Origin of the sequence: Nitrincola alkalisediminis, assembly GCF_009821115.1 — a bacterium.
In the GTDB taxonomy this organism is placed as follows: Bacteria; Pseudomonadota; Gammaproteobacteria; order Pseudomonadales; family Balneatricaceae; genus Nitrincola; species Nitrincola alkalisediminis.
This window is the reverse complement of record NZ_VYTY01000002.1, coordinates 173,015-230,685: the sequence shown is the minus strand read 5'-3', so window position 1 is coordinate 230,685 and position 57,671 is coordinate 173,015. Positions and strand designations below refer to the sequence as shown.

Annotated in this window: 44 protein-coding genes and 2 tRNA genes (2 of these 46 running past the window's edge); 25 read left to right on the top strand and 21 right to left on the bottom strand. The window is 46.4% G+C overall.

Annotated features, from left to right (window positions below):
- The 4 genes in view from pheT to F5971_RS04210 are tightly spaced (at most 34 nt apart) and all read left to right on the top strand, a layout consistent with a single transcriptional unit that may run on beyond the window.
- Positions 1-1,332, top strand: the 3' portion of a protein-coding gene (pheT, locus tag F5971_RS04225; protein ID WP_193494237.1) for a phenylalanine--tRNA ligase subunit beta. The gene continues 1,047 nt to the left of window position 1, outside the view; the window shows 1,332 of its 2,379 coding nt (coding positions 1,048-2,379); the start codon falls outside the window, past its left edge; it ends in the stop codon at positions 1,330-1,332.
- A 16-nt stretch (positions 1,333-1,348) separates the two neighbouring features.
- A complete protein-coding gene (gene ihfA / locus F5971_RS04220) occupies positions 1,349-1,660 on the top strand; it encodes an integration host factor subunit alpha (protein WP_036511417.1) in 312 nt (103 codons plus the stop codon).
- Positions 1,632-1,994 carry a MerR family transcriptional regulator gene (locus F5971_RS04215; protein ID WP_036511419.1) on the top strand — a complete coding sequence of 121 codons (363 nt, stop codon included), beginning with the start codon at positions 1,632-1,634 and terminating at the stop codon, positions 1,992-1,994. The genes ihfA and F5971_RS04215 overlap by 29 nt, the downstream gene beginning before the upstream one ends.
- Positions 1,995-2,028: 34 nt before the next feature.
- Positions 2,029-2,844, top strand: coding sequence for an alpha/beta fold hydrolase (locus F5971_RS04210; RefSeq protein ID WP_193494235.1), 816 nt, complete (start codon positions 2,029-2,031; stop codon positions 2,842-2,844).
- A 21-nt stretch (positions 2,845-2,865) separates the two neighbouring features.
- Here F5971_RS04210 and F5971_RS04205 read toward each other — a convergent pair whose 3' ends face one another.
- Positions 2,866-3,927 (bottom strand): sulfate ABC transporter substrate-binding protein, encoded by a 1,062-nt coding sequence (locus F5971_RS04205; protein ID WP_246187757.1) that lies wholly within the window; start codon positions 3,925-3,927, stop codon positions 2,866-2,868.
- Positions 3,928-4,288: 361 nt separating this feature from the next.
- On the opposite strand from F5971_RS04205, the gene F5971_RS18650 reads away from it, so the two are divergent.
- Positions 4,289-4,414 carry a hypothetical protein gene (locus F5971_RS18650; RefSeq protein WP_272944835.1) on the top strand — a complete coding sequence of 42 codons (126 nt, stop codon included), beginning with the start codon at positions 4,289-4,291 and terminating at the stop codon, positions 4,412-4,414.
- A gap of 126 nt (positions 4,415-4,540) precedes the next feature.
- On the opposite strand, the gene F5971_RS04200 is transcribed toward F5971_RS18650, so the two are convergent.
- From F5971_RS04200 to F5971_RS04180, 5 genes are all read right to left on the bottom strand, one after another.
- Positions 4,541-6,247: a SulP family inorganic anion transporter gene (locus F5971_RS04200; RefSeq protein ID WP_193494233.1), complete on the bottom strand. Its 1,707-nt coding sequence runs from the start codon at positions 6,245-6,247 to the stop codon at positions 4,541-4,543.
- 48 nt (positions 6,248-6,295) lie between these two features.
- Positions 6,296-7,180 (bottom strand): MBL fold metallo-hydrolase, encoded by an 885-nt coding sequence (locus tag F5971_RS04195; RefSeq protein ID WP_193494231.1) that lies wholly within the window; start codon positions 7,178-7,180, stop codon positions 6,296-6,298.
- A gap of 194 nt (positions 7,181-7,374) precedes the next feature.
- A complete protein-coding gene (cydX, locus tag F5971_RS04190) occupies positions 7,375-7,473 on the bottom strand; it encodes a cytochrome bd-I oxidase subunit CydX (protein WP_081763831.1) in 99 nt (32 codons plus the stop codon).
- Positions 7,474-7,495: 22 nt separating this feature from the next.
- The gene (gene cydB / locus F5971_RS04185; protein WP_343042554.1) at positions 7,496-8,638 is read right to left on the bottom strand and encodes a cytochrome d ubiquinol oxidase subunit II; all 1,143 of its coding nucleotides are present in this window, start codon (positions 8,636-8,638) and stop codon (positions 7,496-7,498) included.
- Between the two features lie 20 nt (positions 8,639-8,658).
- A complete protein-coding gene (locus tag F5971_RS04180) occupies positions 8,659-10,242 on the bottom strand; it encodes a cytochrome ubiquinol oxidase subunit I (protein ID WP_193494228.1) in 1,584 nt (527 codons plus the stop codon).
- A 224-nt stretch (positions 10,243-10,466) separates the two neighbouring features.
- Between F5971_RS04180 and F5971_RS04175 the strand changes: the two genes are divergently transcribed.
- On the top strand, positions 10,467-11,807 hold the full coding sequence (locus F5971_RS04175) for a sigma-54 interaction domain-containing protein (RefSeq protein WP_193494226.1): 1,341 nt from the start codon (positions 10,467-10,469) through the stop codon (positions 11,805-11,807).
- 103 nt (positions 11,808-11,910) lie between these two features.
- Here F5971_RS04175 and F5971_RS04170 read toward each other — a convergent pair whose 3' ends face one another.
- The 4 genes from F5971_RS04170 to F5971_RS04155 all read right to left on the bottom strand — a co-directional run bounded on the left by F5971_RS04170 (position 11,911) and on the right by F5971_RS04155 (position 15,931).
- Positions 11,911-12,336 carry a DUF6691 family protein gene (locus F5971_RS04170; protein ID WP_036511430.1) on the bottom strand — a complete coding sequence of 142 codons (426 nt, stop codon included), beginning with the start codon at positions 12,334-12,336 and terminating at the stop codon, positions 11,911-11,913.
- A 2-nt stretch (positions 12,337-12,338) separates the two neighbouring features.
- Positions 12,339-12,779, bottom strand: coding sequence for a YeeE/YedE family protein (locus F5971_RS04165; RefSeq protein WP_193494224.1), 441 nt, complete (start codon positions 12,777-12,779; stop codon positions 12,339-12,341).
- Between the two features lie 17 nt (positions 12,780-12,796).
- Positions 12,797-13,234: an OsmC family protein gene (locus tag F5971_RS04160; RefSeq protein WP_036511436.1), complete on the bottom strand. Its 438-nt coding sequence runs from the start codon at positions 13,232-13,234 to the stop codon at positions 12,797-12,799.
- A 102-nt stretch (positions 13,235-13,336) separates the two neighbouring features.
- Positions 13,337-15,931 carry a bifunctional diguanylate cyclase/phosphodiesterase gene (locus F5971_RS04155; protein WP_193494221.1) on the bottom strand — a complete coding sequence of 865 codons (2,595 nt, stop codon included), beginning with the start codon at positions 15,929-15,931 and terminating at the stop codon, positions 13,337-13,339.
- Positions 15,932-16,044: 113 nt separating this feature from the next.
- Here F5971_RS04155 and F5971_RS04150 point away from each other — a divergent pair, with 113 nt between their 5' ends.
- The 5 genes from F5971_RS04150 to F5971_RS18775 all read left to right on the top strand — a co-directional run bounded on the left by F5971_RS04150 (position 16,045) and on the right by F5971_RS18775 (position 30,832).
- On the top strand, positions 16,045-16,821 hold the full coding sequence (locus tag F5971_RS04150) for a DUF3750 domain-containing protein (protein WP_193494219.1): 777 nt from the start codon (positions 16,045-16,047) through the stop codon (positions 16,819-16,821).
- A gap of 911 nt (positions 16,822-17,732) precedes the next feature.
- On the top strand, positions 17,733-27,512 hold the full coding sequence (locus F5971_RS04140; protein WP_193494217.1) for a two-partner secretion domain-containing protein: 9,780 nt from the start codon (positions 17,733-17,735) through the stop codon (positions 27,510-27,512).
- Positions 27,513-27,523: 11 nt separating this feature from the next.
- Positions 27,524-29,188: a ShlB/FhaC/HecB family hemolysin secretion/activation protein gene (locus tag F5971_RS04135; protein WP_193494215.1), complete on the top strand. Its 1,665-nt coding sequence runs from the start codon at positions 27,524-27,526 to the stop codon at positions 29,186-29,188.
- A 15-nt stretch (positions 29,189-29,203) separates the two neighbouring features.
- Positions 29,204-30,205: a helix-turn-helix domain-containing protein gene (locus tag F5971_RS04130; RefSeq protein WP_193494213.1), complete on the top strand. Its 1,002-nt coding sequence runs from the start codon at positions 29,204-29,206 to the stop codon at positions 30,203-30,205.
- A 495-nt stretch (positions 30,206-30,700) separates the two neighbouring features.
- Positions 30,701-30,832, top strand: coding sequence for a SapC family protein (locus F5971_RS18775; protein WP_193494357.1), 132 nt, complete (start codon positions 30,701-30,703; stop codon positions 30,830-30,832).
- Positions 30,833-30,944: 112 nt separating this feature from the next.
- On the opposite strand, the gene F5971_RS18770 is transcribed toward F5971_RS18775, so the two are convergent.
- The 6 genes from F5971_RS18770 to F5971_RS04095 form a co-directional block, all read right to left on the bottom strand.
- Positions 30,945-31,154, bottom strand: a complete 210-nt coding sequence (locus F5971_RS18770; RefSeq protein WP_193494356.1) for a helix-turn-helix domain-containing protein — start codon at positions 31,152-31,154, stop codon at positions 30,945-30,947.
- Positions 31,151-32,185: an IS630 family transposase gene (locus F5971_RS04115; RefSeq protein WP_193494210.1), complete on the bottom strand. Its 1,035-nt coding sequence runs from the start codon at positions 32,183-32,185 to the stop codon at positions 31,151-31,153. The genes F5971_RS18770 and F5971_RS04115 overlap by 4 nt, the downstream gene beginning before the upstream one ends.
- A gap of 12 nt (positions 32,186-32,197) precedes the next feature.
- On the bottom strand, positions 32,198-33,049 hold the full coding sequence (locus F5971_RS04110; RefSeq protein ID WP_193494208.1) for a helix-turn-helix transcriptional regulator: 852 nt from the start codon (positions 33,047-33,049) through the stop codon (positions 32,198-32,200).
- Positions 33,050-33,385: 336 nt separating this feature from the next.
- Positions 33,386-34,228, bottom strand: coding sequence for an energy transducer TonB (locus tag F5971_RS04105; RefSeq protein WP_193494206.1), 843 nt, complete (start codon positions 34,226-34,228; stop codon positions 33,386-33,388).
- Positions 34,229-34,645: 417 nt separating this feature from the next.
- A tRNA-Pro gene (locus F5971_RS04100) sits at positions 34,646-34,722 on the bottom strand.
- Positions 34,723-34,735: 13 nt separating this feature from the next.
- Positions 34,736-34,811: transfer RNA gene (locus F5971_RS04095), tRNA-Asn, on the bottom strand.
- A gap of 317 nt (positions 34,812-35,128) precedes the next feature.
- On the opposite strand from F5971_RS04095, the gene ycaO reads away from it, so the two are divergent.
- The 4 genes from ycaO (at position 35,129) to F5971_RS04075 (ending at position 42,467) form a co-directional block, all read left to right on the top strand.
- The gene (gene ycaO / locus F5971_RS04090) at positions 35,129-36,868 is read left to right on the top strand and encodes a 30S ribosomal protein S12 methylthiotransferase accessory factor YcaO (protein ID WP_036511441.1); all 1,740 of its coding nucleotides are present in this window, start codon (positions 35,129-35,131) and stop codon (positions 36,866-36,868) included.
- A 103-nt stretch (positions 36,869-36,971) separates the two neighbouring features.
- Entirely contained in the window at positions 36,972-38,366 is a 1,395-nt protein-coding gene (locus F5971_RS04085) for a Wadjet anti-phage system protein JetA family protein (RefSeq protein ID WP_036511444.1), read from the top strand.
- Positions 38,366-39,055: a DUF4194 domain-containing protein gene (locus tag F5971_RS04080; protein ID WP_193494204.1), complete on the top strand. Its 690-nt coding sequence runs from the start codon at positions 38,366-38,368 to the stop codon at positions 39,053-39,055. The genes F5971_RS04085 and F5971_RS04080 overlap by 1 nt, the downstream gene beginning before the upstream one ends.
- On the top strand, positions 39,042-42,467 hold the full coding sequence (locus F5971_RS04075) for an SbcC/MukB-like Walker B domain-containing protein (RefSeq protein ID WP_036511450.1): 3,426 nt from the start codon (positions 39,042-39,044) through the stop codon (positions 42,465-42,467). The genes F5971_RS04080 and F5971_RS04075 overlap by 14 nt, the downstream gene beginning before the upstream one ends.
- A 5-nt stretch (positions 42,468-42,472) precedes the next feature.
- Here F5971_RS04075 and F5971_RS04070 read toward each other — a convergent pair whose 3' ends face one another.
- Positions 42,473-43,132 (bottom strand): hypothetical protein, encoded by a 660-nt coding sequence (locus F5971_RS04070; RefSeq protein ID WP_193494202.1) that lies wholly within the window; start codon positions 43,130-43,132, stop codon positions 42,473-42,475.
- A gap of 232 nt (positions 43,133-43,364) precedes the next feature.
- Here F5971_RS04070 and F5971_RS04065 point away from each other — a divergent pair, with 232 nt between their 5' ends.
- The 3 genes from F5971_RS04065 to F5971_RS04055 are packed head-to-tail and all read left to right on the top strand — an operon-like array spanning position 43,365 to position 45,517.
- Entirely contained in the window at positions 43,365-43,868 is a 504-nt protein-coding gene (locus tag F5971_RS04065) for a hypothetical protein (protein WP_246187756.1), read from the top strand.
- 18 nt (positions 43,869-43,886) lie between these two features.
- Positions 43,887-45,209, top strand: a complete 1,323-nt coding sequence (locus F5971_RS04060; protein WP_036511456.1) for a DUF3422 family protein — start codon at positions 43,887-43,889, stop codon at positions 45,207-45,209.
- Entirely contained in the window at positions 45,206-45,517 is a 312-nt protein-coding gene (locus tag F5971_RS04055) for a BolA family protein (protein ID WP_036511459.1), read from the top strand. The genes F5971_RS04060 and F5971_RS04055 overlap by 4 nt, the downstream gene beginning before the upstream one ends.
- A 45-nt stretch (positions 45,518-45,562) precedes the next feature.
- Here F5971_RS04055 and aroA read toward each other — a convergent pair whose 3' ends face one another.
- Positions 45,563-46,852, bottom strand: a complete 1,290-nt coding sequence (gene aroA / locus F5971_RS04050) for a 3-phosphoshikimate 1-carboxyvinyltransferase (RefSeq protein WP_193494200.1) — start codon at positions 46,850-46,852, stop codon at positions 45,563-45,565.
- A gap of 91 nt (positions 46,853-46,943) precedes the next feature.
- Between aroA and F5971_RS04045 the strand changes: the two genes are divergently transcribed.
- A complete protein-coding gene (locus F5971_RS04045) occupies positions 46,944-48,764 on the top strand; it encodes an ABC transporter ATP-binding protein (protein WP_193494198.1) in 1,821 nt (606 codons plus the stop codon).
- A 102-nt stretch (positions 48,765-48,866) separates the two neighbouring features.
- A complete protein-coding gene (locus F5971_RS04040; protein ID WP_036511465.1) occupies positions 48,867-49,334 on the top strand; it encodes an outer membrane lipoprotein in 468 nt (155 codons plus the stop codon).
- 62 nt (positions 49,335-49,396) lie between these two features.
- On the opposite strand, the gene F5971_RS04035 is transcribed toward F5971_RS04040, so the two are convergent.
- Complete coding sequence (locus F5971_RS04035) at positions 49,397-49,987, bottom strand: YecA/YgfB family protein (protein ID WP_193494196.1); 591 nt, start codon at positions 49,985-49,987, stop codon at positions 49,397-49,399.
- Between the two features lie 246 nt (positions 49,988-50,233).
- Positions 50,234-50,866: a bactofilin family protein gene (locus F5971_RS04030; RefSeq protein ID WP_193494194.1), complete on the bottom strand. Its 633-nt coding sequence runs from the start codon at positions 50,864-50,866 to the stop codon at positions 50,234-50,236.
- A 220-nt stretch (positions 50,867-51,086) separates the two neighbouring features.
- Between F5971_RS04030 and recQ the strand changes: the two genes are divergently transcribed.
- The gene (gene recQ, locus F5971_RS04025; protein ID WP_193494192.1) at positions 51,087-52,970 is read left to right on the top strand and encodes a DNA helicase RecQ; all 1,884 of its coding nucleotides are present in this window, start codon (positions 51,087-51,089) and stop codon (positions 52,968-52,970) included.
- Positions 52,971-52,983: 13 nt separating this feature from the next.
- On the top strand, positions 52,984-53,400 hold the full coding sequence (locus F5971_RS04020) for a YqaA family protein (protein WP_193494190.1): 417 nt from the start codon (positions 52,984-52,986) through the stop codon (positions 53,398-53,400).
- A gap of 22 nt (positions 53,401-53,422) precedes the next feature.
- Here the strand turns inward: F5971_RS04020 and F5971_RS04015 are convergent, their stop codons facing one another.
- Positions 53,423-54,643, bottom strand: a complete 1,221-nt coding sequence (locus tag F5971_RS04015; protein ID WP_193494188.1) for a methyltransferase — start codon at positions 54,641-54,643, stop codon at positions 53,423-53,425.
- Between the two features lie 89 nt (positions 54,644-54,732).
- On the opposite strand from F5971_RS04015, the gene F5971_RS04010 reads away from it, so the two are divergent.
- From F5971_RS04010 to ttcA, 3 genes are all read left to right on the top strand, one after another.
- Positions 54,733-55,545, top strand: coding sequence for a hypothetical protein (locus tag F5971_RS04010; protein ID WP_051514430.1), 813 nt, complete (start codon positions 54,733-54,735; stop codon positions 55,543-55,545).
- Between the two features lie 51 nt (positions 55,546-55,596).
- Positions 55,597-56,895 (top strand): diguanylate cyclase domain-containing protein, encoded by a 1,299-nt coding sequence (locus F5971_RS04005; protein WP_193494186.1) that lies wholly within the window; start codon positions 55,597-55,599, stop codon positions 56,893-56,895.
- A gap of 100 nt (positions 56,896-56,995) precedes the next feature.
- Positions 56,996-57,671: the 5' portion of a tRNA 2-thiocytidine(32) synthetase TtcA gene (gene ttcA, locus F5971_RS04000; RefSeq protein WP_036511479.1), read on the top strand. The gene runs 245 nt beyond the window's last position; 676 of the gene's 921 nt are visible here — the first part of the coding sequence; the start codon lies at positions 56,996-56,998; its stop codon lies beyond the right edge, outside the window.

Here is a 57,671-nt window from a genome sequence, read left to right as displayed (position 1 = left end):
GGGCTGCATACCGACTCCTCTCACCGCTTTGAGCGTGGGGTAGACTGGCAGCAGCAGGTGAGAGCAATTGAGCGTGCAACGCAATTGCTGCTCGATATCGTTGGCGGCCAGCCAGGTCCTGTGATCGAAGCTGTGTCTGTTGAGCACTTGCCGCTACAGCCAGTGGTTCGCCTGCGACATGACCGGGTGGACGCAATGTTAGCGATGGCAATGCCTGCTGATGTGATTGAAGATATTCTAGCGCGCTTGGGCATGACGTTAACATCCGATGTCGAGCGTGAGTGGAGTGTCAGCGTTCCTTCGTACCGCTTTGATATTACGCTCGAAGTGGACTTGATCGAAGAAATCGCGCGCGTGTATGGCTACGATAACCTACCTGTCAGAACGCCGATGGCGCAGTTGCCTTTGCCACCGATTCCTGAAGCGAAAGTAGCCGTGAGTCGCTTGCGTCAACACTTAATCAGCCGCGGATACCAAGAAGCCATTACCTATAGCTTTATTGAAATAGGGCTTGCCAAGCAGTTCGATCCTGAGCATGAGCCTTTGGCGTTGGCAAATCCTATTTCGGCTGAAATGGCGGTGATGCGCACAACCCTATGGCCCGGCTTGATGAAAGCTGTACTCTATAATCAAAACCGTCAGCAAACGCGGATCCGTTTGTTTGAGACAGGTCAAAGGTTTATTTCATCAGACGCCGGCTTAACGCAGCAGAATGTGGTGGCTGGGGTGATTGTTGGTAATCGTGACGCGGAAGGATGGACAGCAGGTAAAGACAAGGTCGACTTTTTTGATTTAAAAGGCGATGTTGAATCTTTGCTGGGATTAGGCGGGCAGGGTGCACAGTTCTCATTTGTAGCATCTCAGCATCCGGCATTGCATCCAGGCCAAACAGCGGCGATTGAGCTTCAGGGGCAAGTGGTTGGGTATATCGGCGCACTTCATCCACAGTTGGTGCATGAGCTTGATGTATCCTCTGCTGCATTTTTATTCGAAATAGACTTAGATGCCGCTTTGAGCGGGCGTTTGTCGCGTTATGTGGCTTTATCGAAGTTCCCTGAAATGCGACGTGATTTATCTCTTGTTGTTGATCAAGCAGTCAGCTTTTCAACGGTTAAAGCGATTGTTGCGAAAACAGCTGGTGAATTTCTTAAAAATATGCGACTTTTTGACATGTATCAGGGCCAAGGTATTGAAGCAGGAAGAAAAAGTCTTGCTTTGGGCTTGACCTGGCAGCATCCTTCGCGCACTCTTACTGATGAAGAAATAAACAACAGTGTTAATGCCGTTGTCTCTGCACTCAGTCAAGAATGCGGAGCCTCGTTAAGAGATTAAAGACAGGGTGAACGTCATGGGCTCTTTGACAAAAGCTGAAATGGCCGAAAGGTTATTTGAAGAACTGGGTCTCAATAAGCGCGAAGCAAAAGAGATGGTCGAATCTTTTTTTAATGAAATCCGTGAATGTCTGGCGTCAAATGAGCAAGTTAAGCTCTCTGGCTTCGGAAATTTTGACTTACGGGATAAGCGTCAGCGACCCGGTCGTAATCCAAAAACAGGAGAGGAGGTCCCGATCTCTGCACGGCGGGTAGTGACGTTCCGTCCAGGTCAGAAATTAAAGGAGCGTGTGGATACCTATGCAGGAGCACGGAGAGAAGAGTCCTGATCTGGACCCTATCCCGAGTAAACGCTATTTTACCATTGGCGAGGCCGCAGAACTCTGCGACCTCAAGCCACATGTATTGCGTTATTGGGAGCAGGAGTTTAAGCAGATACAGCCCATAAAGCGCAATAACCGTCGTTATTACCAACGTCAGGATTTATTGCTTATCCGCCAAATACGCAGTTTGTTGTATGAACAGGGTTTTACCATCACGGGCGCTCGTCAGTGGTTAACGGGTGAAGTCGCTGGTGATGACTCAGCACGCTATCAGCAGCTCATTCGTCAAACCATTAATGAGTTGGATGATATTCTCAAAATTCTTAAATCGCATAAATAGGTGATCTTTTCATCGACTCAAGGTTGAGACTGCTATGAATTCGATTTTGAAGCGTCCCCCTCTTCATTTTGCTCATGCAAATGGTTTTCCCGGAGGCTCGTATCGCGTACTCCTCGATCCGATGCGTTCGGATTGGGATATTCACGTACTTGATAAATTAGGCCATCATCCAGATTTTCCAGTGAATCATAATTGGCAAAACCTCGTGGATGAGTTGTTGTTGCACCTACATGAAACCTTTGGTGATCAACCGGTCATTGGTGTTGGCCATTCATTGGGTTCAGTTGTGACGTATATGGCCGCACTAAAAGCACCTCATCGCTTTAGGCGGGTGGTGTTACTCGATCCTCCTTTAATGATGGGCTGGGATAGTCTGGGCTTAAAACTCGCTAAACGCTTAGGGTTTATTGATAAGGTGACACCCGCAGGCATTACACGAGGGCGTCGCAGTCATTGGCCGGATGTGACGTCTGCTGAGGCCTATTTTGGTCAAAAGCGTCTTTTTAAGAATTTTCATCCTCAAGCGTTAAAAGATTATGTTGTGTCGGGTACTGAGCCAGATCCAAAGGGAGGTATACGCCTTAGGTTCGAACCGAAGGTTGAAATCGAGATATTTCGCCATCTTGCAGACCACTTGAGCCGCAGTCATAGGAAGATCCAGGTGCCTGTTGCGATTATACGGGGTGAAGACAGCGATCTAATGACGGATGCCCGTATCGCTAAACTTAAGAAGAGGGGATTTGACTGCTATCATGTGCCAGGAGGGCATATGTTCCCACTCGAACATCCCGATGTCACACGCCATTGCCTTACTCAGATTTTACAAGATGAATTGAAAGGCGAGTCCTAGCCGACTCGCCTTAGATGTGTATTAGCGTCGAGTGATTTGGTCAAAAATACCGCCATTGCTAAAATGCGTGTCCTGCACTTCTTTCCAATTGCCGAAAATATCATCGAGTCTAAAGAGCTCTATTGCTTGGAAGGCTGCTAAATCTTTTTCATCGGCATGTTCTTGATACTGAGGTCGAAAATAGTACTTGGCAGCAATTGCTTGTCCAACAGGTGAGTAAAGGTAGTTTAAGTATTCGTTAACGACTTGATGATTGCCCTTACGTTCATTATTGGCCGTAACTGCGGCAACGGGCGGTTCTGCTTGAATAGAAACTGAAGGGACGATTAGCTCAAAGCCATGGCTTTCAAAAGCGTTGAGTGCCATGAGTGCTTCGTTTTCCCATGCAATTAACACATCTCCCATGCCGCGCTCAATAAAACTATTGCTGGATGCTCTAGCACCTGTATCCATGACCGTAACATTTCGGAATAGCTGTTGCACAAAGCTTTGTGCTTTTGCGTGCGCTTCGGCCTGTTCGGATGCGTCAGCACTGGATAGTTTGTCTAAGCCTTGCAGCGCATCAATATAGGCGAATCCCCAAGCTGCTAAATAATTCCAGCGTGCGCCACCCGATGTTTTCGGATTGGGTGAAATCACCGCCACATCTTCGCGCACGAGATCAGACCAATCTTGAATGTTCTTAGGGTTACCCTGTCTGACCAGAAAAACAATCGTTGAGGTATAAGGTGATGAAGCAAGGGGGAGCTTGTCCTGCCAATCTGTTTCTATGCGAGACGTTCGTTCAGCAATCATATCAATGTCGTAGGCGAGAGCTAAGGTCACGATATCTGCAGCCAAGCCTTGCATGACGGATAGTGCCTGACGTCCCGACCCTCCGTGAGACATACGGATATTGACGGTTTGTCCGTGCTCGGCTTCCCAGTGCTCCTTAAATGCATGATTAAAGTCTTGATAGAACTCTCGTGTTGGATCGTAGGACACGTTCAGAATTTCAAGATCTTTTGCCAGGAGTGTTGTCGAGAAAAAAATTGTCAGGCTGATGAGCAGCCGAATCAACCCGTGTTTTTGAATAGAGCTCATTGCCGTAATTTCCTTGATTGCAGACAGTGGCAAGCATACGGCATTGTTTTTATATTTAAAAAGAATTAAAAGTTAAATGTTAATTTCTTTTTTGAATATAAAGGATGGTTTTTATACAAATTATCGCGCAGGTTAGAGGAGTGTGGATTGCACTGTATGACATTCAATGACAAATTTTGTAAATGCTATGTCATTTGTGTCATGGAAAGCTTAAGGCCCTTCCTCCATTTTTTAAAAATAAAAGCTATTTTTAGAAATGTATATATAAATCAATTAATTATAAGTTTTATTGTTCGAGTAAAAACTTGGCATCTATTATGCAATATATAAGTAAGTACTCATTATTTAAAGGAGAGAGGCGATGGCTAACATCACTCAAGAAGCCTATGAAACACTTGGGCTCTACCCCTCAATTACGTTAATTGTAGGTGGGTTCTTGGTCGCTATTTTACCTCTGATTGTTCAAATCAGTGTGTTACTGACATGATCTAACCTGTTTGCTTCAGCTCTTGTTATCTCACCCATTTTGCAGCGCCCACATCTCATCTTGTGGGCTTTTTTTTGTAGAGTTGAGCATGGCTTGGATTTTGAGTTTAGGTCGTTGATGGCGAACTTATGGGGTGAGGTATTTCCATGCATCAAATGTGCTTAAGAAAACTCGGCCGCTAATATGATCAAAAAAGTTAACATTGTTCAACCTGTCCATGACGGGGCCTTTAATTTCAGCAAAGTGTAAGCAAATATCAGCTTCCTTGAGTCGCTCATTAATCGTTTCTAAGCTCTCTAAAGCAGAGGCATCAATATAGTTAATTGCTTGGCAGGCTAAAACCAGATGCTTGAGTTCCGATTGATGCTTAACCAGTGCCGCAACCCTATCCTCAAGGTAGCGAGCATTGGCAAAATACAGGCTTTCATCGACTCTTAGAATTGCGATGTCAGGGTTGGTTTCGACACTATGACGATCAATGTTTCTGAAGTGTTCTGTTCCAGTCACGCGACCAATAATCGCGCTATGAGGGCGGCTGGTACGGTATAAATGAATGAGAATTGAGAGTAAAACGCCGACAATAATCCCCGCTTCAACGCCAGCTCCCAAGGTGACAAGGATGGTGGCGAGCATAGCGGAAAAGTCGCTGCCTGAGTAATGGTAGGTGTGAAAAATCGCTTTGAAATCGACTAAGGACAAAACAGCAACAATAATCGTCGCTGCTAACGTCGCCAAGGGTAGATAGGCAATCAACGGTGTTAACCAAAGGGTCGCAAAAATAATTCCCAAGGCGGTGAATGCACCTGCCGCAGGTGTTTGGGCACCCGCATCGAAGTTAACCACGGAGCGCGAAAAACCACCCGTGACAGGCATTCCTGAGCTGATCGCGGCTCCTAGGTTTGACGCTCCTAATCCAATTAGCTCTTGGTCCGGATCAATTCGTTGACGTCGCTTTGCCGCTAAGGTTTGTCCAACGGATACTGACTCGACAAATCCAACTAAACTGATCAACAGTGCTCCCATCCAAAGTGACTGCCACATTTCTAGGTCAATTGAGGGCAAGCTCAGTGATGGAAGTCCGGATGGAATTTGGCCAACCACAGCAACCCCCTGCAGATCCAAACGGTAATGAAAAGTTATCCAAGTTGTCATCACCACCGCTAAAATGGGAGCCGTTTTAGTGAGCATGCCGGCTAGGTAGTGATTCAACCCTATCTTAACGAGTAGCGATTGAAGCCCTGCGCGGGTTGCATACAAAAAGAGCAAACTACCCAGGCCGAGTAACAGCGTGGGGGTATTGGTGTGCTGGATTTCGTGTATGAGTGACATCAGTATTTCGGGTAGATGATGGCCTGAAATCTGAACGCCAAATAAGTGCTTTAGCTGACTGGCGGCAATAATAATGCCTGAGGCTGTGATAAACCCAGAAATAACGGGGTGACTCAAAAAGTTGGCTAAAAATCCAAGTCTAAGAAGTCCCATCAGTGTTAGCATCAGACCTGAAAGCAGTGTGAGGATTAAGACCGCGCCTATGTATTCGGGTGTGCCTTGCTGTGCTAATTGCCCGGCTGCAACAGCGGTCATCAACGAAATGACAGCAACGGGGCCGACGGCCAGTGTTCGGCTGCTGCCAAATACAGCGTATAAAATCAAAGGAGCAATGCTGGCATAGAGGCCTACCTCTGGGGGTAAGCCTGCTAGCATGGCATAGGCCAGTGATTGAGGAATGAGCATGATCGTCACAATAACGGCTGCCAATATGTCTTGATTTAGGGTGTCCAGCCGATACTGAGGCAGCCATTCAGTAATGGGAAAAAAGCGTTTAAGGTTCATGGTGTCATCCTAGTGTGACGATCAGGGATAGAAAAAAACTCCTGCAAATTAGAAAAGATTAATCGGTATTTTTAAGTAAGTTTGCCCGTTGTCTTCTGCTGGCGGCATTTTGCCTCCACGCATATTGACCTGTACCGAAGGTAATATCAGTCTTGGCATCTCAAGTTGTGCATCGCGAGTGGTCCGCATGGTGACGAACTCGTCTTCAGAAACCCCCTGATGAACATGAATATTCGCTGCGAGTTGAGCGGCTACAGTGGTTTCATGTTCATAGTGATCACGTCCAGGTGCCTTGTAGTCATGACATAAAAATAAACGAGTGTCTTGGGGAAGGCTTAAAACCTTTTGGATCGAACGAAACAAAGTACGTGCATCTCCACCCGGAAAATCGCAGCGTGCTGTTCCGTAATCAGGCATGAAAAGTGTATCCCCAACAAAGGCGCTATCACCAATCACATAGGTTAAGCAGGCAGGCGTATGGCCTGGAGTATGCAGTACATAGCCTTCTATTTTGCCAATAGTAAAGCGGTCACCTTCCTCAAAAAGTTGGTCGAATTGACTGCCATCGCGAGCAAATTCGGTTCCGGCATTAAAGGCTTTGCCAAAGATCGTTTGCACGTCGACGATTTTACCCCCTATGCCCGTTTTACCGCCTAGATGCTCATGCAGATAAGGCGCTGCTGATAGGTGGTCGGCATGAACGTGTGTTTCCAAAATCCACTCAACGTTTAAGCCTTCATGGCGTATGTGTTCAATAATGGCATCTGCCGAGCGGACATCTGTACGACCTGATGCATAATCGAAGTCGAGTACGGAGTCGATAATGGCACAGGCATTAGAGTTTGGGTCTTTTACAACGTAGCTGAAGGTATTGGTGGGTTCATCAAAGAACGTGGTGACAATCGGTTTTTGTGTTACATCTGTTAAGCTCATCATGCACCTCTTCAAATTGGGTAACGGATAGAGTCTGCTTGATCTCTATATTTGTTATAAGCTTATTCCTTTTGTGTCTATTTTGCCAATAAAAGATATTAATGAAGTCTAATATTAAAATAAATGAAGCTGTAGGATGTGAATGAAGATAAAAAAGGCAGGGATCTTGTGATGCCTGCCTTGAGATGGACGAGTTAATCCTTATCGATTTCTTCGGCTTCTAACCACATTACATTGATGATGCCGAATGCACAGGCGAGTAGAACGCCCAATATCCACGCGAAATACCACATAGTTAACACCTCATGTGTCAATTTAATAGAGGGAGTGAGGGTTCTCTTTAATGAATCTAACCCCAATTTTTTGCCACATAGCGCGATAACACCAAAATGTATAGCCCAGTATGATGGGGACAAAGATAATCGCAGCCCATGTCATGACCATCAGTGTTCCGGCGCTGGAGGCCGCATCCCAGAGTGTTAGACTGTGGCTTGGGATAAGGCTAGAAGGCATAACGAAAGGAAACATTGAGAATCCGGCCGTTAAAATAACACCCGTTACAGCGGTTGCACTGCTAATAAAGCTAAGGCCTGTATAGCGGACATGGCTGAAGATACCTGCAGCGATAGCACCCACAAACGCCAAAATGGGGGCAATAAGTGTCGCAGGTTGTACCGCATAGTTGTGCAACCATGCGCCAGAGGCTTTGATGGCTTCCTTGAGTAAGGGGTTGGCAGCTCCGCCTTTTTCAGGCAGGCTGATGATCATGTAGCCTTCAATGCTCCAAGCCAGCCAAATACCCGCGATTGCAAAAGTAGCCATCAGTAAAACGGCTAGGCGTTTTGCTAGGGATCTTGCTCTTTCTTCGACCTTATCTTGAGTGCGCATTTGTATCCAGGTTGCGCCATGCAAGGCTAGCATGGTTAAGCTGATGATGCCGCACAGCAACGCAAATGGATTCAACAGCGAAAAAAAGCTGCCATGATAGGATGGGCGTAACAATTCATCGTATTGGAAGGGAACGCCTTGCAGCAGATTTCCAAATGCAATGCCGAATACAAGGGCAGGGACGGCTCCACCGACGACGAGCGCCCAGTCCCATGCATTTCGCCAGCGTGGATCGTCCATTTTTGAGCGATAGTCAAAGCCTACAGGGCGCATAAAGAGAGCAAAAAGCACCAGCATCATGGCCCAGTAAAGCCCAGAGAAGGCCGCGGCATACACCAAAGGCCATGCCGCGAAAAGAGCTCCCCCAGCTGTGATAAACCACACTTGGTTACCATCCCAATGCGGAGCCATGGTATTGATAACGACTCGGCGTTCATCATCGGTTTTCGCAACCAAGGGGAGTAGGGCGCATGCCCCCATATCGAAGCCATCTGTGATCGCAAAGCCGATGAGTAAGACACCTATGAGTATCCACCAGGCAAGCTTTAAGGTTTCATAATCAAAAATCATGTATGTTGCTCCTTCGAGTGTTAAGCTCGGACCCTTGTGCTTGAAGACGTGGCGCCCGCTTGCTCAAAATGATAGCGACCAGTATGTAAGCTGCTGGGTCCAATCCGAATGAACCGTTGCATCAAATAAATCTCGATGATGGCTAAGACGGTATAAAACACGAGAAATAAGATTAGGCTCGACAAGATCTGATTGGCGGTTAGGACAGATACGGCGGTAAACGTCGGTAGAATTTCACCGACGGCCCAAGGTTGACGGCCAAATTCGGCTACAAACCACCCTGCTTCAGAGGCAATCCAAGGAACAGGAAGTGTGAAGAGTGCTGCTTTCAGTAACCATGGCTTCTGCCAAGCAGTGCGTTTTGCGGTGTAGTAAAAACACACAGCAAATAGAAGTAGCATCCAAAAGCCTGCAGCTACCATAATGCGGAATGCCCAGAACAAAGGTCCAACAGGTGGGATGGTGTCTCTAGCCGCTTGTTGGATCTGCACATCGGTTGCATCAATGACCTTCTCAGTGTATCGCTTCAAGAGTAAGCCATAGCCTAAATCCTGCTTATAGCGGTCAAATTCAGCGCGAGTAAACGCATCTGTTTGGCCTGACCGTAAGGTTTGTAACAGTTCATAGGCTTTCATGCCATTGCGAATGCGGATTTCATGCTCATCGATCAGATCTTTGATGCCCTTAACCTCCTCGGTTGTTGAGCGGGTTGCAATCAGTCCCAGTGCGTAGGGGATCTTGATTGCATAATCTGTGGTCATCGTTTCGCTGTTAGGAATCCCAAACAGTGTGAACGATGCAGGAGCTGGATGTGTTTCCCATTCTGCTTCAATGGCGGCTAGTTTGGTTTTTTGTACATCCCCGAGTTCGTAGCCAGATTCATCGCCAAGTAGGATGACCGACAGTGATGCGGCCAATCCAAAGGCGCTGGCAATTGCAAAAGAGCGACGTGCAAAGGCGAGATCTCGTCCTCTGAGCATAAAGTAGGCGCTGATGGATAAGACAAATATAGCGGCGGTTACATAGCCAGCTGAAACCGTGTGTACGAATTTAACTTGTGCAACCGGGTTCATGACAAGATCCATAAAGCTGGTCATTTCCATTCGCATGGTTTCGTAATTAAACTCAGCGCCGACTGGGTGCTGCATCCAGCCATTGGCGACCAAAATCCAGAGTGCCGAGAAGTTTGATCCCAAGGCGACAAGCCAAGTCACCATTAGATGTTTCACTTTGCTAAGTCGATCCCAGCCAAAGAAAAAGAGGCCCACAAACGTGGACTCCAGAAAGAAGGCCATCAAACCTTCTATAGCAAGCGCTGCACCAAACACATCGCCAACGTAGTGAGAGTAATAGGACCAGTTGGTGCCGAATTGGAACTCCATTGTAAGTCCGGTGGTTACGCCGAGCGCAAAATTAATACCGAATAGTTTTCCCCAAAATTTGGTCATGTCCTTATAGATTTGTTTACCCGTCATCACATAGACGGACTCCATTATGGCCAGCATAAAGGCGAGGCCTATGGTGAGTGGAACGAACAAAAAGTGGTACATCGCGGTTAATGCAAATTGCAGACGCGAAAGGTCAACGACCTCTTCAGTAATCATGCAAGTGTCCTCAAAGGTAAGCTAAGATTGATGACTCAAAAGAGTCTTAGGCAGAAAGCGTGCCATATTCTTTAAAAACAGTAATAAGCTTATTTCTTTTTGAAATACATGCCATTTAAGGCAGTGTTTCGTTATTTTAGTCGGATTGATATGCCAGAATAAGTGACAAATTGTCACACTTGTACGACAATGACTGCCAAAAATGGCAGTTAGGTGTTTTGAGTATGGCAGTCAAAGGCTTGGATTTAACGGCAACGTCTCTAGCTGAAATGAGTTCGATATTGGATGTGATTAAGGAGCCTGCAACTCTTTTGTCGCTGGATTATCGTATTCTGGCGTATAACCAAGCCTATCAAGCCATTTATGGTGAGATACAAGGGGCGGATAAAACCTGCTATCAAGTGTCGCATGGTTACAGTGTGCCTTGCGATCAAGCGGGTGAATCCTGCCCACTAAAACGTTGCCAGGAAACGGGGCAGAAACAACGCGTGCTTCATTTGCACAACACCGACCAAGGGCAGGAACATGTTGATGTTGAGCTGACGCCCGTTCGCAATTCTGAAAATGATGTGATTTGTTATCTGGAAATCATGCATTTGGTAAAGGAGGCGAGAGCGACACCCGGAGAAGGGGCGGGAATGGTGGGACGTTCGGCTGCATTTAGCCGGATGTTGGAGATGCTAAGGCGTGCGGCTCCTTCTACAATCACTGTCTTGTTGCTCGGTGAGTCTGGAACGGGAAAAGAGTTGGCGGCTCGTGCGTTGCATGATGCGAGTTTGCGAAGCCGTGGCCCTTTTGTGACGGTGGAGTGTTCTGGCTTGACAGAGTCCCTGTTCGAAAGCGAACTGTTTGGGCATGAGCGGGGGGCATTTACCGGCGCTGTTGGTCGTAAAAAAGGTCTGATCGAGGCTGCACGAGGGGGGACACTTTTTTTAGATGAAATCGGTGAGATACCGCTTCCTCAGCAAGTGAAATTGTTGCGGCTAATTGAAACCGGTACCTATCGAACAGTGGGTGGAATTGAGCCTATGCATGCTGATTTCCGTTTAGTCTGTGCAACTCACCGTAATCTCAAACAGCAAGTTGAAGAAGGTCGTTTTCGTCAAGATCTTTATTATCGTATATCTGCGTTTCCTATCGATTTGCCTTCATTGCGTGAGCGTCCTGAGGATTTGCCTCTGCTCATTGATGTGCTTTTGAAGCGAATTGTTGGCGGTGACTCTGTGCAAATCACAGAATCTGCTTTATCTGTCCTTAAACGCTATGCGTTTCCGGGGAATATTCGCGAATTGCGCAATATACTTGAGCGAGGTGTCTTGTTGGCCGACGATGGACGGATTGATCTTCAGCACTTGCCAAAAGAGTGTCTGGTAATGGAAGAGGATGTGCAAGCGTCCGTTATTAACAGTCAAGATAGCATTGAGCATATTTTACCCTTGGATGTGTTTGAACAACGCTATTTGAATCATTTGGTGAAGGTCTTTAAGGGGGATAACAAGCAGTTGGCGGATCAGCTGGGTATCAGTGAGAGGACCTTGTATCGCAAATTGAGCCGTTTGAAGTAACGCGCAACGCTGCCAGAGTTGCGCGCTTAACTTGGAGAGTAAGGTCTAAATCACTACAAATATTTGTAGGGTTAACCGTAACAAGTGACAAGATAAAAAAGCATTAATTCATTTTGTTAAGCACCCAGCGAGTGGCCGCTGTCCCAACAATAAAGGCAAGTAATACCGTTAAAATATCCATATTGATAAAGCTTATCGAGGTGATAATCGGGCCTGGGCAGTAGCCCGCCAATCCCCAACCTATCCCAAAAATAATGCCACCGATGATGAGTCTTGCATCAATTTCAATCTTTGTGGGCAAACGAAAGTGTTCGGCCAATATCGGGCGTTTACGTTTAAGAATCAAGGGTGTCATGATGGCATTCACCACTAGGCCGCCGAACATAACAAGCGCCAAAGACGGGTCCCAAGTGCCAAAAAGATCCAGGAAGTTAATGACTTTAGCAGGATCAATCATTTGTGCGACTGACAGTCCTAAGCCAAAAAGTGTCCCGGCTAGCAATGCCGCAATCCAAGGTAAAGCAGCCATAATTAACCTCCTACTAGATGCCGGACAATAAATACGGTGACTAACGCGCTGCCCATGAAACTTAGAGTCGCTACTAATGATCTTGGGCTGCGTCGTGCTAAACCGCAAATCCCATGGCCGCTGGTGCAGCCCGTTCCGATTTGTGTGCCAATACCGACCAGAAGTCCTGCAACAATTAACGTGGGTGTGCTTGCCATGGCTTGGATATGCTCAACCCCGACGCCAATGTTGCTCCACTGATAGATGAGTCCGCCTAAAATTAGCCCTGCGACAAAGGCAATTCGCCATGCCATATCTCCTTTGCTTTCAGGGTAAATGATACCGCCTGCGATACCCGAAATACCGGCGATACGCCCTTTAGAAACGAGCAGAAAGGCAGCCGCAAGACCAATGAGTCCACCTCCAATTAATGAGGAGATGGGGGTAAAGTTAATAATTTCCATCCGTCTACTTGACCTGATTACGCGATTGAGTGGACGACTTGGGTTTCAAGTCGAGTATTGTCATGCAAAGGGCAGCGGTGGCATACTTCATCAAGAAAGGCCTCTTTTTCCGCATCCGACATGTCGGCATCAATGACGGCACGAATTCGAATCTCCTGAAAGCCCATTCGATCATCCGTTGGTTTGCCAAGTAACCCAGCTGGGTTGTAGTCACCTTCGACTGTGATATGCATGCCTTTTAGATTGATCTTTTTTTGAAAAGCGGCAATCCGTCCAATGGTGCCAATGCAACCCGCAAGTGAAAACAAGAACATTTCCAAAGGGGTAGGGCCTAAGCCAGCTCCTTTCGCAGAGACGGGTTGATCTATCACTAACGAGTGTTCGCCAATGGCGCCTCGTACCGTAAATCCTTGATCTAAACTAGCTTCAACATTGATGGTTTTAGTTTGACTCATTTTATGCCTCAATTATTTATTAACTTTGTCTAATATATAGGTTTGAGACTGATATTAAAAGACATATCCGTAAAAAGTCTTTGCAATATAGACTAGTAAAGCTTAAAAAATCAGCTTAAGAAGTTGGTCTGCTGAGCTTGGTTTTCCAAAATAATACCCTTGAAACAGGTCGCAGTTACGTTGAGCGAGGTACTCAAATTGATCTAGGGTTTCAACGCCTTCGGCAATGACCTCCAGCGATAGACTGTGGCCAAGTGAAATAATCGCATCGCATAGATTTGCACTGTCTAAATCCATGTTAATGTCTTTGACAAAGGATTGGTCAATTTTGAGCTGTTTAATCGGCATGCGTTTGAGATAGGTCAGTGAAGAGTAGCCTGTGCCAAAATCATCCAACGAAATTTGAATACCGAGTTTGCTGAGTTCGAGCATCTTAGTGATCACATCGTTTTGGTCTTTCACTAGCATGCTCTCTGTGAGTTCAAGTTCAAGGCATTTTGGATCAATTTCGTATTGATTCAGGCATGCTTTGATCTGTTCAACAAAATTCGATTGGGAAAATTGGCGCGAACTGACATTAATGGATAGAGTTAGGTGCTTGGCTTTGCTGTGGGATTTCCAGATGTGCAATTGCTTACATGCATTTTTTAGTACCCAGTCGCCGATTGGAATGATCAAGCCTGTCTCTTCAGCAACAGGGATAAAACGATTGGGAGGGATAAGACCCAGCTCAGGGTGACGCCAGCGAATCAGTGCTTCCGCACCCACAAGAGCACCTTCTCGGTTAACCTGGGGTTGAAACTCTAAGAAAAACTGATTGTAATCTAACGCTAGCCTCAGTCCTCTTGATAGCTCCAAGTTGTGGTCGATTTGCTCTTGCAGCGCTGGGTCAAAGAAACAAATAGTATTTTTACCGGCATTTTTAGCCTGGTACATAGCCAAATCAGCTCGCTGTAACACTTCATCTAATGAGGCTTGGCCTGACGTGAAGAGGGTAATACCAATGCTTGAGGTAACGACGTATTCATTATCCAGCAGTGTAAAGGGGTTACGTAGCAGTTGCGCTATTTTGGAAGCGACTCGTTCGGCATGAAGTGCTGTAAGATGGGTATCTTCTGGTAAATCCGACAATAAAATCACAAACTCATCGCCGCCGATGCGAGCTGCCGTGTCAACCTTGCGTATAGCCGCGTTCAGGCGAATGGCGACTTTTTCCAATAAAAGATCACCAACGGCATGCCCAAGTGAGTCATTGATAACTTTAAAGTTATCAAGGTCAATAAAGAGTAAAGCGCCTTTGGTCTCATGACGTTCATTCCATGCAAGAGCTTGTTGTAGTCGATCAAGTAGCAAGCGTCGATTGGGTAAGCCCGTTAAAGGGTCGTAAAAGGCTAAGCGCTCGATACTGGATGCGTTTGTTTTACGTTCCGTTATGTCTCTTGATATTAAAATGAATCTAGGTAAGTTGTCAGGTGAGGCCGCTTTTTTAGAAACGGATAATTCAAACCAATGGCATTGATTGTCTATTTCAAGTGAATAGCATTTACCGCTAGAAAAGCCCTTTTCATTCGCCTCATTAAGTGCACTATAGCAGATTACCCTTGCTTCATCCGGCAAAAAATCATCGAATGTGTGTCCGATAAAGTCTTCTGGCTTTGCTAAAAGCAGCTCCTTCTTAGGCGAATGGAAAAGATGTATTGTGCCTTTAATATCGACTTCAAATAATAGATCAGGAATAGCATCAAGCGTAGCTCTTAGCTGGGATTCGGCTTGAAAAATTTCATTTGTTCGCTCTGTAACACGATCTTCGAGAAAAGCGCGATCATGGCGTAGACTTATAATCAACCAGGTTTGAAGAGCGGCTAATGAGCTGATAAATAAGCCTAAAAGTAACTTAAGTGCTAATGCCCCACTTTCAAAGATTAGGTGAATCGGAGCAACCTTTAAAAGCCAAGTACCATTTGGGACATTAATGATAACATCGACAGAGTCAGACCTTATGCGTTCGGAGTTACTGCTGATCAGTTGTGATGGGGCTCCATCGTTGGAGAGCTTCCAGAGAGCATATGCAATGTTCTGATTAGATAGAGTGTCGAGGTTTGCTATTCGTAGCAGTTCTCCAAGGCGAAGTGTGACATTTGTAAAACCCCAGAATTTTTCCTCTTGATTGTGATCCATAAAAACGGGTAAACGGCCGATGACACCCGTTCCTCCTTGAACCAATACAACGGGGCCCGCTAAGGTCATGAGTCCACTTTCTTTAGCGAGTAGAGCTTCTGCGTTTTGAATAGAGTCTTCTAATTGGTTAAAGCCCAATGACACCTCATTACCTTCAAGGGGATAGACCTCTGAGACAATGCCATTGGGTGAAAGTGTAAAATGGGACACAATCGGATAGTGTTGGTGTAACTTTGCAGCAATTGCAGAAAAATGTTGAACCTCTCCGTCACCTGCTCTCACTAAAGAAGCGAGGGCATAGTTGGCAGATAATGATTGGTTTAGAAGCGTTTCAAGTAAACTGGCATGATTGTGTGCATGGAGGGCAAGATCGCTTCGTCTTGAGTCTTGGTTGCGCGATTCAACCTGCCAGATGATCAGCATCGAAACGATTGCCGTAACAATAAAAACGACAATAACGCTGTATGGGGTACCCGTGGATCTGTCTTTAATCACAATTGACTTGGTCTGCCTATCCATGTTGGTTGCTGCTCAATCGCTTGACTCTTGTTATTCTGATCCAAGTTGAGTCGATTTGATGATGCAATCAGCCTTAATGTTCTCAATTATAAAACTGTGCAAGGATATCACAAATGAAACGACTTCTTAGGGCGTTACTGTGGATCGTGTTAATTTTTATTGTCCCTGTCGGGTGTGCGCTTGTCTCGCACAATGCCAATGATGAGCGTGCGAAAGATTGGCAAACAGCACGTCGTGACAGTGCGGGCATTGCGCCAGATCCTGCAGTTACGTCCGAAGCGATTATTCAGGTGTACGCGGCGCGTGCGTTTCGTTGGCGGGGTGCTTTGGGTGTGCATACGTGGATTGCGGTCAAGCCACAAAACCAAGACTATTTTACGCGCCTTGAGGTCATAGGTTTTAATGTCGTGCGCGGGCGTGGAGGGGATGCTGTTCGTGTTGCAAGAGGAGTTGCCGATGGCTATTGGTATGGCAGCTATCCCGTTTTGCTGCGGGATATACGAGGTACTGATGAGGTTGATCAGTTGATTGAGCGGCTGTACCAAGCTGCAGAGGTGTATCCGCATAGGGGGGAATATCGTCTTTGGCCGGGGCCGAACAGCAATACGTTTATTGCCTATCTAGGACGAGAAGTGCCTGAGTTGCGCTTAAATTTACCTTCGACGGCGATTGGAAAAGATTACTTACCTGAAGGACGTTTCATCGCAACGGCACCGAGTGGTACGGGCGTTCAAGTCTCTATGTCGGGCTTGCTGGGTTTAATTGCAGCACCTGAGGAAGGTTTGGAGGTTAATTTGCTTGGCTTGAGCGCGGGAATCGATTTTTGGCCAATTGCACTTAATTTACCTGGGGTGGGGCGCTTGGGTATGCCAGTGGAGGCTGGGCGTTGATAGGGTTTGAAAAACTGGTATTTGCGCGATAGGGAGGGTGGTTATCGTGGCTTGCATGTGTATTTCAAAAACAAGAGTAATTTTTACTTCCCGTGGGAGTTGCAAATTTGGGATGAGGCGGATGTCGGCAGCAATATTGTAAATCACGAAAAATTCAAGCGTGGTTTTATATAGTTAGAGAGGGAATCTGCAACACCCTTACAGCTATAATTGAATACCAGTCCGTCTAGAAGTTACTGGCTCAATGCTAGTTCCGAGTCAAAAAACAGCCAGTGGGTTCTGTTACTTCAGAAAGAGTTCCGTGTAGAGCTTGTTCTTAGTTGCTTTGATGTGGAGCTTAGTCCTTGGCTCTATGATTGAAAAGAAGCTATTGAGAGCGTGTCGGATAAGAATTGGCTTGGTATATTGGTTCCTCGAATTAGCAATAGCCTGTCGTATCGAAGTTTCTAAGCTCGCCTTTGGGCACAAAAGCGAGTGATGGTCAGAATGCATCGAATAGCATTTAGAAACTATGACTCGTTTTGATGCTGCTTTCAAACAACCACTACAAGATATTGTTCGGTTCTAGAGGTTTTTTCACTTCCTCTATATCTAAAAATTTGACTCTATTAGTAAAGTGATTTTATGTCCTATCCCTGTTTGAAATCGCTTTCCAGTTGCTTGTTATGAAAAGATTAATCAATTATTAGATTAAGTAATACTGGGAATTGTAGAAGTTCAATAAGATATTTCTTTCATGTGTAGAGTAAAAAATGAACTTTTCGTTTTTCGTGTAACACCTTTTCGTTTTCCGTGTATCCCTGCCACTGGTAAGCGCCTATATTTGCAAAAAAATCCATGCCTTTGCGTTTAAATCAGTTTTGATTCGCAGAAGCTTGGCTTCATGCTTTAGGCTATTGTTGGAGCCCACTATGCAGCACAGACACAGAAAACCGCAAAAACCTTCCTTAAACCATGTTTTTAGACTGGTTTGGTCACACTCCAAACAGATGTTTATTGCCGTGGCAGAGATCTGCACTGCTAAAGGAAAATCTAAAAGTGGTGTAATCGGAGCGGTTGGTGCCTTGGCGCTTGGCTTTGCAGGAACGGCACATGCATTGGATCCAGGGGTCTTACCTGTCGGTGCTGATATCCAAGCAGGTCAAATAACAATTAGTTTACAACAAAATGTAATGGATATTAACCAAACAAGTCAGAAAGGGATTATCAACTGGCAAACCTTCTCCATAGGTAAAGATGCCACGGTTAACTTCCATCATATGAATGCCAGTGCTTCAACCTTAAACCGTGTGGTAGGTAACGAAACATCATTAATTCATGGTGTACTTAATGCCAATGGTCAGGTGTTTCTTCTTAACTCCAATGGCATATTGATTGGAAAAGATGCACAGGTAAATGTCGGTGCACTAGTCGCCTCAACCTTAGATATCACCAATCAAGATTTCTTGGATGGACACTACACCTTCCATGAGAACGGTAGCCAGGGCAGTGTGATCAATCTTGGGACTATCCAAACCGCCGATGAAGGCTATGTTGCTTTGCTGGGTCAACAAGTCATCAACGAAGGCATCATCACAGCGCGCATGGGAGCAGCCGTTATGGCTGCCGGTGATCGGATTAGCCTTAACTTTAATGGCGACTCATTGATTGGTGTGACCGTCGAAAAAGGCACTTTAGACGCTTTGGTTGCCAACCATCATGCTGTGATTGCTGATGGTGGTCTCGTGATCATGACTGCAAAAGGGCTTGATGAAGTCATGGCCACGGTGGTTAACAACACGGGAGAAGTCCGCGCAAGAACCATCGAAGAAAGGGAAGGACGTATCTTCTTGTTGGGTGGAATGGAAAATGATCGTATTGAAGTGGCTGGAACCTTAGACGCCAGCGCATCGGAGGGTGCAAATGGAGGGTTTATTGAGACTTCGGCGGCGAATGTGCAGATTAGGGAAGGATTAGAAGTTTCGACTAAAGCCGATAGTGGTCAAACAGGTCAATGGTTGATTGACCCAACAGACATTTACATTATCTCGGGCGCGAATGAACCTACACAACTCCCTGATGGCAGCAACTCGAATGCGGGAGATCCTGTCAGTAGTAACATTCATGCAAGCACCATCAATGCTGCACTTGAGACTACCAACGTTACCATCACCACAGCCTCCGATGGTGCTGGAGCAGGGGACATTAATGTTAATGCCGCGTTGAATTGGTTTTCAGAGAATTCGTTAACACTGAATGCTAACCAAGATATTAATATCAATGCTGCCATCAACTCGTTTGACGGTGACTTGATTATGAATGCCGATCGAAATGTCCACCTCGATGACAATATCCAAGTCCGACTGATTGCCGGCGATTTAAGAATTGATGCAGGTGGAGACATTACTCAGGGTGAAGGCTCAGTTTACCGTGTAGGTGGTACAACAACCCTGAATGCCACTGATGCAGTTAATTTGAACCAAAACGGTAATCGGCTTGCAGGTGCGGTTAATATTGATGCCGTTTCTTTGGTTTTGAATAATTTCGACCCAATAAAAATTGGCAACACCAATATCACAGGAAATGCTTCTTTTACTTCGTCAGGTATTATTACTGGTTTAAATGGTAGCACCTTGTCTATCGGCGGCGATGCAACCTTTAGCACAACAGCTAACAACGCAAATATCAGCTTGCAGGGCAACACCAATATTACAGGCACCACGAGGTTTAATGCCAATGGCACTGGCAATATTAGTGTAACTGGTGCGACGGGCAACCTTAATCTGGGGACTACCAACACTGATGGAAAAATAGAGATTACGGGCGCAGGTGATATCAAAATTGTTGAAGCAATTGGCACCACCGGCGCAGGTCAATCGGGTTTGATCAAGATCGAGTCAACAGCCGGTTCAGTTATTCTTGAAGAAGAAATTGTAACCAAAGGCGGTAACGTTAGGCTAACTGCGCACAATGAGGTGACAAGTACTGCAGATGGAAGCATTACCACCACTGCGAATGAAAATACAGGGCAAGCCTCTGGTTCAGTCATTATTGCCGGTGCTGGTGGCGTAAATTTGCAAGCTGAGATCGTAACTACCGGCGCAGCACATGAGTTAGATGTGGCCAGTAATGCTGCATCTGTCAGCGTGACATCAGCAGACGGCAATGTGAGAGTAGTCGACATCACCACTTCTGGTGGCGCCTCTACGTCCACCGATCAAAGCCGTAACGGCGGTAATGCGGGCACCATTACCTTGGGTGCAGAGAATGGAACAGTTTTCTTAGACGGTGATCTGCGAGCCTTAGGTGGTAGTGGTTCAGGATCAAGCCCGGCGGGTCTGGGCGGCTTGATCACTCTGCAAAATCAAACGGTTTTAACCGGTGATCGTTTAATAGATACCGGTGGCACATCGGGTGATATTGTTGCGGAATCCACCATAGACTCAGATGGAAATGGGCTTCACGCCCTAACCCTGAATGCAGGTACTGGCAATATTACTTTGAAAGGTAAGCTAGGTGAGACTGAGCGACTGGGGCAGGTCACCATTCAGGCTGCAGATGTTGTGCGTGTCGAAGAAACGGTCAAAGCAGTGGGCTTACAACAGTTGGCTGGTCGAATCAGTACGACTCTCTTCAAAGAGGTTGATGCTCTTGGGGGAGGGGTTGATATCCTAGCAGCCAGTATTAAGACCGAAAATGATGCTCATATAACTTCAGAGGGTGATGTCACGCTAGTTGCCGATCTAGCAGTCGATATTGGTGGTGATATCACTACGGAAAACTCCGATATTTTAATCAGTGGTGCTGTAACAGGTACCAAGCTGAATCAGGATGTTGTCTTTAGTACCGGTTTAGGTGCAGGGGATATAACTTTTCAAGGCAGGTTTTTGCTAGGAAGTGTTGACGCGGACACTCAGCAGAAAACAAATTTAACACTTCGAGCTGGGCAGGGTGATATCAAGTTCACCTTAGCTGAAAATACAAATGATATTGGGCAACTCTTTATCGACGGCGCGCGTGATGTTACCCAAGGTGGATTCATCATTGCTGAAGACCTAAAAATTTTAAACGCACGTGATGTCACACTAATAAATGGTAGAAACCGCTTTAATACTTTGTCGGGCTTGTCTACCAATGGTGACAATGATAAGCCGGGTGATGCTCGAATTTTTAACGAAATGTCATGGAGGGTTGAAGATGACATATTTGTGGATGGTTTTCTGGAGTTGAATACATTCGGTACCCTTGATTTGCAAGATTTTGATATCAACTCTGAGGGGGCTTTTTTAAGAGGTGGCTTAACACAAACCTCTGACTCTGAAATCAATGTGGGCGCTGGAAAACTAGAAATTAACGGAGTTGATCGCGGTGGACCACATCGAGAGATTACCATGGCTGGTTCAATCGTCTCATCTAACACTGCTGATGATGCTATAGGTATTCATGCCGCAGCGAATGCACAGTTGGGCAATATCGATGTCATTAATGGTGGCTTAACGTTCGTTCATGCAGGAACAGGAGCGGTTACGCAAACAGACGGTTCAGTCATTAAGGCAGCTAAAGTCACTGGCCATCACCATGGCACCCTCACTCTTGCCAATGCCAACGAAATCGCTCAGTTTTCGTCACTATCCGCTAATGGCACAATTAATCTCAACAGCGTTATTGCCACTAGCATTTCAGGGATTACAGCTCTGACCGGCAATGTATTGATCCGCGCTACTAAACCAGGAGTCGATCCGGCTGCAAGTGCTGGTAATCTGACTCTAAGTGGCAATATTACTGCCGCCAATGGCAATATTACGTTAGTTGCTGATAATACCTTTACTAATGCTGCCGGTGTAAATCCATTTAGTGTCCAAGCTGACCGTAGCTGGCGAGTTTGGTCGCAACGCCTCGCTGATGATACCCTTGGCGAGTTAATCCCAAACTTCATTCAGTTTAATGCAAGTTATGATGATTCTCCCGCTGTACTGGGCACAGGAAATGGCTTTTTATACGCCAGCCCCTCAGGTGTAACTGCAACCCTGACAGGCTCAACCGAAAAAACTTATGACGGAAATCAAACAGTTACTAACAGTAACGGCATTAATGTTGATTTTGATTGGATTGGAGGTGCGGTTGCCCTTGGTACCACAATTACTGGCTATGAATTTACTGATGCTAATGCTGGTGAGGATAAAACAGTAAACGCCATTTTTGAGGGTGGCGTAACGGCTGATAATGCCATCTGGACGACAAATGACGCACAAACTCGTCTCTATGGTTTAGAACTTGGTGGTTCACTCAGTGGTGATATTGGCACCATTAATCAACGAGAACTTACCTTAGATGGCAGTTTTACGGCAGAGAACCGAGAGTACGATGGCACCACAGATGCAAGCATCCTGCAAAATAACCTGATATTAAGTGGTCTGGTTGATGGTGAGAATCTGACGCTGGGCGATATTCTGGCGGCGTTTGCCAATGCAAATGCCGGCGAAGGTATCACGGTAACCCTGAGTAATGTGGGCCTGGAGAATGGTGAAGGCGGTCTGGCCAGTAACTATACGGTTAGTCTGAGCAATGCACCGACGACGACAGCAGACATCGCTCAGCGGACGTTGACTCTGGATGGCAGTTTTACGGCAGAGAACCGAGAGTACGATGGCACCACAGATGCAAGCATCCTGCAAAATAACTTGATATTAAGTGGTCTGGTTGATGGTGAGAATCTGACGCTGGGCGATATTCTGGCGGCGTTTGCCAATGCAAATGCCGGTGAAGGTATCACGGTAACCCTGAGTAATGTGGGCCTGGAGAATGGTGAAGGCGGTCTGGCCAGTAACTATACGGTTAGTCTGAGCAATGCACCGACGACGACAGCAGACATTATACGTAGAAAATTGATTATCACTGGTGACTTTACTGTAGCGGATCGAATTGCTGACGGTACAAGTAATGCAGAAATTGTCGAAGATAACCTTAATTTGAGTCGTGTTGTTGAGGGTGAAAATGTTGTATTGAGCCCTATAGCTAACTTTGAGAGTGCAGAAGAGGGTGAACAAAATGTAACTTTGAGTGAATCAACTCTTTCTGGTGATGCAAATCTTGACAACTATGAATTAATCTTTGATGAAGATACACCAACAACTACAGCAACAATTCTATCTGCAGACCCAGTAGACCCAGTAGACCCAGTTGATCCAGTTGACCCGGTGGATCCAGTTGATCCGGTAGACCCAGTAGACCCAGTAGACCCAGTTGATCCGGTTGATCCGGTTGATCCGGTTGATCCGGTTGATCCGGTTGATCCGGTTGATCCGGTTGATCCGGTTGATCCGGTTGATCCGGTTGATCCGGTTGATCCGGTTGATCCGGTTGATCCGGTTGATCCTGTGGACCCAGTTGATCCAGTTGATCCGGTTGATCCGGTTGATCCGGTTGATCCGGTTGATCCGGTGGACCCAGTTGATCCGGTTGATCCGGTCGATCCAGTCGATCCAGTCGATCCAGTCGATCCAGTAGATCCAGTAGATCCAGTAGATCCAGTTGATCCGGTTGATCCGGTGGACCCAGTTGATCCGGTTGATCCGGTCGATCCAGTCGATCCAGTCGATCCAGTCGATCCAGTAGATCCAGTGGATCCAGTTGATCCAGTTGATCCAGTTGATCCAGTTGATCCAGTTGATCCAGTTGATCCGGTGGATCCGGTCGATCCAGTTGATCCGGTTGATCCGGTTGATCCGGTGGATCCGGTTGATCCGGTGGATCCGGTGGACCCAGTTGATCCGGTTGATCCGGTCGATCCAGTAGATCCAGTAGATCCAGTAGATCCAGTTGATCCAGTTGATCCGGTTGATCCGGTGGATCCGGTCGATCCAGTCGATCCAGTAGATCCAGTTGATCCGGTTGATCCGGTGGATCCGGTCGATCCAGTAGATCCAGTCGATCCAGTCGATCCAGTAGATCCAGTCGATCCAGTCGATCCAGTAGATCCAGTTGATCCGGTTGATCCGGTTGATCCTGTGGACCCAGTTGATCCGGTTGATCCTGTGGACCCAGTTGATCCAGTTGATCCAGTCGATCCAGTCGATCCAGTCGATCCAGTTGATCCTGTGGACCCAGTTGATCCGGTTGATCCGGTTGATCCTGTGGACCCAGTTGATCCGGTTGATCCGGTGGACCCAGTAGATCCAGTAGATCCAGTCGATCCAGTCGATCCAGTCGATCCAGTCGATCCAGTCGATCCAGTAGATCCAGTCGATCCAGTCGATCCAGTCGATCCAGTCGATCCAGTTGATCCAGTCGATCCAGTTGATCCGGTTGATCCGGTGGACCCAGTTGATCCGGTTGATCCTGTGGACCCAGTTGATCCGGTTGATCCGGTGGACCCAGTTGATCCGGTCGATCCAGTAGATCCAGTAGATCCAGTAGATCCAGTTGATCCAGTTGATCCAGTTGATCCAGTTGATCCAGTCGATCCGGTGGACCCAGTAGATCCAGTAGATCCAGTAGATCCAGTAGATCCAGTCGATCCAGTAGATCCAGTAGATCCAGTAGATCCAGTAGATCCAGTTGATCCGGTAGATCCGGTTGATCCGGTCGATCCAGTTGATCCAGTCGATCCAGTCGATCCTGTGGACCCAGTTGATCCAGTTGATCCGGTAGACCCAGTTGATCCGGTTGATCCGGTTGATCCAGTCGATCCAGTCGATCCAGTTGATCCAGTCGATCCAGTAGATCCAGTAGATCCAGTTGATCCGGTTGATCCGGTTGATCCAGTCGATCCAGTCGATCCAGTTGATCCTGTGGACCCAGTTGATCCGGTCGATCCAGTAGATCCAGTCGATCCAGTCGATCCAGTCGATCCAGTTGATCCAGTCGATCCAGTTGATCCAGTTGATCCAGTTGATCCGGTCGATCCAGTAGATCCAGTAGATCCAGTAGATCCAGTAGATCCAGTAGATCCAGTAGATCCAGTAGATCCTGTGGACCCAGTTGATCCAGTTGATCCAGTTGATCCAGTTGATCCGGTAGACCCAGTTGACCCAGTTGATCCGGTTGATCCGGTTGATCCGGTTGATCCTGTGGACCCAGTTGATCCGGTTGATCCGGTCGATCCAGTAGATCCAGTAGATCCAGTAGATCCAGTTGACCCAGTTGATCCGGTCGATCCAGTAGATCCAGTCGATCCAGTCGATCCAGTCGATCCAGTAGATCCAGTCGATCCAGTAGATCCAGTAGATCCTGTGGACCCAGTTGATCCAGTTGATCCAGTTGATCCGGTTGATCCAGTAGATCCAGTTGATCCAGTAGATCCAGTTGATCCAGTTGATCCGGTCGATCCAGTTGATCCAGTCGATCCAGTCGATCCAGTCGATCCAGTCGATCCAGTCGATCCAGTAGATCCAGTAGATCCAGTAGATCCAGTTGATCCGGTTGATCCGGTTGATCCGGTTGATCCGGTTGATCCAGTAGATCCAGTTGATCCAGTTGATCCAATAGATCCAGTAGATCCAGTAGATCCAGTAGATCCAGTAGATCCAGTAGATCCAGTAGATCCAGTAGATCCTGTGGACCCAGTTGATCCAGTTGATCCAGTCGATCCAGTCGATCCGGTTGATCCAGTTGATCCAGTTGATCCAGTTGATCCAGTTGATCCAGTTGATCCAGTAGATCCAGTTGATCCAGTTGATCCAGTTGATCCAGTTGATCCAGTAGATCCAGTAGATCCAGTTGATCCAGTCGATCCAGTAGATCCAGTAGATCCAGTTGATCCTGTGGACCCAGTTGATCCAGTCGATCCAGTAGATCCAGTCGATCCGGTGGACCCAGTTGATCCGGTTGATCCGGTGGACCCAGTTGATCCGGTCGATCCAGTAGATCCAGTAGATCCAGTAGATCCAGTAGATCCTGTGGACCCAGTTGATCCAGTCGATCCAGTTGATCCAGTCGATCCTGTGGACCCAGTTGATCCGGTTGATCCGGTGGACCCAGTTGATCCGGTCGATCCAGTAGATCCAGTAGATCCAGTAGATCCAGTAGATCCAGTAGATCCAGTAGATCCAGTAGATCCTGTGGACCCAGTAGATCCAGTAGATCCAGTCGATCCAGTCGATCCAGTTGATCCGGTTGATCCGGTTGATCCAGTCGATCCAGTAGATCCAGTCGATCCAGTAGATCCAGTTGATCCAGTTGATCCAGTTGATCCAGTCGATCCGGTGGACCCAGTAGATCCAGTAGATCCAGTAGATCCAGTAGATCCAGTAGATCCAGTAGATCCAGTAGATCCAGTCGATCCAGTCGATCCAGTCGATCCAGTCGATCCAGTCGATCCAGTTGATCCGGTTGATCCGGTTGATCCGGTGGACCCAGTTGATCCGGTCGATCCAGTAGATCCAGTAGATCCAGTAGATCCAGTTGATCCAGTTGATCCAGTAGATCCAGTTGATCCAGTTGATCCAGTCGATCCAGTTGATCCAGTTGATCCTGTGGACCCAGTTGATCCAGTTGATCCAGTTGATCCAGTTGATCCAGTTGATCCAGTGGATCCAGTCGATCCAGTTGATCCAGTTGATCCAGTTGATCCAGTTGATCCAGTGGATCCAGTAGATCCAGTCGATCCAGTTGATCCAGTTGATCCAGTAGATCCAGTAGATCCAGTAGATCCAGTAGATCCAGTTGATCCAGTTGATCCAGTTGATCCAGTTGATCCAGTAGATCCAGTAGATCCAGTAGATCCGGTGGACCCAGTTGATCCAGTAGATCCAGTAGATCCAGTAGATCCAGTCGATCCAGTTGATCCAGTTGATCCAGTTGATCCAGTAGATCCAGTAGATCCAGTAGATCCAGTAGATCCAGTAGATCCAGTAGATCCGGTGGACCCAGTTGATCCAGTTGATCCAGTTGATCCAGTAGATCCAGTAGATCCAGTAGATCCAGTCGATCCAGTTGATCCAGTAGATCCAGTAGATCCAGTAGATCCAGTAGATCCAGTAGATCCAGTCGATCCAGTTGATCCAGTTGATCCAGTTGATCCAGTCGATCCAGTCGATCCAGTGGATCCAGTGGATCCAGTCGATCCAGTCGATCCAGTTGATCCGGTGGACCCAGTTGATCCGGTTGATCCGGTTGATCCGGTGGACCCAGTTGATCCGGTCGATCCAGTTGATCCAGTTGATCCAGTTGATCCAGTTGATCCAGTTGATCCAGTTGATCCGGTGGACCCAGTTGATCCGGTCGATCCAGTTGATCCTGTGGACCCAGTAGATCCAGTAGATCCAGTGGATCCAGTGGATCCTAGAGATCCACGATCTGAGGTACCAGAGGGTATTATTAATAATATTCAACAACAAACTTTCTCAAATATAGTTCCATTTTTTTCTAGCAGTGATTATTCATTGCAAGGTGCTAATGGTCTTTTGAGAAGCAATGGCTTCAGTAGTGTTTTGAATCCATCAATTGTATCCGGAAGTTTTTCAACAGAAGGGCCTTTAATTCTTTTGTCTGCTCCTAGCGGTAATGAGCCATCACAATCAGTGACCCTCTCTGAGGCTAGAGAGTTACTTGCTGGTGTGGATGAAACAGGATCAAGCGATGAAGATGACAATACGGCCGATACGGATGTTCGTGTTCCGGTATCTCGTGACTCATTAGTCGATATTGTCAATGGTGGTGTTCGCTTGCCTGATGGTGTTGAGCAGCAATTATTTGTGGTGAAAGATAACTAAGGAAAACGATGATGAAACAATTAAATACAACCGCCACAAAACTTGCGTTGGCGATCTCACTGGTGTTGAGTATTCAAGTTCAGGCTCAGTTGATTCCAGATGTCGGTGATATCTTGCAACAGGTTCAACCCATGACGCCGATGGTCACTCCATCCGAAGCTCCGCTGCCAGCGATAGGAGGGCTTGAAATAGAGCCACCCATGCAGGTGTTACCTTCAGGTCCAACTGTGTTTGTTAAAGGATTTAATATCGTTGGTTCGCGTGAAATGAGTTCAGATGTCAGTTTATCTTTGATTCATGGTCAAGTTAATCAAGAACTTACACTGAGCCAATTAGAAGGTTTAGCAACGCTAATTACGCGTAATTATCGAGCCAACGGCTATTTCGTGGCTAGAGCTTATATTCCTCAGCAAGAGGTGGTTGAAGGTATTATCACCATCCGTGTGGTGGAAGGTAATTATGGTCAGTTCCATTTAACCAATGAGTCGTTGGTGAAAGACTCTATCGTTCAAGCGATGTTGGATGATGTCAAAGATTATGACATTGTATCGCTAGATACATTAGAACGAGCGATGCTTATTATCAATGATACACCGGGCGTCCAAGTAGTTCGTGCGGATGTTATGCCAGGCGAGGCTGTAGGCACCTCCGACTTTGCTGTCGGTACAAACGCTACTGAACGTTATAATGGCTATCTACTGGCTGATAACTACGGTTCAAAATACTCTGGAAAACAACGAGTTGGTTTTAACTATGATATTAACTCTCCAACTAGCCGAGGAGATAGATTAACTGTTGGTGGTTTGGTTACGGAAGAGAAAGCTATTCTGAACGGACGAGTAGCTTACTCAGCTCTGTTAATGCCTAATGGGCTTAGAGGAGAGTTACAATACTCTTATACGGATTATGACGTAATTAATTTACCGCTAGATGCTGGTGGTACTGCAAAAGGATGGGATCTTGGTTTTAGTTACCCTATTCGTCGTATTCGAGCACAAACAATTGAAGGTATAATAAATTTTTCCCACAAGGATTTAGGGAACATACAAGATACACGTCGTACACAAGCCGTGACGGCAGGGATTAATGTCCGTGATGAGCGAAACATCTTTGGATTTGATGGATTAAGTACAGTGAGACTCAGTATCACGTCGGGTGACTTAGCGATCAGAGGCAGGGATGATGTGGTAACTCGCCATGAACAAGGTGAGTACAGTAAATTGAATCTAAATTTATCGCGTATCAGTTTATTACCTCATCAGTTTAGTTTAACTACTAGCATGATTGGGCAATATGCTTTAAATGGAAAAAATATAGACAGTAGTGAGCAGATGAGCGTTTCAGGCTTGAGCGGTGTCTATGCGTACCCAAGTGCAGAACTCTCAGGTTCTAACGCTGCCCTATTCAGAGCAGAATTAAGACGTCCTTTACCTAGTTTCGGTATGCTTCGTCATCAGTGGTCTGTGTTTGGTAGTGTAGCTTATGCATCTCAAGCTAAGAATATCAGTATATCGGATGGCAGTCGTCAGATCGGAGACGTCGGCCTTGGTTGGCGTGGTCAGTATGAAAACTTTGTCGTTAATGCGCATTTAGCTTATCGCTTAGAAGGGTCTAAACCGATCAGTGAGCCTGTGGATAGAGCACGCTTCCTGATTCAAGCTGGATGGGTGTTTTGATAAAGTAGTTATGTCATGAATAAATATTCAGATAGCTCGCTGCCACCTTTACTCTTCGGAGATAGGGTGGCACCCATCGAAAGAAGCTTTCAAGCACTGGCTGATCAGTTCAGCCATGTGTTGCCCGAGGGTGATTTCGACTCTGACGTTCGAAATGCATTTCTCTATAAAGGGAACGTATTTATTCTTGATGACTTAGTTGTTAACCACGCTATTAATAGCCATCTTTATGCCTCGGCAGGTTTTCAGCAACCAGGCCTTTCCTTAATTTTAGCAGGGCATTCCAGTGTATATTGCCAGGATGAAAAGCTCAGTATTCCAAACTATGCGGCACTCTTATCTCCTGCAAGCATGAGTTTACGTTTTGAAACGAGTGCTCAGCAGTTGACCAGTAGCTTGCATCTTACGTTCAACCTAGATCGATTAAACCTAGTCAGTCGTGCCATGCAGGGTGGCGATGCACAGCAGCCAGTGAAAGCATCTGCATTAAAGTCCATCACTTTAAATTATGGAGCCGTTAACCTGCGCTATATGTTCTTGAATTTGATTCAACAAATTGATGCATTTGGAGGTGATCCAATATTACTGAAAACGTCAGGATTTGATGATCAGATCTATCGACTATTGGCAATTACATTACAACCTGATGTATTCCTCAAAGAGTGCGTCGATAAATTATCAATATCCGCTTCTTCGAGTATGCATTTGTTGCAAAAATTTGAGCAATATGTTGATGTAAATCTTCATTTACCCATGGCCTTAACAGAGATAGAAATCCATCTAGGGGTGTCTGCTAGAACACTTCAGTATGCCTGTATGAAAGCTCATAAATGCTCTCCAAGGGTCTATATTAGAAATAAACGCTTGGGCTATGCTTTTGATTTAGTTGAAAAAAATAAAAAGCAAATAAAACTAGCGGAGTTGGCAGCAGAATTGCATTTTTCATCGCAATCCCAATTTTCGAGGTATTTTAAAGAACGATTTGGAGTCCTTCCTTCCGAAGTAATTAAAAATTGAGTGATAGTGTTCACTTTTAATAAATTCTAATCTTTATGGGAATAGATATGTTTACTAAATTGCAAGCATTGAATACCTCAACCCATGCTAGCTACTGCGTGTTACCCAATGAATCCTTTGATTATGCTTCAAAAGTTCATTTAATTAAACTGATGACTGATGACTGATGACTGATGACTGATGACTGATGACTGATGACTGATGACTGATGACTGATGACTGATGACACCTGAGTTTCTAAAAGCACTGTTTAAGTGAAACCATCATGTTTATTGAAGAGTTTTCTGCAAAAGGCTTTGTGCCTGTGATGTTAATGAGACTCGAGCAAGATACAAATGTCTTTGTGGATCAGAATAGGAAGCGGACGGGAATTTTTTCTTAGTAGAAGTGCATTCTATGGAGTTTTATACTGATGCATTTTCGAAAGAAATAGCAAGTAAAAATTTACTGATGCCGATCAATATTAATATCTCTGGTGTAGACGGTTAGCGTAATATTCAAGGATGCTTTACAATTAATGAGGAGCGTCTCAATAAGCTATCTAATCATACATTTATTTCGTTTAAAGAAAAAGGGTGTCTTGCATCAATATACTTGCAGTTTATTTCCCTACAATTTTTTGTATAAGCTAAATATAAAGTCAAATCAAAGCGCTCTAAGTTATAGAGTGTGGTTTTATAGTCTTTCGGATTTTGCATTTTAAAGCTAAGGATATGGCGATTTCAATGTTGATCGCCAATTATTTCTTGTTCAATTCCGATGGTAGTACACCATATTGCTTTCGAAAGAACTTGGAAAACTGAGAGGGGCTAGAAAATCCTAGTTTTAGAGCTAGTTCTGTAATATTCAGTTGAGATGATCGGGTAATCAAATAATAGGCATGTTCGAGCTTTCTAAGACGAATATACTCTCTTGGGCTATTAACCCGGCGGCAATTTACATCAACTATGCTGCATAACGAATATGCTCCGCATTAAAGTATTTCTTCACCCGTTCAGGACGCCGTTGAAGTGTCAGCATGCAAGAGCGTGTGTGCTTCTTCAACTCATCCACCGTGCGGGGAGCTGGACCACTATGGACCATGCCTTTCAAATCGCAGTTCAGATACTCATCCGGATTCAGCTCTGGCGAATACGCCGGCAGAAAGAACACTTCGAGATAGCGCTTAACCGCCTTACGTTCGAGCCAGCGTTTCACCACTTTCGCATGATGTACCCGCAGATTGTCCAGGATCAGGAAAACCTTACCGGGTGTCGACTCAATCAAGGCCCGCAGGAATTTCTTCAACACCTTGGCGGTCATCGTCGACTCATACAGCATGAAGCGCACAGTGCCTTGATTGGTGATCGCCGAAATCATATTCAGCGACACCCGCTTGGCAGGCAGTGGCTGAACCGGAGTTTGGCCCACCGGTGCATAGCTCCGGCCATGCTGGGTGTTGTTCTTGATACCCGTCTCATCCCCCCAGAAAATTTGGGCATTCTCCGCTTCTGCACGCGCTTTGATCTGGGGATACTCCTCCTTCAGCCAAGCATCGACACGGGAGGGGTTTTGCTCCCATGCTTTCTTCAGCGGTTTCTGTGGTGTGAAACCCCAGCGTTTGAGGTAATCCCCCATTGTGCGGACAGGTATGTCGATGCCCCAGAGCTGCTTGATCAACTGGGCAATCGCGCGACGCGTCCACAGAGCGAATCCAAGCTTGTACTGGTCTGGCATCTGGTCGCGCACAGCTTCTATGACCTGCTGTTCCTGTTGTTCAGTCAATCGGCGTGGCTTGTTTTTAGGGCCTCGTTTTTGAACAGCAATAGCGGTGGCACCGCCTGTCTCGTAGCGCTTGTACCAGCGCCCGACAGTATCGGGGTGAACGTCGAGAAGTTGGCCGATTTCACGAAAAGTTTTGCCTCTCTTGCGGAGGCGAATCGCCTTCTGCCTGAGAAGTTCTTGTTGCTCTGGGCTGAGCTTGCGTGCGTCTATATTCATGCACGCATTATATCAGATATAAATTGCCACCGGGTTAATAAGTCCAAGATGTTGTATGCAGTGGTACTGAAGTGTTCTTGAAGTAACGCCAAGATGTGATTCTAAGTCTGATAGGTGGAGGGACTTTTCAATGTTCTCGTCAATAAACTGCTCAAATTTACGAATGGTTGATTTTTTTTTATCGTAGTTATCACATACCTCCTCTTTCAAAAAGTGCTCTTTGCAGAGTAGTAGTGTTAGAAGTCGATAAAATTGATCATCAAAACCACTCAGTGCTAAAAGTTCTTTATTTGCATTGAAACTATCAATTTGAGAAAGCAGCGCCATCATGAGTTTTTTAAAGCTGACGGTTTTGTAGGCCAAAGGTATCTCTTTAACAGAGGACTCATTGATGGTGCATTGAGTTGATCCTGTCATGACCTCAATGGTGTTGTTGAGTCGATGAATGTCATAGCTTATGATTAGGCTTCCGGCGATAGTTTCTAAATCGGTTTCAAAAAAGAATTGTTTATTCTCGGGTATAAAGAATCCCTGGTTTTGTGTGGCCAGAACTTTTTTGTCATTGAAAATGCCAAAATGATGTCCAGCCAGAGGAATGAGTATATTGTGTTGCTTAACAGGGGAAGTCGCTAAGAAATGACTGTAATAATTTTGATTAATTGTGATGCCATTGATTGAAAAAACATTTCCCTTGTGCATGAAACCACTTTTTTGTTTACTTTCGTAGTCGCACTCTGGTGTTAAATGGCAAAACTGATCAACCATTCCATAAAACCCTGAATTGATAGAGCTCTGGCTGTTACCAAACACTAGGCTAGGGAAGGGAGTGCTCTGGATATTTTGACCTTTAGTTCTTGCTGGCATAACATCTAACCTGAATGCATAAAGTTTTGATTATTAAATAAAAATTTATGCTCAAAGCGTTTCTGTTCTTAATTATATTAATGAATCGGTGATAATTGTGGCTCGTGTCCATGATTTTCACTTGTATTCGCCAGTAGTCTATTCTGCTAGCCTAGTATTCCACTTAGCTTATCCTACGTTCGATCGGAGAAGAATATTAGAAAAAGGTGGATGCACTAGTCAACTAAAACTGGATGCTTTATTCAGTTTGTTTTCTTAATTTGCAGGCGTTATATCTAAAGTGGGAGGGGCGATAGGGCAACCCTTTCTTTTTTGAAGTCAAACGTGAGTTTTAGCTTAGCGCAAGCCAAAACTCACCGGAAGTGTAATGACCAATTGATTTTGGTTGATCGATGGTGGAAAGCTTGGCATGGGCGCAGCGCGTGTCAGCATCTCTAACACTTCTTGGTCTAGCATCGCATGTCCACTGCTTCTTACGATACGTGCATTGAGCACCTGCCCCTGCCTGTTTATGGTGAACTTCACTTCAGCAACACCTTCACGGCGTTGTCTTCGGGCTGCCATAGGATAACGTTTGTGCTGGGCTAGGTAACGACTCAGTTGTGCATAATAGTTAACCTCAGCTGCCGGGTCTCCTCCTGTATCAACTATCTGTTCTTGACCTTGAGTGTTAGCACCAGCAGTTGAACTCTGTTCAGCGGGTGTATCGGTAATTTGCTCACTTTGACCTTGAATATCTGCAGTCGTATCCATAACCTTTGTTGAGGGAGTGGGTGCGACTTTTTTAGGTTCTGGTTGAGGCTGTTCTGTAGGAACTGGTTTAGGTGCAGGTCTTGGCTCAGGCTCTGCTTCAACGGGTACTTCTACAGCTTCATCGATAGTCTCATCGACAACTTCTTCAGGTACTTCATCAAGAGGTTCATGCGGCTCATCTGAGGCGTCATCAGGAGTCTCTTCATAAGTTGTTTGTTGAGAGGCGGCTTCCATGGCATCCAATAGATCGCTGGCACTGGCTAAGCTGACGGTCACACCCGCAATGCCTGGTTGAAGAGCCGTTTCTTGAGTTGATTTTCGGTGAGTATTCCAAGCATAAGCGAGTAGTGCATGAAGTAAGAGCGCGACCAGAGTTGAATCGATCCAGCTCCTCTCGTGTAATGACTTGAACGCTTGCTTGAACATCTTGTACAGGGGCAGCGTTTCCGGTTGCTGTCACGAATAAGGTATCTACTCTAACGTGATCAGATGCGATGCTTTGAAGTGGTAAGGATACCGTTAAGAATAGAGCTTTTTTAAACAAAAGTGATTTATAGTTCATTTGAAGCATTTCTCGCGAGATTGGAAATGCTTTAATTTTAGGGAAAACAGAGCGCCTTGAAGTGAGGCATATTGTCGCGTTCACTAAAAAAGATGTTTGATGTACGAAATGAATACGGATTTAAAATATGTTTGAAAGAAAATAGCTTCAAAACTGGTCGACTAACTATAAGCATGGCTTTTTGAAAAATAGGGAAGGTTGTGGTTGTAACAAAAACGAATTCTAACCAAGGGGGGTATTTTATTATTAGGTAAGAGAGAGGATTTTTTTAAGAAATGTTTTGGTCGGAGTGGAGGGATTCGAACCCCCGACCCTCTGGTCCCAAACCAGATGCGCTACCAAACTGCGCTACACTCCGAAAAACATTGAGTTGGCTCCCCGAGCAGGACTCGAACCTGCGACCAATAGATTAACAGTCTACTGCTCTACCGACTGAGCTATCAGGGAACTGCTCAACTCAGGCCGCAAATATTAATGATCCAGGCGGAGGTCGTCAACACTATTTTTTAAAAATGATCATTTTTTTTAGTTTTGGGTAGGTTATTGAAAATAATTGATTAAAAAGCAACCGATGTTGTCCGTTCTATACGCATTTTTGATTTTGTCAATCTAGGTGTTGCCGCAAATGATATGCATTTAGCCGTATTGGGTCCGTCTCAAGGAGTGTAAGGTGGGATCGTATTCACGTATAATCTTTGAACAATTAAAGAGATGTTGAGTCCTCCGCTGAAAGATGCATCCAGCGAATAGGGCAGGAGTAACCCATGACACAGATTTTAGGAAAAGATGCGCCGCTGGAAGAAACCATCGAACGAATGAGTGCTGGTTTGAAGGCGCTTGGCTTCGATATTGAAGAAGTTCGCTGGTTGAATCCCGTTCCGCATGTTTGGTCTGTTCATATTCGTGATCGTGTGTGTACGATGCTGTTTACGAATGGTAAGGGCGCAACGCGTGAGGCCGCTTTGGCCAGCGCGCTAGGGGAGTTTTTTGAGCGCTTAAGTTGCAACTTCTTTTGGGCCGATTATTACTTAGGCTCAAAGTTTGCTGAAAGAGCCTTTGTTCATTACCCTCAAGAGCGCTGGTTTCCGGTGAAATCAACGGTTTGGCCAGAAGGGTTGCTTGATGAGGCCACACGTAATCACTACGATCTGCACAATGAAATATCACCTGGGGCCCTCATCGATCTCAACTCAGGCAATGCTCATCGCGGGATCTGCGCTTTGCCGTTTGTGAAGCAAAGAACGGGTGAAACTGTTTGGTTCCCCGTTAACATCCTCGGTAACCTGTACGTCAGTAACGGCATGGCGGCTGGTAACAGTGTCTATGAAGCACGTGTTCAGGCTTTGTCAGAGATTTTTGAACGTCATATCAAAAATACGATTATCTCGTCGGGTATTAGTTTACCGCTCATTCCTGAGTCGGAAATAGCCAAGCACCCGAGAGTAAAAGCAGCGCTTAGGACCCTGCGGAGCAAAGGGTTTGTTGTTGAAGTCAGGGATGCATCATTAGGCGGAAAGTTTCCGTTAGTGAACGTTGTTTTGATCAATCCGGTGGATGGTGGTTGTTTTGCATCCTTTGGTGCGCACCCTAAGTTTGCGGTCGCGCTGGAGCGCACGCTAACTGAGTTGCTTCAAGGCCGTGAGTTGGATGAGTTGCATGATTTTCCAGAACCAACGCTGGATATTGAAGAAGCGGCAGATCCGCATAATCTTGAAACACATTTTATTGATTCGAGTGGGGTCGTGGCGTGGGATTTAATGTCCTCCACCACGGATTACCCTTTCGCGAGATGGAACATCGAAGGCAATACACAAGCCGAATTTGAAGAGCTTTGTTTTAAAATTCATCGCGTGGATATGGATATCTATATTGCGGATTATGAGCACTTGGGCGTGTACACCTGCCGAATCATTGTTCCTGGGATGTCCGAAATCTATCCGGTTGATGAGTTGATTTGGCGCAATAATAATGCGGCGGCTCCGCTTAGGGCGGCAATATTGGCGTTGCCTGACCTTGATAACGAAGCCTATGCGGATCTTCTTGAGGCCTTGGATGAGGGCGGCTTTGATGAGCAGCACCCGGTTGCAGAGCTTATCGGTCTCTTGCCGAATCCAGATACCGTTTGGTCTTGGTTACGTGTTGGTGAGCTTAAGTTGCGCTTAGCCTTAGCCTTAGGTGAGCAAGAGCTGGCATTGGAATTGTCCGATTGGCTGCTGAATTTTGGTGGCTTGCCCGAAAAAGTGCTGATGAAGTACCGTTGCCTGCATCAGTTATTGGCACTAACGCTTGATGAGTCTCGTAAGGTTGATGACTTTGTGCCTGTGATTGAGCGTATTTATGGTACAGAGCTCTTGTCTCACGTGCGTTCTATGATGGACGGCGTGCAGGTGTTTGATGATATGGGCATTCATGATGAAAGTCTCAGTACGTTTAGTCGCCATCAGCAATTGTTAAAAGCCTACGAACGCTTACATCAAGTTAAGCAAAGCCAGCGGATCAATTAATCTGCGCATAAAAGTTGGGAAGATGTCTCTATTTCCGCTAGAATCTGCGCTCAAGATTGTTCATGCAGTGTAATGCATATCGGGTGAGAGATCAGGGAAACGCATGCTCTTCAATAAACTACCGGATGATATTTTTCTGCCTTTATCGGGACAGAACCGCCAAGTCTATCAAGCGGTTCTTCTTGAATTGGCCGATTTATTCTTTGATGAGGATCTTATCGATCCTTTCATTGCCAAGGATCTGGTGCGCTCTACCATCGAAAACGCCGTTGTTCGGCTTGGGGTCCGTCGTTGGGTCACTGAAGCCGACGAGGATGGAGACCCTCCACGTTCAAGTGTGGACTATACTAATCGTATCTATCGGCGCTTGGTGCAGTGTGGTTGGCTGGAGGAAGAGCAAAAGGTGTATCGAACCTATGTTCTTTTGTCGCCGTCTGTTTCGTATTTGCTCCGGTCATTGGTGTCAATCGCTAAGCTTGAAAAGCGAAGCTATGGTGGTGCGGTACTGAACGTGCTTAGCTCGTTAGAAGCTGCCGTCAATGATCCTGTGGGACGAGGCATTACTCTGTCAGAGGCATCGCAAACGGCCGCTGATTTTAGTGCGCATTTAACGGATATGCTGCTGGGGCTTCGTGAAATCAAAATCTCCCTATCGGAAATCAATAACCCGCAGGATATAGTGAGGGGGTTTTTTGATCGATTTGTTGAGCATATTTTGGTTTCAGACTACAAAACGCTCAAGACGCGAAACAACCCCTTCCGGTACCGTCGCCAGATTTTATCGATGCTCCGTGATTTGCAATTTGATTTATTAAAGTTAGAGCAACTGACGCAGCACTATCAACTTCAGTATGAGTTGGATTTTGATGCGGCGGAAGCGCTAGTGCATCAGCACATTAATCGAATTATTCGTATTTTTGAGTCAGTGGATCAGCGTTTAGCCGCGATTGATGACTTCCGTTACCAGTTGGAAAAACGTGTGGCGGATACGGTTCGTTACATGGATAAAACCACGCCGGGAATGGCAGCTCGCTTGTCGCGTTTGATTGCTGAGCTGGCGAAAAAGAAAGATGACGAGATTCCAACGCTGACCACCTTGGACGAAACTGGGTTTATTTCACCCATGAGTATTCGTTCGCCGATACGTAAGCGAGTGGAAGCGAAACCACGTGTGATTACTCAAAGTGAGATAGATCCCCGTGTGTTAGAATTGCGTCGTTTATTTAAAGAGTATAAAGAGCGACGTGAGGTGCGTGTTGATCGAATTGAGCAGTATCTAGACCGTCATTTTCTTGATCGTACCCGCATGAGTGCAACTGAGTTCACGATTGAATCAGTTGAGGATTATATTTGTTTCAGTTACGTACGCCATTTACCGTCTTTGGGTAAAAAGGCACGTAAAACCACTGAAAAATACCGTATTGAATTTGACGATACCTATGTCTGCGTTGCTGATGTAGTTGAGTGTCGTGGTTTTGTGATACACAGGAACGCATAATGTTAGGTGATCTGCAAAAAATCGTATCCCGGACTGAACACCACCAGGCCGAAGACTTTATTCATGCTGCCAATTTACTTCTTGTCAGCCAGTTTTTGTACGCTGATCGCCCTATCCATCGCGATAGCTATTTTCTGATTGCGGCCAACATCGACTACTATCGCAACTTGTTTGCCGCCATTGGTTGGACGTTAGTGTATCAGCCTGACGAGGCGTATTTGGGTGTGCTTCCTCAGGGAGAAGAGCGGGTGCTCAAGCTCAAGTTGGATGAGTCGTTGCTTCTGCTGTGTTTACGTCAGATCTATGAGCAAAAGTTGGAAAACTTCGAGGTTGAAAATGGCAAAGCCATTACCACCACGGATGCTTTGCTGCGTCTGTACAGTAACTTAACGGCGAAAGAAATCCCGAATGAAACCCGCTTAAAAGAGATTGTTTCATTGTTTAGCCGCCATGGGGTGATTGAAAGAGGAAAAGCGGACGAAACCGATCCCAAAAACCTACCTCTACGAATTAACCCGACGATTCGTCATGTGGTTGTTGAGGACTATATTGGTCAGCTAGAGGCCTTGTGTGATATTGAGTCGAGCCGTTCGTCAACGCAAGATGAGGATGACGCCGACGAGGCTAGCGCTGTAAGCCAAGAAAAGGCTCAAGCAGAAGATGGAGAGAACACCAATGAAACAGCTTAATCGTATCGTTCTGGTCAATTGGTATGTTCTAGGTGCAATCGAGATTCCCATCAAAGGCAATGTGGCGATCGTCGGTCCGAATGGCTCGGGAAAGTCATCGTTACTGGATGCGATTCAAACCATTCTGATGGGAGGACATAAGCGCCACTTGAGTTTCAATGCCTCGGCCGGTGAAAAGTCAGAACGTTCTTTGCGGACCTATTGCTTAGGTTTTTTGGATGACCTTGGTAAAAAAGTGAATGCCCGAGAAGACTCTCTGACCTATATGGCATTAAGCTTTTTTGACACTGAAACCGCAAAAGAAAGCTGTGTCGGCATTGCAATTAGTGCGTCGACAGCGAATGCGGAAGAGGACATTTTAGGGCGTTTTATCCTCCCTGATTTTTCCGTCACTCTTGACGATTTTTCAGTAAAGCAAGGTGCAGGACGTTTGCCGCGTCCGTGGGCTGAAGTTCGTGACAGTTTATTAAAGCAGTGCCCGGATATGATCCTTGAAAAGCGGGCGACACGCTTTATCCGGGAAATGGTTACACACCTGAGTCACGATCCGCAAATGCCTAATGATGATGAAAAATTCATCAAGAACTTTAAAAACGCCTTGAAGTTCGTTCCCATCGACAGCCCAACACGTTTTATTCGAGAATTCGTTTTGGACGAAAATATTGTTCATGTCGGTGCGTTCAGAAAGTCGCTTGACGAATATCGGGCAATGGAGCAAAAAACACGTGAGGTGGCAAACCGCATTGCTGAGCTCGAAAAGGTTCAGGAAATGTGTAAAGGAATCTCGAGAAACCTCAAGAATGCCATTGAATACGAATGGGTGGTGCATGAAGCACGCTTTGAGCACACCGATTTAAAAAAGGAAGCGGCAGCCGAGCGCCTAGAAACCTTTACTGAACAAGAGCAGTTGTTACAAGCGGATTTAGAAAAAAACAGTGAACAGCTGAATGAAGCGATGCAGCGCTTGGCGAATACTCGCGCAGAGCTCAATAACACCGATTCCGCGCACAAGGTGAGTGCACTCGAATCACGTATTTCGGCTCGACAGCATGAAGCCTCTGTGGTGAAAGAAAAGATACAACAGGTGTACAACCTGATGCGAACCACGGTGGGTTTTGCCGCCAACCCGGATCTATTGCCGGACGCTTTTAGACCCGTTGTTGAACAGTCGGTTGCACTCTGGCGCTCAGGCGAAAACACCTTGGCAGGCCAATGGCCGGAAGCGCCTGTTGAAGTGGATAACGCGCTGACACAGCTACGTGCGCAGATTGACCCCGTGCGTAAAGCGATTGCCAAGCGTTACGAAGAGTCCGTGATACGGATTAATGAGCTGCGTACCCAGATTCAAAGTCAAAAAAGTGCCGTAGAGCAATTGCAGCAGGGGCGAGCGCCTGTCCGGCACGCGACCCGTGAACTCATCGACTTGTTAAAAGAATATGGCATCGACTCTACACCAATTTGTGAGCTGGTCGATATCAACGATGATAAGTGGCGAATTGCCATTGAGTCGTTCTTAGGCGCTCGCAGAGAAGCGCTTGTGGTCGCACCGGATCGAGTCAAGGAAGCGATTACGCTCTATCGTCGCAAAGGGCGTCACTTAAAAGGCTGCCGTATTATCAATACGACCAAGTCTGGTGAGTGGTTGACGCGAACGAAAGCCGGAAGCTTGGCTCAGTTTGTTGACAGTGACAATGAGCATGCTCAAGCCTATATGAACCGAGCTTTAGGGGCGGTGATGGCTGTGGAAACTGAAACCGAATTGCTGCGCCATGAACGTGCATTAACCTATGATTGCATGTTACAGAGCGAAGGTTCGACCACTTCTATTAATGAGCTGAGCCCGATTATGGGGATTCGGCGTCGGGGTGATCAGTTGGCCTTGCAGGGCAAGCAGGTGGATGAGCTGATCGCTGAGTTTACGACACTGGGCAAGCAACATGAGTCACTGGAAAAGCTGCGTGATGGCTTAATCCAAATGGCATCTGGTTTGCTGCAGGTGAATGAGCGCGTTTTTGATCTTGTGAATCAGCGAGAGCAGCTTGCGTCTGAAATTGAAGGCTACCAGCAGGGCATTACGGATCTTCGCAATCATGATGATTCGGGTATTCAGCAACGTATTGCTGAGTATGCTGAGCAGCAAAAGTCATTAGAAGTTCGCCAAAAAGCCTTGATGGATAAGCTGCAAAAAACACGAACTGGGATGATCAAAGACAACGCGTCGCTTGAAGTGCTTGAGCGAGAACTGACTGAGCACGCTATGGCGCGTGGTCGTTGTCAGGAGAAACCCGAGTTCGATGCGCAGTCTGCCCAAGAAAAACGTGACTACCTAGATGATAGCTGTGATTCAGACCTTGAACGCATTATTTTTGAAGCGGCGAAAAAAGCTCAGACGGAACTTCAGCTGCATGAGAAAAAGAAAAATGGAGTACGTGACGCCGTTGCACAATACAAGGCACGTTATCACGCTGGCGGCTTAAGCCATCAAGGATTGGATAATATAAGCCCTGACTCTAGTCATGAGGATTTGGAAGGTTACGTTAATGAAACGGTTGTCACCTTACAAGAGTCTGAGTTGGCGCAGTATACCCAAAAAGCAGAGCGTGCACGCTTAGAGGCGGAAACTGCGTTTAGATCGGATTTCGTTGCGCATCTAAACGATCAGATCAATAAAATTAAGGATTTGATTCGTGAACTTAATAGCCATTTGAAAAATCGTCCATTCCACAAAGAAATGTACAGTTTTGAAATGATGCCTAACCCTGAGTTGCGCGATATCCTTGAACTGGTTGAAGCCTATACACGTATGGATCAAGCCAATGTGGGGTCTTTGTTCGATATTCATCACGAAACGGACACAGGGCACCGGGATGCCTTGGCAAAAATCCATGAAGTTCTAAAGAATGAAGGTGAAAGCGAGTTACTGCAAGATTACCGGAATTTTTATAACTTTGAGCTAGTGGTTAAGGATTTAGACGGCAACCGTAAAACTACCTTAACCCAACGTATTAAGACGGGGTCTGGTGGTGAGCACCAAGTGCCGTTTTACGTGGCCATGGCTGCTGCGTTGGGCGCAACCTATCGTTTGAAAGAAGGCAGTGATGGGCAACCTGTTGGGGGCTTGAGTTTGTCGGTGTTTGACGAGGCATTTAACAAACTGGACTCAGAAAATACGGTCACATCCTTAGGCTTTATGACGGACTTAGGTCTGCAAACAATTATTGCTGCACCCGATGAAAAGTATTCATTGTTGAGTTCTTGCATGGATACGATCATCAACGTGTGTCGTGATGGGCGAGTGGTTGATATTGATGTTGAATTTCCGACTGAAAAAGGAAAGGAATTGTTAGCGTCTGATCACCCTTACAAAATCATGGCGGCTGATGCGTTGGAGACAGCGGACGAGAGTCTTTAATCGGTTTATATCAGTGGGTTCTGGTTCGTCATCAAACGTCTGGTGGCGGGCCGAATCCTATGACTAAACTGAATGTAGGGCTCTCCATCCAAGCTTAATCTCACTCCCCGTGCATCTGTATCGACACCCCAGCGCTGAGGCTCTAACGTAATAGACGTTAATGCGGCTTTAGGGCTGACAAAGCGGTCGGTTAAGCATGTCCACTCTTGTAGCTGGTCATAGGCCAGCAAGGCTTGAATATTTTTGAGTGTCCAGCATGCATCCCCTTCATTTAATGGCGTGATGATACCGGATTGAGATGGTGAGATTAAACGCCGTTCACGTGTAAAGCTTTTACGTACAGATAGATCCGTTGGTATTTTAAAAGAGGGTTTATCGCGGACGTGTGTATTAAAGTCTAGGCTTTCCAATCCTTCAATTAAAAAACTTAAACGCCATTGGCAGCCTTTAATCAGTTGCCACGCGGGCTCCATGCGTTGACGCGAGCCAAGGGTGTAGCGAACAGGGTCGAGCGAGGGTTCTTTAAACAGCGTTAATTGAAGAAACGTGCTTTGGAAGTCAACCAGCACCTCTGGTGTTTCGACGAGGCAGTAGGGGACTTCCCTTCGTAAAAAACTGAGCCAGTCTTTGCGCGTTTCTAAACTTGGCAATACCCTGATTAGCATACAATCCCCACATTGATGTCCTGCAAAAGTATAATGGATGTCATCAGTTGAGTGGACTCTTTTTTAAGGGCTCTTAGCCTAGGCTGGATGTGTAGTCTAGGGTGCAGAGTCGATGTCTGTCGTTAAAGGCATTATTTTGCAACATAATTCATTATAATGACCTTAAGATAGGAAACCTAAAGAGGATTCAACGGTGTTTAAGCGATTGATAGCATTATGTATGTGTGCAGGGATGATGTGCAGTCAAGTTGTCTCGGCTGGTATTTTTAAGGAGGGTGATCAGATCCTCATCCAAACCTCAGTCTGGACGACTCACTATGATCCTGAACCAGATCACAATAATCATCAGAAACTGATTAACCTTGAGTGGTATTTTCCTGAAACGAATGTTGATGCGCTCCCGCGGCCTTCGGGTCGAGATTGGCGTGATGAGGTGCAATGGTTAATCGGGGGAGCAAGCTTCCTCAACTCCTTTGATCAGCGCACAACCTATCTTTATACGGGAGGACGCTACAATTTTCATGACTCTGGTGACTTAAAAACCTATGGCAAGCTGACAGCGGGTTTAATTCATGGTTACCGAGGTGAGTACCGCGATAAAATTCCGTTCAATCGATTTGGGGTGGCGCCTGCGATACTGCCTGCCTTTGGTGTTGAGTATAATCGGATGAATTTGGAAATGATTCCGTTTGGAACGGCGGGCTTCATGGTGAACGTCGGCTATTATTTTCGTTAAATTGATAGGTATGAATGGATGAGTTGTCAGCTGGATCAGTTGGATTTACACCCGCTGAGAGATGAAATTTACGAAGAACTGCATTCGCGTCCTTTTCAGGTGATTCCTTGTCCTGCGCGAATCACGCATATCGCGTTGTTAGCCAATGCTGAACAAAAGCAATCTCAGTTTCGTCACTTACAGGTGTTGCATCAGCTGTTAGGCTGTGCGGTCCCCGAGCACGAACACAGTTGTTATGAGTTGGTGTGTGGTGATTTGCGTGTCCGCCGTGAAATGCATATGGAGTTTACCTCTTACACCTTTATTAATTTGAATCGAGAAACAGGTGCCCCGGATTTTACACAGACAGGCCTTTCATTATTACCGACGGGTTGGATTGAAGCTCTAGAGGGGCAGGTAGTGGGGGCTTTTCATATTGCCTTAGAGCCTATGACAGATTCAGCCGAGCAAGACTTGCAATTGATTCGACCGTGGTTTGAAGGGATGCGTCTTGTCGGTAGCAGTCCTCAGCAGGGGAGTGCTCGAGTCTGGAGTAGCTTTCGTTTGCACAGTGATGGTTTTGGTCGTTTTACCATTTTGAATCGAGACATGTCAGACAGTCAGGTGGGGCGTTTAACTCAAAGACTCATCGAGATTGAAATTTACCGTCTTATGTCGTTGTTAGCCTTGCCGATGGCGCGCAGTATTTCGCCTTCACTTGCGGATATGGATCAAACGCTTGCAGAGTTGACGCAGAGGTTGGCAGACAATGAACAAGTGGATGAGAAGCAAATTCTAGCTGAATTAACGCATATGGCAGCACGCATTGAAGCCTACCGCGCGCATTCAACCTTTCGCTTTTCGGCGACGCGTGCTTACCATCAGTTGGTGCTGACACGCCTTGATGAATTGCGCGAAGATGAACTGTCTGGACACTTGACGATACGTGAGTTTATGACCCGTCGTTTAACACCAGCGGTTAAAACTTGTGAGTCGGTAGGTTACCGATTAGAGGATTTGTCGCGTCGCGTTGATCGTGCGTCAGATATGATGCGAACCCGAGTCGAGCTGTCGATTCAGCATCAGAATCAAGAACTCTTGAGTTCAATGGATAAACGCTCTCAAGTACAGTTGATGATGCAGCATACGGTTGAAGGCTTTTCGGTGGTTGCCATCAGTTACTATCTTGTTGGTTTATTGAAGTATCTCGTGGATGCCTTGTACAACTCAGGCGTAGAGTTTGATAAATCTTTAGTAATCGGTGTGATGATTCCCGTTGTTTTGTTTACGGTATGGTTTAGTATTCGTCGAATTCATCATCATTTTATACATTTAGCAGATAAGCAAGGCAACGAATCATGAGTGTTGAGCAGCGAATAGAAACATTGGTTAAGAGCGGTCTGAGCGTTGAAGGTTTCGTGTTGGAAAATGAAAGCCATATGCACTCTGGACCGGCAAGTGAGAGTCATTTTAAATTGGCTGTGGTGAGTCCTGACTTTGAAGGTTTAAGTAAAGTGCGCCGCCATCAAAAAATTTATGGCTTGGTTGCAGAGCTTATGCAAAACCCTATTCATGCGCTGGCGATGCATCTATACACACCCGATGAGTGGGCCGCTCAAGAAGGTCAGGTTCCGCTGTCGCCAAATTGTATGGGAGGCTCTAAGGCCTAATGTACGTGTAGGTTGACGGCCTGATCTTGAATCAGGCCGTTTGCCTTATCGGCTGACGGTGATCGATCTAAACAGATCGAAATACTCTGGAAAGGTTTTGCGTGTGCAGCCAGGGTCGTTAATGGTGATAGGGGCTGTACCGAACGCCGCTAGAGAAAAGCACATAGCCATACGATGGTCATCGTAGGTGTCAATGCTGGCAGGCATGATCTGCTTAGGCGGTGTAATTTCGATAAAATCATCCCCCTCTACAACCTCTGCACCGACTTTACGTAATTCAGTTGCCATCGCATATAAGCGATCTGTTTCTTTAACGCGCCAATTATAAACATTGCGGATACAGGTGGTGCCTGAGGCAAATAAAGCGGTGGTCGCAATGGTCATCGCGGCATCGGGAATGGCGTTTAAATCCAAATCCACGGCCTGCAGGGGACCTGTTTTGCTGACTTCGATCCATGTTGGGCCATAGGTAACATCGGCACCCATTTTGGCGAGCACGTCTGCGAATGCTTTGTCGCCCTGAACACTGTCTGAACCCACGCCATAGACTCGAACCGTCCCGCCCGCAATAGCCGCCGCGGCTAAGAAGTAAGATGCTGAAGAGGCATCCCCCTCTACCATGACTTCGCCGGGGGAGCGGTAGCGTTGACCTGCCTTAATGACAAAACGCTGATAATTATCATTCTCGACAATAACGCCGAAGAGTTGCATACTGTGCAGGGTGATGTCGATATAGGGTTTGGAGACTAATTCTCCGTCAACCTGAATGATGAGGTCTTCTTCGGCCATTGGGGCTGACATAAGAAGCGCCGTTAGGAATTGACTGGAGATATTGCCCCTAATGCTGACGTGTCCTCCTTTGAGGCCACGAGAGTGCAGCGTTAAAGGGGGAAAGCCTTCCTCTTTGAGGTAGGTGACCTCAGCGCCGAGTGGGATAAGCGCATCGACTAAGTCGCGAATGGGGCGTTCATACATTCGTGGTTCGCCCGTTAGGGTGAACTCACCATGCCCTAAGCATAAGGCTGCACATAATGGACGCATGGCCGTTCCGGCATTGCCAAGAAAAAGGTCCAATGCTTGATCTGTATTAAAGGGGCCGCCCGTACCTTGAACCAAGCACGTACGACGATCCGTCGATAATTCATATTGAACACCCAGCAATGCCAGAGCATTCAGCATATGTTTGACATCATCGCTATCAAGCAAGTTTGTAATACGTGTTTCGCCCTCAGCGAGTGCAGCGAGGAGTAGTAATCGGTTAGATAGGCTTTTTGAGCCTGGAAGTTGTATTTCACCGTTCACGAAGGCAAGAGGATTGAGTGTTAAGCTGTCCATGGGTCAGTCATCAAATTATTAGAATTAAAGTTAACATAAACTACCATTAATTCGTTTTTAGCGCGAGTCGCAGTAAAGGTTTGGAGCATAAATGTCGTCTAAGGAGTTTTTAGTGAGTCAGCCTGAGCAATCCCCTTACGATTGGAATTACATCTGGAAAATTGCCTTACTGCACAAAAAAGAGTTGGTTCGAGCCAATATTATTGCATTTTTGGCGGCTATTGCCTCTGTACCCTTACCCTTGCTGATGCCTTTATTGGTTGATGAGGTGTTGTTGGAGCAGCCTGGGTTTATTGTTGCGCAAGTGGATCGCATCTTTCCCGATGCTTGGCAGGGGCCTGTTTTATACATTATGGCCGTCTTTGTTATCACGGTTCTGTTAAGAGTTGTGTCCATTGTCCTGAACGTGTGGCAAGCGCGTCAATTTACCATTATTTCAAAGGATCTTATTTTTCGTATTCGAGCATCTTTGTTAAATCGGTTGAATCGAATATCAATGGCTGAGTACGAAACTCTGGGAAGTGGTCGCGTTGCTTCTCACTTTATAACCGATCTGGAAACAGTGGACCGGTTTGTGGGTGGTTCAATTAGCAAGTTATTGGTTGCACTCCTGTCCATTATTGGAACAGCGGTGATTTTACTTTGGATGCACTGGCAGCTTGCACTCTTTATTCTTTTTCTGAATCCCTTTGTCATTTGGCTAACGATGCTGATTGGTAAGCGGGTCAAGCATCTCAAAAAACAGGAAAACCAAGCCTATGAAGTCTTTCAGGGGGCATTAACCGAAACCCTCGATGCGATTACGCAAATTCGTGCAAGTAATCGTGAGCGGCATTATCTAATGCGCTTGATCGATAAAGCAAAAGGTGTAAGGGATCATTCTTCATGCTTCGAGTGGCAGTCTGATGCAGCCAGTCGTTTCAGTTTTATGGTGTTTTTAATAGGCTTTGATTTATTTCGTTCGGTCACCATGCTGATGGTTGTTTTTTCAGACCTATCCGTTGGACAAATGATGGCTGTGTTTGGTTATTTGTGGTTCATGATGGGGCCGGTGCAAGAGGTGTTAAGCATTCAATATTCGTGGTTTGGGGCAAAAGCGGCACTGCAGCGAGTGAATAAACTGTTGGATTTGCGTTTGGAGCCGCATTACCCGGCTAATCAGAACCCTTTTATGGAGGGGGTGAGTGTTGGAGTGGAATTAGACAATATCCACTTTAGTTATGTGCCGGGTCAGGAGGTTTTAAAAGGAATTAGCCTGCGGATTCAACCGGGTGAGAAGATTGCGTTGGTAGGAGCCAGTGGCGGGGGTAAGTCTACCCTGATACAAGTGTTGTTGGGACTCTATACACCACAGCAAGGTCAGATCGCGTTTAATGGGGTGCCTGTCACCGAAATAGGGCTTGAATGTGTTCGTGAGCATGTTGTGACCGTGTTGCAGCAGCCCGCATTGTTTAATGGCACCGTCCGAGATAATTTATGCATGGGGCGCAGCTATAATGATGAAAGGCTATGGAAAGCCTTAGAGGTGGCGCAGTTGGACTATTTTGTTGAGCATGAGCTGCCCGATGGTTTAGATACGCTTGTTGGACGACAAGGGGTGCGCTTATCAGGAGGTCAGCGTCAGCGTTTAGCGATTGCTCGAATGGTGCTGGCAGATCCTAAAGTGGTGATTTTGGATGAGGCAACCTCTGCGCTGGATACTGAAACAGAGTATGCTCTGCATAAAGCGATGAAAACCTTTTTAGCAGGGCGTACAACTCTAATCGTGGCACATCGGTTGAGTGCAGTAAAACAGGCTGACCGCGTGTTTGTGTTTGAAGATGGAAAGGTTGCAGAAGAAGGAAATCATGATCAGTTGATGGAACAAAATGGGCTTTATTCACGTCTGTATGGTAAGTATCAACGAAGCTGACTTCAAAAGAGGAGTTGGGTCAGCTAGCATTCATCTTGATTCTAGTAGGATGGATTCATTAGGCATAATAGCCAACATTTCAGTTGGGTAAGGAGAAAAGCAATGAAACGATCAGCAATGATCATCGCCCTAGTGTTAAGCGGTGCAGTGTTAACGGGGTGCGCTCAATCAAGTTTAACGGGCACTAGCTATAGCCGTGGTGAAGCACGTCAAGCGCAATCCGTTCAGATGGGACGGATCGAAACAATTGTGCCTGTTATCATCGAAGGACGTACAGATGGTGTCGTCGGTGCAGGTACAGGTGCGGTGATTGGTGGTATCGCAGGCAGTAATGTCGGTGGTGGCAGTGGCAGTACTATTGCTACAGTCATCGGTGCGGTTGCAGGTGGTATTGCAGGGCAGCGCATTGAAGAAGCGACAAGTCGTCGTCAAGGCTATGAAATTACTGTGCGTTTAGATAACGGTAGTTTAGTGTCTGTGGTGCAAGAAGCGGATAACAACCAACAGTTTAGTCCTGGTCAGCGTGTGCGTGTCCTAGGTCAAGGCAGCACAATGCGTGTGAGCTACTAAGCCGTTGAGGCGTTTAGGTGGATGTCTGTCTCTTTGTATGATAGGCATCCACCCACTGCGATCTATTTTTCTGGAGCGTGGTAATGCAGGTATAAGTCGACTAAGAGTTCAGGGATTTGCTCAGCCATTTCTTCGCTTAGCGCACGATCTTGACGAATTTCAAGCACTTCTTTGTCTTCGAATAAGTCGGAGGCAACCATGATGGGTAGAAGCAATCCAGCAACGGTTTCTTCATCATCACCAAACCAATCTTCTTCACGAAGAAAAACACCTTCCATGAAAGACTGAGCCCAAATGGTGAGTTCGGCTAAATCTTCATCCTCGTCTTCATCGTCCAAATCGAGTGTTAACTCGCAAGGCAGAAGTGTTTCTTGATCGTTGTAAAGGTCATTACCAATGGTGTAATGAAGTTTACGTAGCAGGCCAAGAATGTGGTCTTTTTGAGCATCGGATTCCCACTGTGGTTCAGTGTCGAACAGTAAATCAAGCCATTCTTGTTCAGGGATCTTAACAGGACTGATATTGATGGCACACAAAAGTCCGTGCGTTCCAATAAGATCCAATGCATCTTCAGATACGGCGGAAGAAAAAAGAAATGTTTCGAGTTGGTCAAGTTCAGCTTCAGTAATTAAACCGGTTGTTGCAGAGCTCATCTGTGTAATCCCCATTAGCATGACGGCTTATTCTAACCTGTAATGCGTTAATCTGATACGTTTATAATCTGTATATCAGCTGATCAATTGAGTATCTTGCTCTGTTTTCACTCAGTCTGACATGACCTTCAAATAAAAACAGCTCAGGTTGTAAGTGTCGTTATTGTCGTCATCTAAAACTTACTCCTCACCCCATACATGTGTTGAGTCGCATAGGGGGTGAGGTACAGGGAGAAGTATTGATGCTTAAGCGTCTGTTTTACTGGTTGAAGTGTTTGACGACGATGAGTTCGCTTTACCAAAGGCTTTGTTCAGCACTTCAGACTGGGGGTTCATATCGATTGAGCCGTTGAGCTGCGCACCGTCTTCAAGGCTGATGCGTGGAGAGACAATGCTGCCTTGAATATCAGCACTCTTGCGAATGATGATTTTTTCCGACGCTATTAAATTGCCAGTCACCGTGCCATCAATATAAATAATACGTGCATAAACATCGGCAGACACATTGCCTTGTGTACCAATCGTGACGCAATGATCTTTGATTTCGATTGTGCCTTTGACTCTGCCTTCGATCAACAAGTCTTCCTGACCCTTGACCGTGCCTTCGACCTCGATACTGGAACCAATAGAGGCGTTGTTTTCAGGTCTGATTGTCGGTGGAACGGGCTCGTGTCTAACCACCACGCGAGCCGCTGGCTGAGAGGTGGCCGTTTGGGCGACTGCAGCCGGTTGCGCGGGGCTGGGTTGAGGGGGCGTCTGCTGCGGTGCAGGCTGAGACTGAGCAACGGCCGTAGGTTTGTCAGCCGATGGCTTTTGTACGTTTGTCTGGCTTGGGTTGGTTGACGCGGGTGTGGTCGCTTCACTTTTGTTGGTATACATTGTCAAATCCCTATATTGATCATCGCTCTTTCAGTTGTCGGAGCCTTAGCAACGTTGACTTCAACTGTAATATGAATGGCTATCCATAAACAAGAGACATCCGCGTGGATGTATGAATTTTCCAAAAAGTAGACGATGAAATATAGGGTGTGAGGATCGATGCAAGGATTCCTGACCTTTAGGATGACAATCTCGACGGCTTCGCGGATAATATCGCCCTATGACAGATGACTCCCCACTTTTTAATTCCGCACGCCGACAGCTCGCCGAAGTCTTTGGCTTTAGTCAATTCAGGCCGCCACAAGATGACGTCGTGAATACCCTGCTTGAAGGGCGTGATGTGCTGGTTGTAATGCCAACGGGGGGTGGTAAATCCCTCTGTTATCAATTGCCGTCCTTGGTGCGTTCAGGCACTGGGGTTGTTGTGTCGCCGCTTATTGCACTAATGCAAGATCAAGTCAGTGCCCTGTCTCAGTTGGGTATACGAGCGGGCTGTCTTAACTCCTCTATTCCATTTGAGCAGTTACAGCAGACGGAACAACAGTTGTTACTGGGTGAGTTAGACTTACTCTATGTGGCACCCGAGCGCTTGTTACAGCCAAGAACGCTGGCGTTATTGCAGAGAATGGAGATCGCGTTATTTGCAATAGATGAAGCCCATTGTGTGTCTCAATGGGGGCATGATTTTAGGCCCGAGTATATGCAGCTCGGCCAGTTAGGCCAGTTGTTTCCTAATGTTCCCAGAATTGCGCTAACAGCAACAGCGGATACACGGACGCAAACTGAGATTGTCACGCGTTTGGCCTTGTCCAATGCAAAGCATTTCATTCAAGGTTTTGATCGACCCAATATTCGATATCGAATTGGGCAAAAAGAGAGAGCCCGAGAGCAACTGCTGACGTTTATTCGTTCTGAGCATGAACAGGATGTTGGTGTTGTCTACTGCATGTCCAGAAAGCGTGTGGAGGAAACAGCCGCTTGGTTGTGCGAGAAGGGCTTTAATGCATTGCCATATCATGCAGGGCTCAGTGCCGATATGCGTCAGCATCATCAACACCGATTTCTAACCGAAGACAGTATCATCATGGTGGCAACGATCGCCTTTGGAATGGGCATCGATAAACCCAATGTTCGCTTTGTTGCCCATCTGGATCTTCCTAAGTCAATCGAAGCCTATTACCAAGAAACAGGGCGGGCTGGACGTGATGGTCTCCCTGCTAATGCCTGGATGGTGTATGGTCTTCAGGATGTTTTGTTTTTGCGGCAAATGCTAGAGGCCTCTCAAGCAGAAGATCGATACAAACAGGTTGAAAGACAAAAGTTGGAAGCAATGCTGGGACTGTGTGAAATTACCACCTGTCGTCGTCAAGTGCTTTTGAGCTATTTTGGAGAGTCACATCATCCTCCTTGTGGAAACTGCGATACCTGTTTAGAGCCCGTGCCCGTCTGGGATGGCACCGATGCGGCTCGCAAAGCCTTGTCTGCCGTATATCGAAGCGGTCAGCGCTTTGGTGTTAACCATGTTGTTGATATCCTGTTAGGGCAAGAAACTGAAAAAGTCGTACAAAACAATCATCATAAAATCAGTACTTGGGGAATTGGTAAAGACCTTGATCGTAATCAGTGGCGGTCGGTGTTTCGGCAGCTAGTGGCTAGAGGCTATCTTAAGGTGGATGCCGAAGGGCATGGTGTGCTGCTCCTAAATGATAAATGCCGTGCTGTTTTGAAAGGTGAAGAAACCTTGCAGCTTAGAAAAGATCCTCGAACACCTTCCGGCAAGGCAAAAACAGATTACCGAACCGCTGCACGTCGAGAACGCAGCAATCCGGCGATGCGTCGCTTAGACCCTGCTGAAGAGCGTTTGTGGGAAGACCTTCGTGCATTGCGTAAACGTTTGGCGCAAGAGCAAGATGTGCCTCCGTATGTCATTTTTCACGATGCAACCTTGATGGAAATGGTGCTCTACAGGCCCCAGACAGAACAGCAAATGCGCAGCTTAAGCGGAATAGGTGAACGTAAGTTTGCACTTTACGGCGAGGCATTTTTGGATGTGATTGAAGACCATCGCACAGCCCCCACAAGTCAATGGATGCGACCTGTATGAGATGGCGGTAGCGATGAATTTTGAGTTGGTTGGTCTATTTGTAAGCGCGTTTCTTTCGGCAACGCTCTTGCCTGGCGGCTCAGAAGCTTTGCTGGCGTGGTTGGTGTCGCAAGGTCAGCAATCGTTGATCCTGTTATTGTTGAGCGCTACCTTGGGTAACGTGCTGGGTAGCATGGTGACATTTGGCATGGGAGCATGGTTAAAAACACGTTATCCCTTAAAACAATTAGACAAACCAAATCAACAACGTGCGCGCGATTGGATCGAGCGCTATGGCGCGTTTGCCTTGTTGCTGGCGTGGTTGCCTATTGTAGGTGATCCCATGTGCTTTGTCGCAGGTTGGTTAGGTGTGAACTGGCGATGGAGTTTGTTGACAATCAGTATTGGCAAAGCCGTGCGTTATAGTGTGATTGCCGGGTTGTTTCTTTAAGCCGTCACCAGTCACAAAGTGATCACTCAGTTTCACTCTTTCCTAGTCGTGCATCAATGAGTAAATTACGAGGGGTGAGCTGTCGTTCGCAGAAGGTCCCCCATTGAACCTCATACCCTTGTTCCTCCAGCAACAGCACATAATCCAGAACCAGCCAAATTTCGAGTGGACGCCTAAAAAGATGGCGTAGCAGTTCGTATCGCCGTAAAGTCTTTGCTCTGGCTTTCCCTCTTTCTTCCCAAGTTTTCCAATGACACGGATTGGTTAGCGGACGCTGAATTGTGTCTAAAGCCCAACGACAAAATCCCTCAAAATCACCCTGAACCAGATGGTTAGGTGCAGACGGGAGAGGGGAAATCGGTTCCAATGGCCAAAGGTGTCGCCGTAGCTCGTCAAAACCGAGCCGCCAATCGGTCATCTGAAGGCGTTGAAGTGTAACCCGTTGGGGGGCTGTAACGGTTTCTTGAACCGCTAAACGGAGTGTGGAGAACTCAACAGGTATGAGCGAGCTTGTTCGTGCTCGTTGTGATAGGGGCTGCCATTGTTTATGTTGACTTAAGTGATAGCAGCAGGGGGATAGGCTGATGCGCTTGGACTTGATATTAGCAGCATGGCTGAGTAAGTGGCGGTGCAAGTCGCCGCAGGCATGTAAGGCTACGACATGGGCATCAATGGGTAAATGCAGTGAAGGGCTCATGACATCTTGGTGACGTAACTCAACAGCATCACGATATTTCTTAGCTGTCTTGTTACCTTTTTCGACGAGCGTAGGATTCCACTCCAATCCGACAACGTGACACACGTGCGGCGCCAATGTTCTGGCAAGATGGCCGCAACCGCAGCACCAGTCAACAATTGAATGGGGTAGCGGGAGAAGCGCACCTGTAAACGCACCGGCTTGGAGTCGTTTGCGACCGGGCATTCCACTCGCCTTTACTTCAGGTAGAGCCATAGATGGCCCCTCTAATACAGGTGTTTGTGACAGCCGTATTGCTTCACCGAGAGATGGCAGGGCATGCTGTATGTGTTGTGTTAGCTCGATAGGGTGGGTTTCGAAGAAGGTGCATTGCTGATCGGTTAATTCTTGCAGTGCACTGGATAACTCAAGGTGCTTAAGCGCCCAGTCAGGCTGAGGTTGGTAAAAGGGTGCTTGATGCCAGAGTTCACGATGAGCAACAAGCCATGTATCGAGCGTTTGCCAGTGCTCAAAAAGGCCTTTAAAAGAATGAGGGAATGTCTGCATCGTGTCCTGCGCGTAAAAAGAGTATGCTTAGCTAAAAATAACATCAGGTATTAAACGGGTTTGTTTGCTTAAAACAAAGGAAATATACCATGAATCGCCCTGCAATGATGCGTTACGCTCGGTCGTTGCTGTTGTTAACGCTGTTATTGATTGTTCTGTTAAATGTTTGGTTCTCTAGGGTTAGGGAAGAGGGGTGGCGGCAACCCGTAATCGCTTGGATTTATCCCATTAATGCCGATGGATCTGAGTTAACGCAAGATTGGATTGATGGTTTAACACTTGATGCCTTTGATGAGATGGAGCGTTTTTTTAATCGGGAAGCCCGTCGTTATCGCTTGCCTTTAGAGCGCCCCATTCAACTGCAATTGGTTGACCAAATTCATGCGGTTCCACCGGATATTCCGCAAGAGCCGAGTATTTTAGAGGGGGTTATTTGGGCGCTACGCATGCGTTACTGGGCTTGGAAGTATGATGACAGTGAGCGAGAGTCCGATACTATACGCATTTTTATTCGCTTTTACTCCCCAGAAAATCCTAGGCCTATGCAACACTCGCTGGGATTGCAGAAAGGGATGATTGGAGTCGTGAACGGCTATGCGGGTCAAGAACACTTAGGTCGCAATCAGTTGGTGGCAGCCCATGAGTTGTTGCATAGCTTAGGGGCGACGGATAAATATGACATGGATACCCTGGCCCCCGTCTGGCCGGACGGCTATGCAGATCCAACACAGTATCCTTTATACCCGCAGACACGAGCCGAGATTATGAGCGGTCGTCTGCAGTTAGCGCCTGGCTGGCTGATGCTACCGCCCAGTCTAGAATACGCTATGATTGGAGCTGCAACCGCAATCGAAATTGGCTGGTTAGCGCCTCATCATGAGGCTGATCATGAGCAACGGTAATCAATTTAAGCATGAGTTGAAGATGCGTTTAGTCAATAAAAAGAGTACAGCATGATCACTGATCTTAAACAAAAGCGGTTTTGCAAAGGAACATCCTCATTTGTGCTCGTTTTGTTGGCCGTCATTATTTTGTTAGTGGGCATCGCCAACTACAGTATATTGGTTTGGTCGCAAGCTCGAATTATTGAGCATGAAGCAACGAGGGTTGCAGAAGTGGTGACCAGTCACGCGCTCAGTGCGCGCAGTGTGTACTCCACTCAATTATCTGAAGTGCCCATGCATTTTTCTGAACTCCCCATCCCTTCGGAGTTTTTAAAATTAGTGGCCCGCGATGTCAGTGCCAATAATATGGCTTCTTATAGCTATACTCCGTTGAGTCTCTGGAATTTAGACTCAAATCAGGGCTTATCTGATGATTTTCAGTATTGGGCTTGGGAACAGCTTAAAACACAAGATCAGGATAACCCTACAGCGCCTATCGATTGGCAGCCAGTCAAGCGCTTTGAGCGAATTGATGGTGTTAAAACCTTGCGTTACATGGTGGCTGATGGCGCGAATTCAGAAAGCTGTGTGAGTTGTCATAATGCCTATGAGCAGCGTAAAGATATCATTGATAGACGAGTCGGAGCCGGTGTGGAACCCGGTAAACAGTGGCAGCAGTACCAATTAATGGGGGCTTTAGAGATACAAGTGTCGGTGGACAAAATAGAAGCGCTCGCATCGAGCCAATCTAAACTGACCTTGTTGTTGGTATTGATTGCCTCCGCTGGCGGTGTGTTGCTGGTAGGATTAATTATTTGGCGTGATTTGCAAAAGGAAAAAGAAACCTCAGCATTTTTTGAACAAGAAGCGAGTTTTGATCCACTCACGCGTTTGCTGAACCGATCAGGTATGGAACGCTCAGCGGAAGCCGCACTGCAAAAGTCTCAAGCAATGGGAGCGGGCTTAAGCGTTTTATTCATCGATTTGGATGGTTTTAAACCTGTTAACGATACCTACGGACATGACGTGGGAGATGAGTTGTTAATCATCATCGCTACACGCTTGAAAGCAATTGTTCGAGAGTCGGATATCGTGGCCCGCATGGGAGGAGATGAGTTTCTGATTCTTATGGAAGAGTCGCCTGAGTCTGAGCGTTGTCATGAAGTGGCACGTCAGCTTATTTCGTTATTGAGTCAACCGATCCTTATTCGTCAGCATCCGGTCACGGTGTCTGCCAGTATTGGGATAAGTCGTTCCCCAGAAAATGGCCTTGAGTTAAGTGAGCTGATTCGCAAGGCCGATCAGGCAATGTATGAGGCAAAGTCTAAGGGGCGGGCGAATTATGTCTGCTACACAGAGGCTGTTTAAACAATAAACAGCCATGTATACTAGCCCATCATTTTGTCCTCCAATGAATTTTGATGTGTTCCACTCTAGGGAGCACGTTTACGCATGATCCGGTAATTCGATGACTAGCCCAGATACTGACTTGACCCATTCCGTGAATTTAGAAGATAAAAAAATCAAAACGCGCTTAAACAAGCTTCAAAAGCGTTTGCGTCGTGAAGTGGGGCAGGCCATTGAAGCCTTCAACATGATAGAGGATGGTGACAAAGTCATGGTCTGCTTGTCGGGAGGCAAAGACTCCTACGCCATGCTCGACATTCTGATGAACTTGCAAAAAAGTGCGCCGATTCATTTTGAGTTAGTTGCCGTTAACCTCGATCAAAAACAGCCGGGCTTTCCGGAACATGTGTTGCCAGAATACTTATCGGGTCTGGGCATTCCTTTTCATATTGTTGAACGAGATACCTATTCCGTCGTTAAGTCTGTTGTACCCGAAGGTAAAACCACTTGTGCGTTATGCTCTCGTCTTCGTCGCGGAACCCTATATGGTTTTGCTGAAGAGATTGGCGCGAATAAAATAGCCTTGGGGCATCATCGTGATGACATACTGGAAACCTTTTTCTTGAATATGTTTTACGGTGGTAAATTAAAATCCATGCCGCCTAAGCTGGTATCGGATGATGGCAAAAATATGGTTATCCGGCCGCTTGCTTACGCACGCGAAAAAGACATAGAAGCCTATGCCGAGCTTAAAGGCTTTCCGATTATTCCCTGTAATCTTTGCGGATCGCAAGAGA

Bases quoted from the DNA above. Each gene is read 5' to 3' on its own strand.
- ihfA (WP_036511417.1), top strand. From the start codon at position 1,349: ATGGGCTCTTTGACAAAAGCTGAAATGGCCGAAAGGTTATTTGAAGAA.
- F5971_RS04215 (WP_036511419.1), top strand. From the start codon at position 1,632: ATGCAGGAGCACGGAGAGAAGAGTCCTGATCTGGACCCTATCCCGAGT.
- F5971_RS04210 (WP_193494235.1), top strand. From the start codon at position 2,029: ATGAATTCGATTTTGAAGCGTCCCCCTCTTCATTTTGCTCATGCAAAT.
- F5971_RS04205 (WP_246187757.1), bottom strand. From the start codon at position 3,927: ATGAGCTCTATTCAAAAACACGGGTTGATTCGGCTGCTCATCAGCCTG.
- F5971_RS18650 (WP_272944835.1), top strand. From the start codon at position 4,289: ATGGCTAACATCACTCAAGAAGCCTATGAAACACTTGGGCTCTACCCC.
- F5971_RS04200 (WP_193494233.1), bottom strand. From the start codon at position 6,247: ATGAACCTTAAACGCTTTTTTCCCATTACTGAATGGCTGCCTCAGTAT.
- F5971_RS04195 (WP_193494231.1), bottom strand. From the start codon at position 7,180: ATGAGCTTAACAGATGTAACACAAAAACCGATTGTCACCACGTTCTTT.
- cydX (WP_081763831.1), bottom strand. From the start codon at position 7,473: ATGTGGTATTTCGCGTGGATATTGGGCGTTCTACTCGCCTGTGCATTC.
- cydB (WP_343042554.1), bottom strand. From the start codon at position 8,638: ATGATTTTTGATTATGAAACCTTAAAGCTTGCCTGGTGGATACTCATA.
- F5971_RS04180 (WP_193494228.1), bottom strand. From the start codon at position 10,242: ATGATTACTGAAGAGGTCGTTGACCTTTCGCGTCTGCAATTTGCATTA.
- F5971_RS04175 (WP_193494226.1), top strand. From the start codon at position 10,467: ATGGCAGTCAAAGGCTTGGATTTAACGGCAACGTCTCTAGCTGAAATG.
- F5971_RS04170 (WP_036511430.1), bottom strand. From the start codon at position 12,336: ATGGCTGCTTTACCTTGGATTGCGGCATTGCTAGCCGGGACACTTTTT.
- F5971_RS04165 (WP_193494224.1), bottom strand. From the start codon at position 12,779: ATGGAAATTATTAACTTTACCCCCATCTCCTCATTAATTGGAGGTGGA.
- F5971_RS04160 (WP_036511436.1), bottom strand. From the start codon at position 13,234: ATGAGTCAAACTAAAACCATCAATGTTGAAGCTAGTTTAGATCAAGGA.
- F5971_RS04155 (WP_193494221.1), bottom strand. From the start codon at position 15,931: ATGGATAGGCAGACCAAGTCAATTGTGATTAAAGACAGATCCACGGGT.
- F5971_RS04150 (WP_193494219.1), top strand. From the start codon at position 16,045: ATGAAACGACTTCTTAGGGCGTTACTGTGGATCGTGTTAATTTTTATT.
- F5971_RS04140 (WP_193494217.1), top strand. From the start codon at position 17,733: ATGCAGCACAGACACAGAAAACCGCAAAAACCTTCCTTAAACCATGTT.
- F5971_RS04135 (WP_193494215.1), top strand. From the start codon at position 27,524: ATGAAACAATTAAATACAACCGCCACAAAACTTGCGTTGGCGATCTCA.
- F5971_RS04130 (WP_193494213.1), top strand. From the start codon at position 29,204: ATGAATAAATATTCAGATAGCTCGCTGCCACCTTTACTCTTCGGAGAT.
- F5971_RS04115 (WP_193494210.1), bottom strand. From the start codon at position 32,185: ATGAATATAGACGCACGCAAGCTCAGCCCAGAGCAACAAGAACTTCTC.
- F5971_RS04110 (WP_193494208.1), bottom strand. From the start codon at position 33,049: ATGCCAGCAAGAACTAAAGGTCAAAATATCCAGAGCACTCCCTTCCCT.
- F5971_RS04105 (WP_193494206.1), bottom strand. From the start codon at position 34,228: ATGTTCAAGCAAGCGTTCAAGTCATTACACGAGAGGAGCTGGATCGAT.
- ycaO (WP_036511441.1), top strand. From the start codon at position 35,129: ATGACACAGATTTTAGGAAAAGATGCGCCGCTGGAAGAAACCATCGAA.
- F5971_RS04085 (WP_036511444.1), top strand. From the start codon at position 36,972: ATGCTCTTCAATAAACTACCGGATGATATTTTTCTGCCTTTATCGGGA.
- F5971_RS04080 (WP_193494204.1), top strand. From the start codon at position 38,366: ATGTTAGGTGATCTGCAAAAAATCGTATCCCGGACTGAACACCACCAG.
- F5971_RS04075 (WP_036511450.1), top strand. From the start codon at position 39,042: ATGAAACAGCTTAATCGTATCGTTCTGGTCAATTGGTATGTTCTAGGT.
- F5971_RS04070 (WP_193494202.1), bottom strand. From the start codon at position 43,132: ATGCTAATCAGGGTATTGCCAAGTTTAGAAACGCGCAAAGACTGGCTC.
- F5971_RS04065 (WP_246187756.1), top strand. From the start codon at position 43,365: ATGATGTGCAGTCAAGTTGTCTCGGCTGGTATTTTTAAGGAGGGTGAT.
- F5971_RS04060 (WP_036511456.1), top strand. From the start codon at position 43,887: ATGAGTTGTCAGCTGGATCAGTTGGATTTACACCCGCTGAGAGATGAA.
- F5971_RS04055 (WP_036511459.1), top strand. From the start codon at position 45,206: ATGAGTGTTGAGCAGCGAATAGAAACATTGGTTAAGAGCGGTCTGAGC.
- aroA (WP_193494200.1), bottom strand. From the start codon at position 46,852: ATGGACAGCTTAACACTCAATCCTCTTGCCTTCGTGAACGGTGAAATA.
- F5971_RS04045 (WP_193494198.1), top strand. From the start codon at position 46,944: ATGTCGTCTAAGGAGTTTTTAGTGAGTCAGCCTGAGCAATCCCCTTAC.
- F5971_RS04040 (WP_036511465.1), top strand. From the start codon at position 48,867: ATGAAACGATCAGCAATGATCATCGCCCTAGTGTTAAGCGGTGCAGTG.
- F5971_RS04035 (WP_193494196.1), bottom strand. From the start codon at position 49,987: ATGAGCTCTGCAACAACCGGTTTAATTACTGAAGCTGAACTTGACCAA.
- F5971_RS04030 (WP_193494194.1), bottom strand. From the start codon at position 50,866: ATGTATACCAACAAAAGTGAAGCGACCACACCCGCGTCAACCAACCCA.
- recQ (WP_193494192.1), top strand. From the start codon at position 51,087: ATGACAGATGACTCCCCACTTTTTAATTCCGCACGCCGACAGCTCGCC.
- F5971_RS04020 (WP_193494190.1), top strand. From the start codon at position 52,984: ATGAATTTTGAGTTGGTTGGTCTATTTGTAAGCGCGTTTCTTTCGGCA.
- F5971_RS04015 (WP_193494188.1), bottom strand. From the start codon at position 54,643: ATGCAGACATTCCCTCATTCTTTTAAAGGCCTTTTTGAGCACTGGCAA.
- F5971_RS04010 (WP_051514430.1), top strand. From the start codon at position 54,733: ATGAATCGCCCTGCAATGATGCGTTACGCTCGGTCGTTGCTGTTGTTA.
- F5971_RS04005 (WP_193494186.1), top strand. From the start codon at position 55,597: ATGATCACTGATCTTAAACAAAAGCGGTTTTGCAAAGGAACATCCTCA.